50 protein-coding genes and 6 pseudogenes (2 of these 56 only partly in view) are annotated in these 57,671 nt (G+C 60.2%); 31 read left to right on the top strand and 25 right to left on the bottom strand.

The features are described from left to right. The 8 genes from N2600_RS30580 to N2600_RS30545 all read left to right on the top strand — a co-directional run. A protein-coding gene (locus N2600_RS30580) for an ArsR/SmtB family transcription factor (protein WP_170256523.1) crosses the window boundary here: on the top strand, nt 1–51 show its 3' portion. 876 nt of this gene lie to the left of the window's left edge; the window shows 51 of its 927 coding nt (coding positions 877–927); its start codon lies beyond the left edge, outside the window; the stop codon is at nt 49–51. Nucleotides 52–261: 210 nt separating this feature from the next. After that, the gene (gene arfA / locus N2600_RS30575) at nt 262–1,770 is read left to right on the top strand and encodes an arabinosylfuranosidase ArfA (RefSeq protein ID WP_260299681.1); all 1,509 of its coding nucleotides are present in this window, start codon (nt 262–264) and stop codon (nt 1,768–1,770) included. A 313-nt stretch (nt 1,771–2,083) separates the two neighbouring features. Then, the gene (locus N2600_RS30570) at nt 2,084–3,988 is read left to right on the top strand and encodes an ABC transporter substrate-binding protein (RefSeq protein WP_170260512.1); all 1,905 of its coding nucleotides are present in this window, start codon (nt 2,084–2,086) and stop codon (nt 3,986–3,988) included. Between the two features lie 113 nt (nt 3,989–4,101). Then, nucleotides 4,102–5,106 carry an ABC transporter permease gene (locus N2600_RS30565; RefSeq protein WP_003554064.1) on the top strand — a complete coding sequence of 335 codons (1,005 nt, stop codon included), beginning with the start codon at nt 4,102–4,104 and terminating at the stop codon, nt 5,104–5,106. A 3-nt stretch (nt 5,107–5,109) separates the two neighbouring features. Further along, the gene (locus N2600_RS30560) at nt 5,110–5,967 is read left to right on the top strand and encodes an ABC transporter permease (RefSeq protein ID WP_162115258.1); all 858 of its coding nucleotides are present in this window, start codon (nt 5,110–5,112) and stop codon (nt 5,965–5,967) included. Nucleotide 5,968: 1 nt separating this feature from the next. Further along, nucleotides 5,969–6,958: an ABC transporter ATP-binding protein gene (locus tag N2600_RS30555; protein ID WP_260299680.1), complete on the top strand. Its 990-nt coding sequence runs from the start codon at nt 5,969–5,971 to the stop codon at nt 6,956–6,958. Further along, a complete protein-coding gene (locus N2600_RS30550; protein WP_260299679.1) occupies nt 6,955–7,767 on the top strand; it encodes an ABC transporter ATP-binding protein in 813 nt (270 codons plus the stop codon). The genes N2600_RS30555 and N2600_RS30550 overlap by 4 nt, the downstream gene beginning before the upstream one ends. A gap of 150 nt (nt 7,768–7,917) precedes the next feature. Then, entirely contained in the window at nt 7,918–10,161 is a 2,244-nt protein-coding gene (locus N2600_RS30545; protein ID WP_260299678.1) for a bifunctional diguanylate cyclase/phosphodiesterase, read from the top strand. A 54-nt stretch (nt 10,162–10,215) separates the two neighbouring features. Here the strand turns inward: N2600_RS30545 and N2600_RS30540 are convergent. After that, nucleotides 10,216–10,474, bottom strand: a pseudogene (locus tag N2600_RS30540) (hypothetical protein); the annotation flags it as partial. 219 nt (nt 10,475–10,693) lie between these two features. Between N2600_RS30540 and N2600_RS30535 the strand changes: the two are divergent. Next, a pseudogene (locus N2600_RS30535) lies at nt 10,694–10,928 on the top strand (WGR domain-containing protein). 37 nt (nt 10,929–10,965) lie between these two features. Here N2600_RS30535 and N2600_RS30530 read toward each other — a convergent pair. Beyond that, nucleotides 10,966–11,886 (bottom strand): ArdC family protein, encoded by a 921-nt coding sequence (locus N2600_RS30530; protein WP_162116192.1) that lies wholly within the window; start codon nt 11,884–11,886, stop codon nt 10,966–10,968. A gap of 281 nt (nt 11,887–12,167) precedes the next feature. Between N2600_RS30530 and N2600_RS30525 the strand changes: the two are divergent. From N2600_RS30525 to N2600_RS30515, 3 genes and pseudogenes are all read left to right on the top strand, one after another. Further along, nucleotides 12,168–13,351, top strand: a pseudogene (locus N2600_RS30525) (IS3 family transposase). A gap of 57 nt (nt 13,352–13,408) precedes the next feature. Continuing rightward, a complete protein-coding gene (locus N2600_RS30520; RefSeq protein ID WP_260299677.1) occupies nt 13,409–13,630 on the top strand; it encodes an RT0821/Lpp0805 family surface protein in 222 nt (73 codons plus the stop codon). Between the two features lie 230 nt (nt 13,631–13,860). Further along, nucleotides 13,861–14,055: pseudogene (locus tag N2600_RS30515) on the top strand (nucleotidyltransferase); the annotation flags it as partial. Between the two features lie 53 nt (nt 14,056–14,108). Here the strand turns inward: N2600_RS30515 and istB are convergent. Continuing rightward, entirely contained in the window at nt 14,109–14,909 is an 801-nt protein-coding gene (gene istB, locus N2600_RS30510) for an IS21-like element ISSme2 family helper ATPase IstB (RefSeq protein WP_162119685.1), read from the bottom strand. Next, nucleotides 14,909–16,195 carry an IS21 family transposase gene (gene istA / locus N2600_RS30505; RefSeq protein ID WP_260297571.1) on the bottom strand — a complete coding sequence of 429 codons (1,287 nt, stop codon included), beginning with the start codon at nt 16,193–16,195 and terminating at the stop codon, nt 14,909–14,911. Before istA ends, istB begins: the two co-directional genes overlap by 1 nt. A 69-nt stretch (nt 16,196–16,264) precedes the next feature. Between istA and N2600_RS30500 the strand changes: the two are divergent. The 5 genes and pseudogenes from N2600_RS30500 to N2600_RS30480 all read left to right on the top strand — a co-directional run. Beyond that, nucleotides 16,265–16,990, top strand: a pseudogene (locus N2600_RS30500) (HEPN domain-containing protein); the annotation flags it as partial. Between the two features lie 364 nt (nt 16,991–17,354). Continuing rightward, entirely contained in the window at nt 17,355–17,660 is a 306-nt protein-coding gene (locus N2600_RS30495; RefSeq protein ID WP_260299676.1) for a hypothetical protein, read from the top strand. 243 nt (nt 17,661–17,903) lie between these two features. Next, complete coding sequence (locus tag N2600_RS30490) at nt 17,904–18,338, top strand: hypothetical protein (protein WP_162115252.1); 435 nt, start codon at nt 17,904–17,906, stop codon at nt 18,336–18,338. Nucleotides 18,339–18,975: 637 nt separating this feature from the next. Next, a pseudogene (locus N2600_RS34550) lies at nt 18,976–19,110 on the top strand (histidine/lysine/arginine/ornithine ABC transporter ATP-binding protein); the annotation flags it as partial. Between the two features lie 171 nt (nt 19,111–19,281). Further along, nucleotides 19,282–19,884, top strand: a complete 603-nt coding sequence (locus N2600_RS30480) for a hypothetical protein (protein ID WP_260299674.1) — start codon at nt 19,282–19,284, stop codon at nt 19,882–19,884. 226 nt (nt 19,885–20,110) lie between these two features. On the opposite strand, the gene N2600_RS30475 is transcribed toward N2600_RS30480, so the two are convergent. The 7 genes from N2600_RS30475 to N2600_RS30445 form a co-directional block, all read right to left on the bottom strand. Continuing rightward, complete coding sequence (locus N2600_RS30475) at nt 20,111–20,779, bottom strand: hypothetical protein (RefSeq protein WP_311319313.1); 669 nt, start codon at nt 20,777–20,779, stop codon at nt 20,111–20,113. A 289-nt stretch (nt 20,780–21,068) separates the two neighbouring features. Then, nucleotides 21,069–22,439, bottom strand: a complete 1,371-nt coding sequence (locus N2600_RS30470) for an alpha-glucosidase/alpha-galactosidase (RefSeq protein ID WP_260299672.1) — start codon at nt 22,437–22,439, stop codon at nt 21,069–21,071. 22 nt (nt 22,440–22,461) lie between these two features. Then, nucleotides 22,462–24,129, bottom strand: coding sequence for an ABC transporter ATP-binding protein (locus N2600_RS30465; protein ID WP_260299671.1), 1,668 nt, complete (start codon nt 24,127–24,129; stop codon nt 22,462–22,464). Nucleotides 24,130–24,139: 10 nt separating this feature from the next. Further along, the gene (locus N2600_RS30460; protein ID WP_260299670.1) at nt 24,140–25,276 is read right to left on the bottom strand and encodes an ABC transporter permease; all 1,137 of its coding nucleotides are present in this window, start codon (nt 25,274–25,276) and stop codon (nt 24,140–24,142) included. Nucleotide 25,277: 1 nt separating this feature from the next. Next, nucleotides 25,278–26,285 carry an ABC transporter permease gene (locus N2600_RS30455; RefSeq protein WP_170256541.1) on the bottom strand — a complete coding sequence of 336 codons (1,008 nt, stop codon included), beginning with the start codon at nt 26,283–26,285 and terminating at the stop codon, nt 25,278–25,280. 117 nt (nt 26,286–26,402) lie between these two features. Then, a complete protein-coding gene (locus N2600_RS30450) occupies nt 26,403–28,490 on the bottom strand; it encodes an ABC transporter substrate-binding protein (protein WP_170256512.1) in 2,088 nt (695 codons plus the stop codon). Nucleotides 28,491–28,612: 122 nt separating this feature from the next. Further along, nucleotides 28,613–30,079 (bottom strand): alpha-glucosidase/alpha-galactosidase, encoded by a 1,467-nt coding sequence (locus N2600_RS30445; protein ID WP_260299669.1) that lies wholly within the window; start codon nt 30,077–30,079, stop codon nt 28,613–28,615. A gap of 60 nt (nt 30,080–30,139) precedes the next feature. Between N2600_RS30445 and N2600_RS30440 the strand changes: the two genes are divergently transcribed. Continuing rightward, complete coding sequence (locus N2600_RS30440; protein ID WP_260299668.1) at nt 30,140–31,165, top strand: AraC family transcriptional regulator; 1,026 nt, start codon at nt 30,140–30,142, stop codon at nt 31,163–31,165. A gap of 25 nt (nt 31,166–31,190) precedes the next feature. On the opposite strand, the gene N2600_RS30435 is transcribed toward N2600_RS30440, so the two are convergent. Further along, nucleotides 31,191–32,252: a class I SAM-dependent methyltransferase gene (locus N2600_RS30435; RefSeq protein ID WP_260299667.1), complete on the bottom strand. Its 1,062-nt coding sequence runs from the start codon at nt 32,250–32,252 to the stop codon at nt 31,191–31,193. 249 nt (nt 32,253–32,501) lie between these two features. On the opposite strand from N2600_RS30435, the gene N2600_RS30430 reads away from it, so the two are divergent. The 6 genes from N2600_RS30430 (at nt 32,502) to N2600_RS30405 (ending at nt 37,905) form a co-directional block, all read left to right on the top strand. Continuing rightward, nucleotides 32,502–32,822, top strand: a complete 321-nt coding sequence (locus N2600_RS30430; protein WP_260299666.1) for a helix-turn-helix domain-containing protein — start codon at nt 32,502–32,504, stop codon at nt 32,820–32,822. 3 nt (nt 32,823–32,825) lie between these two features. Beyond that, nucleotides 32,826–33,086, top strand: coding sequence for a hypothetical protein (locus N2600_RS30425; RefSeq protein ID WP_025397793.1), 261 nt, complete (start codon nt 32,826–32,828; stop codon nt 33,084–33,086). A 10-nt stretch (nt 33,087–33,096) separates the two neighbouring features. Beyond that, nucleotides 33,097–33,336, top strand: a complete 240-nt coding sequence (locus N2600_RS30420; protein ID WP_003554151.1) for a hypothetical protein — start codon at nt 33,097–33,099, stop codon at nt 33,334–33,336. 135 nt (nt 33,337–33,471) lie between these two features. Continuing rightward, complete coding sequence (locus N2600_RS30415) at nt 33,472–33,603, top strand: hypothetical protein (RefSeq protein WP_441005729.1); 132 nt, start codon at nt 33,472–33,474, stop codon at nt 33,601–33,603. A 101-nt stretch (nt 33,604–33,704) separates the two neighbouring features. Continuing rightward, a complete protein-coding gene (locus tag N2600_RS30410) occupies nt 33,705–36,266 on the top strand; it encodes a GcvT family protein (protein ID WP_260299665.1) in 2,562 nt (853 codons plus the stop codon). 118 nt (nt 36,267–36,384) lie between these two features. Next, on the top strand, nt 36,385–37,905 hold the full coding sequence (locus N2600_RS30405) for a mechanosensitive ion channel family protein (protein ID WP_260299664.1): 1,521 nt from the start codon (nt 36,385–36,387) through the stop codon (nt 37,903–37,905). Nucleotides 37,906–37,931: 26 nt separating this feature from the next. Here N2600_RS30405 and N2600_RS30400 read toward each other — a convergent pair whose 3' ends face one another. The 6 genes from N2600_RS30400 to N2600_RS30375 form a co-directional block, all read right to left on the bottom strand. After that, a complete protein-coding gene (locus tag N2600_RS30400; protein WP_017968283.1) occupies nt 37,932–38,156 on the bottom strand; it encodes a hypothetical protein in 225 nt (74 codons plus the stop codon). Continuing rightward, nucleotides 38,153–38,905 carry a COG4280 domain-containing protein gene (locus N2600_RS30395; RefSeq protein ID WP_260299663.1) on the bottom strand — a complete coding sequence of 251 codons (753 nt, stop codon included), beginning with the start codon at nt 38,903–38,905 and terminating at the stop codon, nt 38,153–38,155. Before N2600_RS30395 ends, N2600_RS30400 begins: the two co-directional genes overlap by 4 nt. A gap of 47 nt (nt 38,906–38,952) precedes the next feature. Next, a complete protein-coding gene (locus N2600_RS30390; RefSeq protein WP_260299662.1) occupies nt 38,953–39,681 on the bottom strand; it encodes a phosphatase PAP2 family protein in 729 nt (242 codons plus the stop codon). Between the two features lie 254 nt (nt 39,682–39,935). Further along, nucleotides 39,936–40,307 carry a response regulator transcription factor gene (locus N2600_RS30385; RefSeq protein ID WP_260299661.1) on the bottom strand — a complete coding sequence of 124 codons (372 nt, stop codon included), beginning with the start codon at nt 40,305–40,307 and terminating at the stop codon, nt 39,936–39,938. 100 nt (nt 40,308–40,407) lie between these two features. Then, entirely contained in the window at nt 40,408–41,040 is a 633-nt protein-coding gene (locus tag N2600_RS30380) for a response regulator transcription factor (protein WP_260299660.1), read from the bottom strand. After that, nucleotides 41,037–42,929, bottom strand: a complete 1,893-nt coding sequence (locus N2600_RS30375) for a sensor histidine kinase (protein WP_260299659.1) — start codon at nt 42,927–42,929, stop codon at nt 41,037–41,039. Before N2600_RS30375 ends, N2600_RS30380 begins: the two co-directional genes overlap by 4 nt. 301 nt (nt 42,930–43,230) lie before the next feature. Between N2600_RS30375 and N2600_RS30370 the strand changes: the two genes are divergently transcribed. The 6 genes from N2600_RS30370 to N2600_RS30345 all read left to right on the top strand — a co-directional run bounded on the left by N2600_RS30370 (nt 43,231) and on the right by N2600_RS30345 (nt 50,886). Next, a complete protein-coding gene (locus N2600_RS30370; protein WP_170260532.1) occupies nt 43,231–44,901 on the top strand; it encodes an arylsulfatase in 1,671 nt (556 codons plus the stop codon). Between the two features lie 115 nt (nt 44,902–45,016). Then, complete coding sequence (locus tag N2600_RS30365) at nt 45,017–45,988, top strand: HAD family hydrolase (protein WP_445944956.1); 972 nt, start codon at nt 45,017–45,019, stop codon at nt 45,986–45,988. A gap of 72 nt (nt 45,989–46,060) precedes the next feature. Next, nucleotides 46,061–48,334 (top strand): multiheme c-type cytochrome, encoded by a 2,274-nt coding sequence (locus tag N2600_RS30360; RefSeq protein ID WP_260299657.1) that lies wholly within the window; start codon nt 46,061–46,063, stop codon nt 48,332–48,334. A gap of 88 nt (nt 48,335–48,422) precedes the next feature. Continuing rightward, entirely contained in the window at nt 48,423–49,211 is a 789-nt protein-coding gene (locus tag N2600_RS30355; protein ID WP_017968275.1) for a hypothetical protein, read from the top strand. 217 nt (nt 49,212–49,428) lie between these two features. Then, nucleotides 49,429–50,244, top strand: coding sequence for a transporter (locus N2600_RS30350; protein ID WP_260299655.1), 816 nt, complete (start codon nt 49,429–49,431; stop codon nt 50,242–50,244). A gap of 96 nt (nt 50,245–50,340) precedes the next feature. Continuing rightward, entirely contained in the window at nt 50,341–50,886 is a 546-nt protein-coding gene (locus N2600_RS30345; protein ID WP_260299705.1) for a hypothetical protein, read from the top strand. Between the two features lie 14 nt (nt 50,887–50,900). Here the strand turns inward: N2600_RS30345 and N2600_RS30340 are convergent, their stop codons facing one another. The 5 genes from N2600_RS30340 to N2600_RS30320 form a co-directional block, all read right to left on the bottom strand. Then, complete coding sequence (locus tag N2600_RS30340) at nt 50,901–52,394, bottom strand: HAL/PAL/TAL family ammonia-lyase (RefSeq protein WP_260299654.1); 1,494 nt, start codon at nt 52,392–52,394, stop codon at nt 50,901–50,903. Then, nucleotides 52,391–53,167 carry an ABC transporter ATP-binding protein gene (locus N2600_RS30335; RefSeq protein ID WP_170260535.1) on the bottom strand — a complete coding sequence of 259 codons (777 nt, stop codon included), beginning with the start codon at nt 53,165–53,167 and terminating at the stop codon, nt 52,391–52,393. Before N2600_RS30335 ends, N2600_RS30340 begins: the two co-directional genes overlap by 4 nt. A 26-nt stretch (nt 53,168–53,193) precedes the next feature. Then, nucleotides 53,194–53,898, bottom strand: a complete 705-nt coding sequence (locus N2600_RS30330; RefSeq protein ID WP_017968270.1) for an ABC transporter permease — start codon at nt 53,896–53,898, stop codon at nt 53,194–53,196. 10 nt (nt 53,899–53,908) lie between these two features. Next, the gene (locus N2600_RS30325) at nt 53,909–54,634 is read right to left on the bottom strand and encodes an ABC transporter permease (RefSeq protein ID WP_260299653.1); all 726 of its coding nucleotides are present in this window, start codon (nt 54,632–54,634) and stop codon (nt 53,909–53,911) included. Between the two features lie 217 nt (nt 54,635–54,851). Further along, nucleotides 54,852–55,691 (bottom strand): transporter substrate-binding domain-containing protein, encoded by an 840-nt coding sequence (locus tag N2600_RS30320; RefSeq protein ID WP_017968268.1) that lies wholly within the window; start codon nt 55,689–55,691, stop codon nt 54,852–54,854. A 196-nt stretch (nt 55,692–55,887) separates the two neighbouring features. On the opposite strand from N2600_RS30320, the gene hutC (N2600_RS30315) reads away from it, so the two are divergent. Further along, on the top strand, nt 55,888–56,643 hold the full coding sequence (gene hutC / locus N2600_RS30315) for a histidine utilization repressor (protein ID WP_260299652.1): 756 nt from the start codon (nt 55,888–55,890) through the stop codon (nt 56,641–56,643). Nucleotides 56,644–56,678: 35 nt separating this feature from the next. Here hutC (N2600_RS30315) and hutC (N2600_RS30310) read toward each other — a convergent pair whose 3' ends face one another. Continuing rightward, the gene (gene hutC / locus N2600_RS30310) at nt 56,679–57,401 is read right to left on the bottom strand and encodes a histidine utilization repressor (protein ID WP_260299651.1); all 723 of its coding nucleotides are present in this window, start codon (nt 57,399–57,401) and stop codon (nt 56,679–56,681) included. Between the two features lie 121 nt (nt 57,402–57,522). Next, nucleotides 57,523–57,671 carry the end of a formimidoylglutamate deiminase gene (locus tag N2600_RS30305; protein WP_260299650.1) on the bottom strand. 1,198 nt of this gene lie beyond the right edge of the window, so only the last 149 of its 1,347 coding nucleotides appear in the window; the start codon falls outside the window, past its right edge; it ends in the stop codon at nt 57,523–57,525.

Genomic DNA, 57,671 nt, shown 5'->3' with positions numbered 1-57,671 from the left:
CGCGGCTTCGGAAATCACGGACGCGATATCATCATGCGGCTGCATGTCTGAAAAATAAAAATCGGAAATCCTGATTTAAACATCACGCTTTTTTCCAATTCCGATGACCGATAAAATACGACAACATACTGTAATAAAACAATTTTCTCGGAAATCTGCATTAGTATGATTAAAAGCGCAACTCGGTTGACAGAACAACATTCCTGATATCAAGTTAGGGGCAAGAAAACAAAAAATCTGATATATAAACGGGAGGATCCGTTGAAGACGAATGTTATTGTCCACCGCGATTTTCGCATCGCGACCATTGACTCCAGGCTCTACAGCTCATTTCTCGAGCACCTCGGCAGGGCGATCTACGGGGGCATTTATGAGCCCGGGCATCCCACGGCCGATGAGGACGGATTCCGCCGGGATGTCCTCGATCTGGTCCGTGAGCTCGACACGCCATACTGCCGTTATCCCGGAGGCAACTTCGTCTCGGCCTATAATTGGGAAGACGGCGTCGGTCCGCGTTCGGAGCGCCCGGTGCGCCTCGACCTTGCCTGGCGCACCCGTGAAGCCAACCAGATCGGCGTGAATGAATTCGTCGACTGGTGCAAGAAGGCGAATACCAAGCCGATGCTTGCCGTCAATCTTGGATCACGCGGCCTTGATGCCGCCCGCAATTTCCTCGAATATTGCAATCATCCCGGCGGCACCTACTGGTCGGATCTGCGCCGCAAGCACGGCTGGTCCAATCCGCACGATGTGAAACTGTGGTGCCTCGGCAACGAGATGGACGGTCCCTGGCAGGTCGGCCACAAGTCGGCCTATGAATATGGCCGGCTGGCGGACGAGACGGCGAAGGCCATGCGCGGCTTCGACAAGTCGCTCGAACTCGTGGTCTGCGGCTCGTCGAATTCCGACATCAAGACCTATCCCGAGTGGGAAGCCCAGGTTCTCGAGCAGTGCTACGACAGCGCCGATCATATCTCGCTGCATATGTATTTTGCCAACCGCGAGAAAAATACCCTCAACTATCTCGCCCGCGCGACGAAGCTCGACCGCTACATCACCACGATCGGCGGCGTGATCGACTACATCAAGGCAAAAAAGCGCTCGAAGAAGACGATCGGGATTTCCTTCGATGAATGGAATGTCTGGTATCATTCCAACCAGCAGGACAAGGAGATCCTGGCGCGCGACGAATGGCCGGATGCGCCGCATCTCCTGGAAGATATCTACAATTTCGAAGACGTGCTGCAGGTCGGCGGCATCCTCAACACCTTCATCCGACGTTCGGACCGGGTGCGCATCGCCTGCATCGCACAGCTCGTCAACGTCATCGCCCCGATCATGACCGAAGACGGCGGTGCGGCGTGGCGCCAGACCATCTATTACCCCTTCTATTACGCCTCCCGGTATGGCCGTGGAACGGCGCTGCAGCTGGTCGTCGATGGCCCGACCTATGACAGCGACGAGGAGAACGACGTCCCCTATCTCGACGTATCGGCAGTCCATTCCGAGGACGGCAAGACGCTGACCTTCTTTGCCGTCAACCGCCATCCGAGCTCCGCGCTCGATCTCGATGTGCGGCTGGAAGGCTTCGGAAATGCCCGCGTGGTCGAGCAGGTGGAGATGACCCACGGGGACCTCGAGGCCGTCAACACGGCTGCGCGGCCGAAGACGGTCGCCCCCGTCAATGTCGAGAGTGGAAAGATCGAGGATGGACGGCTGCGCGCGGCGCTGAAACCGTTCTCCTACAACGTCATTCGGCTGTCGGTGTGACAGTCACCGCCGGGTAGCCCATTCAGGCGCCTCCGGCTAGAACAGGATGATTTTAGGCCGGATCGGCCAAAAATCTGAATCCTGTTCTAAATTAAATAGTTAGAGCATGATGTCGTCCGAAAGCCGCTCACACTTTTCGGCATCGTGCTCTGGGATATTCGGCTCGCTGCGAGGAGGCAGGGAGCCGGAAGGATGGTTCACCGAGGTCCAGGACCTGACTGTTCAAGTCCTGAGGCTTCTGCGAACCGACAACCGCGACGTGCCCATGCGTGCCTTTACGGCCGCCGTATCGTCGCTTTCTAGGGAGGAGTTCATGCAACAGTGGAAGAGGCTCGCATTTGGCGTCGCGCTGGCCGCACTCGGCCTGACAGCGACGGCCAAGGCCGATGACTATACCTCCTTGCCGCGCAAGGAGACGCTCATCGTCGAAAATCCGGAAGGGACCATCAAAAATCCCGGCTGGTTCAACATCTGGGTCAATGGCGGCGGCGGCGTATCGACCGGCCTGCAGCAGCTGACCATGGATACGCTCTGGTATATCGACCCCGAACAAGGACTTGGCGGCGCGACCTGGGATAATTCGCTGGCCGCCGACAAGCCGCAATACAATGCCGACTTCACCGAGATGACCGTGAAACTTCGCAAGGGGCTCTTCTGGAGCGACGGCGTCGAGTTCACGGCGGACGACGTGGTCTACACCGTCAAGACGCAGATGGATCATCCCGGCATGGTCTGGAGTGCTGCCTTCTCGGTGCAGGTGGCAAGCGTCGAGGCGACCGACCCCTCGACTGTGGTGTTCAAGCTGAAGAAGCCCAATTCGCGCTTCCACGCCATTTTCACCGTTCGCTGGAACGGCGCCTGGATCATGCCCAAGCACGTCTTCGAGAAAGTCGAAGATCCGCTTCGTTATGATTTCGCCAATCCCGTCTCGCTCGGCGCCTATAAGCTCAAGGCATTCGACCCCCAGGGCAAGTGGTATACCTGGGAGAAGCGCGACGACTGGCAGCGGACTTCGCTTGCCCGCTTCGGCGAGCCGGCCCCGAAATACGTGACCTATACCGATCCCGGCCCGCCGGATAAGCGCACGATCGCCCAGCTCGAGCATAATCTCGATATCATCCACGACAATACGCCGGAGGGCATGTTCACCCTCAAGGAGAAATCGAAGTCGATCGAAACCTGGTTCCCGGGCTTCCCCTTCGCCCATCCGGACCCGACGCTTCCGGCCGTGATCTTCAATACCCAGAATCCGCCCTTCGACAACGCCGATGTACGCTGGGCGCTTGCCCTGCTGATCGACATCAAGGCGGTTGATATGGCGAGCTATCGCGGCGCTGCGACGCTGTCGGCGCTCGGCGTGCCGCCGACGGCGGCCACGATGAAGGACTATCAGGCGCCGATGCAGGATTGGCTGAAGAATTTCGAGGTCGATACCGGCAAGAGCAAGATCAAGCCTTATGACCCGACGGTCGGGCAACAGATCGCCGATATCCTGCGCAAGCAGCCGAAGTTCAAGGACCAGATCCCGACCGATCCGGAAGCGATCAGTGGCGCCTTCGGCTATGGCTGGTGGAAACCGAACCCGAAAGCGGCCGGCGAACTTCTGGAGAAGGCCGGCTTCAAGAAATCCGGCGGCAAATGGCTGACCCCTGATGGACAGCCCTTCAAGATCCGGATGACGGTGGAAGGCGACACACGCTCGGTCTTCACTCGCGCCGGGACGCTGATCGCACAGCAATGGGCCGCCTTCGGCATCGACGCCAAAGCCGTGCCGGCCGCGAAACTTTGGCAGACGGCGCTACAGCCCGGCGATTTCCAGGTGGCGATCGCCTGGAGCGTCGAAACCTGGGGCGGCGATCCCGATCTGTCGTTCTTCCTGGATAGCTGGCATTCGCAGTTCGTGGCCAAGAAGGGTGACAATCAGCCGCCGCGCAACTGGCAGCGCTGGAGCAATCCGGAGCTCGACAAGATCATCGAAAGCATCCGCGGCATCAGCGCCGACGATCCCAAGGGCGTCGAGCTCGGCAAGGATTATCTGAAGCTGGTTGCCCGCGAAATGCCGACGATCCCGCTGATGTCGTATAACGTCTTCACCTCGATGGATACGACCTATTGGACCGGTTATCCGACGATATCGGATCCCTATACCGATCCGGTGCCGAATTGGGCCAACTCCAGGCTGATGATGGTCAAGCTGAAGCCGGCACAACCGAAATAATCCTCCCAACGCCGGCGCGAGTGTTGCGCGCCGGCCCCCTAATCGACGGGCATGTGGCATGTCCGTCGATCCTTTCCACTCGATGAAGGGAACCAGAGAGGAACCACTGCCCTATGACGTCCTATCTGATCTTTGTGCTGAAGCGGTTCGGTCAGTTTCTGCTTGTCGTATTTCTTGGCGTGACCATCACATTCTTCGTCACGCACCTGACCCCGATCGATCCGGTCGAAGAAAGCATAGGCGCCATCACCCAGATGGGTCAGTCCGATCCCAACGCGATCGAGCTCATGCGCCAGTCGCTTCGCGAGCTTTACGGCATGGAGGGTTCGATCTGGCAGCAATACCTGCATTTCTGGCTCCGGCTTGCCACAGGTGATCTCGGTCCCTCGCTGTCGGCTTTTCCCACGCCAGTTTCCACCATCATCCTGCGGTCCCTGCCCTGGACCATCGGTCTGATGACGGTGTCGACCCTCATCACCTTCGTGCTCGGCAATGCCATCGGCGCACTCGCCGGCTACTACCGCAAGGACATGGTGCTGAAGGCCGTCAGCCTCGTCTTCATCGCCCTGCTTCCCATTCCCTATTACATCCTGGCCTTCGTGCTTCTGATTGTGTTCGGCTATCTCTGGCCGGTGCTGCCGATCAACGGTGGCTACGAGATGAACGCCAATCTGGACCTCTCCTTTGCCCTGGTCTTCGATATCCTGAAACACTCGATCCTGCCGGCCTTGTCGCTGATTATGGTCGGCGCCGGCAGTTGGCTGATCGGGATGCGCGCGCTCGTTTCCAACATCATCACTGAGGATTACGTCGTCTTCGCCGAGCTTGGCGGCGTTCCGAAGCGAAAGATCCTGCGCTCCTATATCGCCCGCAATGCCATGGTGCCGCAGTTCACCGGGCTTGCCATGTCGCTCGGCGCGATCTTCAACGGCACGGTCATTACCGAAATCGTCTTCGGCTATCCGGGCATCGGCAACCTGCTGATCGAAGCGGTGCATGCCGGCGATTACAGCCTGGTGCTCGGCCTCAGCGCATTGTCGATTGTCGGCGTTGCCGCCGCCGTCTTCATCATCGACATCCTGAGCCCGCTGATCGACCCGCGCATCAAGGTGGAATAGAGCATGTTTACGATTGTCCGCGACCTCGCGCGCCAGAATATGGAATTCCTCTGCGGCCTGCTGCTCTTTGCCGTTATCGTCGGCTTCGTCATCTTGTCCTATTTCTCGCCCTACGGCGCGACCGACATCTATCTGCTGCCGCCGGACATGCCGCCCGACGGCGAATACTGGCTCGGCACGACGTCGCGCGGCCAGGACGTTTTCTGGCAGCTGACGACCGCCCTCAGGAACACCTTGTTTTTCGGCATCGGCGTCGCCTTCATTTCACGCATCATCTCGTTGGTCGTCGGCCTCGTCGCCGGTTATGCCGGCGGCGCGGTCGACCGGGTGCTGATGGCGATCAACGACAGCGTCATGGTCATCCCGCAATTTCCGCTGCTGATCCTTTTCTATTTCGTGCTGAAGGATAGCATGACCTGGACGGCGCTGATCCTCATCATGGCCTCGCTCGGCTGGTCCTACGATGCGCGCCTCATCCGTTCGGTCGCAATCAGCCTGAAGACGAGATCCTTCACCACCCAGAGCGTCTATTCCGGCATGAGCATGCGCAAGATCCTCGTCGAGGAGCACCTGCCCTATGTTCTGCCGATCGTCTTTGCCACCACGATGAACAACATGATCTGGTCGATCGGCATGGAGATCACCCTGTCGGTGCTCGGCTTCACCGATATCGAGACGCCGACCATGGGCATGATGATCTACTGGGCCAATGCGCATTCGGCGCTGATCTCAGGCATATGGTGGTGGGTGGCCGCCCCCGTCGCCGTCATCGTCGTCCTCTTCCTGGCGCTCTTCCTGCTGTCCATGTCGATGAACGAATACAATGATCCGCGCAGCCGGCTGAACCGGATGGGAAATTAGTATGGATCCTTTGGTCGAAATCCAGAATCTGAAAGCCTATTACCGCGCCTTCCTCTTCGGCGTCGATCGCGAAGTGCGCGCCGTCGATGATATCAGCCTGACGATCGCCCGCGGCGAGGTCTATGGCGTTGCCGGCGAATCGAGCAGCGGCAAGACCACCCTGATCAAGACCATCGCCGGCGCCATCCGGCCGCCGCTGCGGGTCGTCTCAGGCAGCGTCAAATTCCATTTCGCCGGCGGCACCCAGGACATCTACGCGATGAGCCCGGAAGAACGCATGGCGCTGCGCTGGCGGCATCTGTCCTATATCATGCAGGGCTCGATGAATGTGCTCAATCCGGTGCGCCGGATCCGGCATTCCTTCACCGATTTCGCCTTTCGCCACATGAAGGTCAGCAAGGCAATTTTTTTCGAGAAGGTCGCCATCCACCTGCAGCGGCTGAAGCTGGATCCGCAGCTGCTCGACGCCTATCCCCACGAACTCTCCGGCGGCATGCGTCAGCGCATGACCATTGCGCTTGCCACCATCCTGACGCCGGAATTCATCATCGCCGACGAACCGACGACCGCGCTCGACGTCATCGTTCAGCGCGACGTGCTGTCGATGATCCGCGAAATCCAGCGCGAGATGGGCTCGTCCTTCCTGTTCGTCACCCATGACATGGGGGTGCATGCGACGGTCTCCGACCGCATCGGCATCGTCTATGCCGGGCGTCTTGTCGAGGAAGCGCCGACCCCCAAGCTCTTCAGCAAACCGCTCCACCCCTATACGCAGCACCTCGTCGGCAGCCTGCCGCGCATCGGCGATGCGACGGCCCGCCCTTCGCTGGAGGGGCGCCCGCCGAACCTCGCCATGCCGCCGGAAGGCTGCCGCTTTCACCCGCGCTGTCCGAAGCGCATGGACATCTGCTCGCAGAAGGTTCCGCCGCTCGTCACCGTCGAGCCGGGGCGGCGGGTGGCGTGTTTTGCCGTTTCGGGAGATCAGGTTTGAGCGCTCTTCTTCGCCTCTCGCATGTCACCAAAGTCTACCGCCAGGGCGGCATGCTCGGCCGGCGGCTGATCACGGCGGTCAAGGACGTCAGCTTTGAACTCGGAGCGGAGCCGGAGATCCTCTCGATCGTCGGCGAATCCGGCTCGGGAAAATCGACGATCGCGGCGATGATCCTCGGCCAGACCGAACCAACGGAAGGCGAGCTTCAATTCAGCGGCAAGACCGTCGCCATCCATAGCCGATCCGAACGCAAGGCTTTCATGAAAGAGGTGCAGCCGGTTCTGCAGAACCCCTTCGAAGCCTTCAATCCGCTGAAACGTGTCGATCGTTATCTCTTCGAGACCGCCCGCAATTTTTCCTTCTCGGGAAACCGGCCGGACCGCCAGCAGGCGGAGAAGATGGCGGATGCAGCCCTCGTCCACGTCGGTCTGACCCTCGAAGAAGTGAAAGGCCGGTTTCCCCACGAATTGTCAGGCGGCCAGCTCCAGCGCGTCGCCATCGCCCGCGCGCTAATCCCGCAACCCCGCCTGCTGGTGGCCGATGAACCGGTCTCCATGGTCGACGCATCGCTGCGCATGGCGATCGTCAATCTCTTCGCTCGCTTGAAAAACGAGCTCGGGCTCTCGATCGTCTACATCACCCACGACCTCGCCACCGCCTATTATATCAGCGACAACATCATCATCATGCGCAAAGGCGAAATCGTCGAGCGTGGACAGGCGCGCAACGTCCTGGACAATCCGCAACATCCGTATTCGCGAGCGCTCAAGGATGCGGTGTTGGCGGCGGACCTCAGCCCGGCGACATAAGCGCTGCGGGCAAGATGCGGGAATGCTACGTCCGTTACACCGGATCCGGGAAGAATAGGCAGTTTTCCTTTATAGGACGCCGGCAGATTTAGCGTTGCCTTAAAGAAAACCGTGCAAGGATGAGGGCTTCTCATCCACGCCGGCAACCCGATGAAACTTCGAAGAAATCTCGCTCGCTCTGTCATAAGCCATACCAGCGCATTCGCTCCGGCATTATTTGCGGCCATTATTGCGGCAATCGTCGTCTGGATGGCAACGAACTGGCGGCTGGAGCGATCGCTGGCCGATGAACGCTCGATCGTTGCCGGCGAGCTTGCCACCATATCCTCACGGCTTCAGACAAACCTCAACAGCAATGTGAAGCTGTTGCAGGGACTGGCGGCTGGCATCGCCGTCAATCCGGCGATGGACCAAAATGGATTTTCCAAACTTGCCGCTGAGATCCTGAAGCCCGATTCACAATTGCGAAGCTTCGCCGCCGCGCCCGACATGGTGGTCAGGTGGGTTTATCCGGAGAAAGGAAACGAAAAGGCCATCGGGCTCGACTACCGAACCAATGAGAAGCAACGGGCTGCCGCGATGCTGGCGCGCAACACGCACAATATCGTTCTGACGGGCCCGGTGGAGCTTATCCAAGGTGGAACCGGCTTTGTGGTCAGGTACCCGATCTACATCAATGACGGAAAAAGCCAGATTTTTTGGGGCCTGCTTTCCGGGATAGTAGACATACCCAAGCTTTACCAGGAAAGTGGCCTTGCTTCGACCGAGCTCGAGATTGCTATCAGCACCGTACCGGAGCCGAATGCGCCCAAACAGGTTTTCTTCGGCAGCCTCGCAACGTTTTCCAGGAAACCGGTCCAGGCATCCGTCGATATCACCTATGGCCGATGGACCCTCGCCGCACTGCCAAAGCAGGGATGGGGCCAAAATAACGGGATCGGCATTTTTGAGTTCTACGCGAGCCTGTTGGCATTATGTGTCGTTGCGCCGATTGTCTGGATCGGCTTTCTGACCAAATCGCGCCAAAGAACGATCGAAAAGCTTCGCCTTCACAAGAAAAAGCTCGTTCGGGCACGACAGCGGCTGGAATACCTGTCATTGCATGACGCATTGACGGGGCTTCCCAATCGACGATTTGTCGACCGAATGATCTCGCAACCGCCGAGACCCAGTCCACAAGATTGCCTGATATTCATTCATATCGACCTGGATCGATTTAAAGAGATCAACGACACCAAAGGGCATGCCGGCGGCGACGCGGTCTTGCAAGCAACGGCTTCGCGCCTTGCCGATTTGGCTGGTCCCAACGACGTAGCGGCTCGGATCGGTGGAGATGAATTCATCTTCGCCAGCTGGAGTGTCGATCCGGAGCCGAAGGCAAACGCATTGGCAGAGCAGATTGTCGATGCGCTCGACCAGCCCCTCTTCATTGACGGTGCGGCCTGTGTTGTCGGGGCAAGTGTCGGCGTCGCCTGGGAGAGTGAACATGCTCTCGGGCGCGACCTCGGCCAATTGCTTCTCAATGCCGATTTGGCTCTCTACGAGGCGAAGAAGGCCGGCCGCGGCCGCGCGGCGGTTTTTACGGAAGAGCTTCGCAGCGCCGCGATCCATGCGAAAGAATTGGCGGACGAATTCAATCATGCGCTCGATCGCGATGAGCTCGTTGCATTCTTCCAACCGCAGTTCGATGCAGACACATTGGATATTGTCGGCGTCGAGACACTTGCCCGTTGGGATCACCCGCAAAAAGGTTTGCTCGCCCCGGACAAATTTCTGGAGGTCGCGGAAAAGCTGGGACGCACCGGCGACATGGATAGACTGGTCCTGCAAAAGGCCCTGTTCGAGCTGACAAGATGGGACAGCTTGGGAATGCAAATTCCACGTGTTTCGGTTAACATTTCAGCGCGTCGACTGGCGCAGGCAAATCTGCTTGCCGAACTGTCCGAGCTTCCCATAGCGAAGGGTCGCCTGTGTTTCGAGCTGCTCGAGACAATCTCCTTAAATGCTCTTCAACCTGTTCTCAACGAGATCATTCCCGCCGTCAAAAAGCTTGGCATCGAAATCGAGATCGATGACTTTGGCACCGAACATGCCAGTATCGTCAGTTTGCTTCGATTTGAACCGCGACGGCTGAAGATCGATCGCGAAATTATCAAGCCGATTATCGCGTCTCCATCTCAGCGCCGCCTGGTCTCCTCGATTATCGAAATCGGCCGATCGCAGAACATCGACATCGTTGCAGAGGGCGTGGAGACAATGGAGCATGCCAAGATCCTAAAAGATCTCGGTTGCCATATATTGCAAGGCTACGCTCTGGCACGACCAATGACCTCGGAGCAGTTCATTGAATTTTGCCGTATAAAGGACAAAGGAATCACAAAGGCAGGCCGATAACCCTGCATTTCCTGCATGACTATCTTCCGTCGATCCTAGACCCATCGCCACCAGTCACTTGTGGACCGAGCCAAGACTTCTACATCCCAAGCCCAAGGTCTTGCCGCACTTCAGTGAGCGCTGCAACCCCATCTGCGGGGTAGGTTCTGGATGACTGCGGTCGGCAAGGCGGACGACCTGCTGGACACGCTCTCGCCAGCCTGCGAAGCCGACCCGCTTCAGTTTCTCCGCGAGATCCAGGGCGCGACCGAAGCGCATTTCGATCGCACTGACGATATCCTTTGCCTCGGTGAGGTGAGCGACGGCCCTCGGGAACATGCATGGCGACAGCGAGCTGCCTGTTCATCGCCGGTCAGCGGCCGTTTTTCGCGATAAGGTTGCACTATTGTTCCAACCCCGATTTGCGGGGGTTATTTGCCAGACAAGAGAGATGAGCCAAGTGGTTCTCATCACCACGATGAATCAATCAGCGGCGATTGATTCACAAATGTCGTTGGACGCCGCCGCCCCGTTTTTTTGCGATCCTGCCGGCATGAAACTTCAGCCCTATCACCACTACATCGAACGCAGAGAGCCTGCCAAAAACATGGCACGCTTCTATGCGCTATCAATCGAGCCGAACCTCTTTGGTGGGACATCGCTCGTGACGGATCGGCAGCCGCGGGCACCAGAAGATCCATGTCTTCGATAGCGAGTTAAAAGCGATCGATCTCCTGCTCACCCTTTTGCGCCAGAAGCGTTCGCGAGGCTATCGGCCGCTGCGGTGATCCGCGTCTCGCATGGCCAAGTGAAGGAAGAGACGGCTCACGCCGCCTCCTCCTCGTCGAGTTCCGGCTGCAAGCAATGCAAGTAGTCGACGGCGCGCTGCGCATGTGCTGCTGCGGAAAAGATGGCGCGTTTGTCGTTGCCCAGAACCTTCAGCCAGCTATCGAGATAGCGTGCGTGGTCGGGGCGTGGTTCGAGCTCTGGGACGATGCCGAGATCGGCGCAGAGAAACGCGCTGCCGAGTTCGGCAATGAGCTCTTCGCGGGCGCGATCGCTCCGGTCTTTCGCGTAGCGGCTGAGATCGCGATCAAGCCGTCGCGGTGCGCCGGTCCAATGCGTCATCTCGTGGCTGAGGACGGCGACATAGGCGGCGTCGTCCCTGAAGGCGTCCAGGCACGGCATCTGGATGTAGTCACGCTGAGCGGCATAATAGGCCGCCGATCCTCCGTGCCGGATCAGCGCGCCGGTATTGGCAAAGAAGCGGCCGGCATTGCCGATGCGGCTCATCGGATCCTGGACAGTTGCGACATCGTCAAAGCGGCCATTAAGTCCGGCGATCTGATCGGTGTTGAACACCGTGTAGGCTTTGAGGAACGGAATGTCCTGTTCGACCTCGGTGCCCGTCTCGGTGGTCTCGGTGCGGATGAACGAACTGGCGAAGACGACGGTCGTGCCGGTTTCGCCCTTGCGAACGGCACCGCCGAGTTCGATTGCCTGGCGAAACGTCATCCACCTCGACGAGGCAAAGCCGCGGGCAATGGCTTCGGACCAGAGAAGCAGGACGTTGATCCCGGTATAGGGTTGGCCGTTGTGGCGCAGTGGCCGGCTGACTTCACTTGCCGCATGTCCCGTCGTCCAGGGCTTGGTCCATGGCCGCACGCCCTGTTCGAGATCGGCGATGATCCTGGCGGTGATGCGGCTGTAAATATCGGATCGTTGATTGGATTGCTGCGTGCTCATGTCTGAACCTCCGTTTCGAGGTCGCGGCCATCGCGACCTGCTACGGCAGTCCGAAAGCCGGGCTGCAAGCGCTGCCTGCACCCGCAGGGCCGCAACGCAGTGGAGGACGGCAAAACCGTTGCCGGCGGCGCGAGCCTGGCAGGACCAAAAGCCGGGCAGGACGCTATGGCCGCAATTCAAGTGGAAGGTTAGACGGAAGTGGACATAGCAAATCCGCGAGCCGGAATCGCGTCCCTCAGATGGCCCATGAGCTGACCTTGCCCCGTTGAGAGGACCAGAGGATGAAGCGCAATCGTTTCACAGACGAACAGATCATCGGCATATTGAAGGAGCACGAGGCAGGCACGCCGGTCTCGGAGCTTTGCCGCAAGCATGGCGTCAGCGATGCCAGCATCTATAAATGGAAGGCCAAGTTCGGCGGCATGGAGGTGTCCGAGGCCAAGCGGCTGAAGACGCTTGAGGACGAGAACACGAAGCTGAAGCGGCTTCTGGCGGATGCGATGCTCGACAATGCTGCCTTGAAAGACCTTTTGGGAAAGAAGTGGTGGCGCCCGCGGCCGAGCGGAAAGCTGTCGCGCATCTGATGAGCCATCATGGGATGAGCGAACGGCGGGCGTGTAGAGCCATTGGTTTTTGCCGAATGACGGTCCGTTACGAGACCAGGCGCGACGATGATCATGAGCTTCGCGAGCGAATGAAGGCGTTGGCGCATGAACGTCGCCGCTTCGGATATCGACGCATTCATGTGCTGCTCCGGCGGGAGGGTCACCTCGTGAACCACAAGAGGCTCTTCCGGCTCTATCGGGAGGAGAAACTGACGGTGCGCAAGCGCGGCGGTCGCAAGCGAGCGATAGGCACCCGAGCGCCGATGCTGGTGCCGATGGCGGCCAATGATCGTTGGTCGCTGGACTTCGTTCGGATCAGTTCACCGATGGGCGCAGGTTGCGGATTCTGACCGTCGTCGATGATTGCACGAGGGAGTGCCTGGCGCTCGTCGCCGATACATCGCTTCCGGTCTTCGCGTCGCACGGGAGCTTGACCGGATTATCGAGTAGCGCGGCAAGCCGAGGATGATCGTCAGCGACAACGGCAGCGAGTTCACCAGCAACGCGATCCTGCAATGGGCGGACCGGACCAAGGTTGACTGGCATTACATTGAGCCTGGCAAGCCGATCCAAAACGCTTTTATCGAAAGCTTCAACGGGGCGGCTGCGAGACGAGTTCTTGAATGAAACTCTGTTCTCGTCGCTTGCTCATGCCCGGTCTGCGCTTTCAAACTGGCGTAGCGATTACAACGATCAACGCCCGCATTCAGGCCTTGGCTGGCTGACACCGGCCGAATTCGCTCAGACACTCAACCCGCGACGTGATGCGGTGCTGCGCAGCCGAAATGGCTCCGCAACCCGCCGCTACCGAACCAACAACAGCAACCAAAAACCGCTGGAGCGAACTCAAAACTGGATAAAACTTGGGGGCAAGGTTAACGCCCCTCGCCCAGTCAGCAATCCGGCATCAGACGCCTTTGACCGATCAAGCGGTGATCGCAGATACTGTCGGTCGCGGTGCGGTCGGTGCATCTGCGCTTGCTTGGGCCAACCCGTCGACGGGCAGCGCCGGCGTTATCGAGCAGATCGATGTCGGTAACGATGGCCCGGACGGATGTCGCGGTTTTGTAACCAGTCGGCAATCGCTCGACGGCATGACGCGCTTCAACGGCGTGGCCTGCCCGTCTGGGGACAGTTGAAAAGTGGGCGGGCAATAGTGTACGCTCAACTTCCGGTATCGCGTCTCATTGTCACCTGTTCGCGGTCCGGCTTGAGCGGAGCCGTGAAAGGTCATGTCGCCGCCTCCTTTTTCTAGGACGGATCATCAGTCAATTTACGATTTGTGGTTTAGGGCAACCAGTGTAGAATCGGCCAAGAGCCTAAATTGTCAAAACTATTTCAAGCCGCCCCACGATCATTGCTCTCCAAGATGAAATCATCCCTCAACCATATGCCCCTTCGCAAACAGCGAGAACTCGGCCGGGTTCTCGAGATCCTCCATGAGGAATTCGAGGATGCGCTGAAGGAAGGCACGGCTGATTTCAAGAAGCGCGGCAGAATTCTAAAAATCATCCTATTCGGCTCCTACGCCAAGGGCGGATGGGTCGATGAACCTTTCACGATTGTCAAGCGAATCGAAGAATTGACCCCTTTGCCGAATTGAAGAACTGACCCCCTTCATTGGTTTGCGGTTTCGTTGGTTTCAAGCGCCGCTCCGGCCTTCTGCAGAAGGCCGGAGCGGCGCTTTTCGCGAAGCCGGTAGCTGTCGCCCCGGATGGTGATCACCGTCGAGTGGTGAAGCAGGCGGTCCAATATCGCCGTGGCGACCACGGGATCCCCAAAAACACTTCCCCATTCGCCCACGGAGCGATTTGAGGTGATCAGGATTGATCCCTTCTCGTAACGCCGCGAGACCAATTGGAAGAACAGATGGGCGGCGTTGGCCTCGAATGGCAGATAGCCCAACTCGTCAATAATCAGCAGTTTTGGTCGCGACAAGATCGTCAACTGCTTGTCGAGCGAGCCGTCGTTGTGAGCCTTCGCCAGCATCGCCACCAGGGTGGCCGCCGTGACGAACTGGACGTTGTAATTCTGCCGGATCGCTTCACGTCCCAGACTTACGGCCAGATGGGTTTTACCCGTTCCGGGCGGGCCGAGGAACAGGACCGTGTCGCCGTGAGCGATCCAGCGGCAAGTTGCCAATTCTCGTATCTGCCCCCGATCCAGCGACGGCTGCGCCTCGAAGTCGAAGCCGTCGAGCTCGCGCACGAACGGGAACTGCGCCAGCTTGCTTGACATGGAGATGCGCCGCTCGTCGCGCCGGGCGATCTCGCGCGACACCAGGAAGGCGAGAGCCTCACGTAATGTCATCTTCGAACGCGCTGCCTCGTCCAGCAAGGTGTCGAGCTGGTCGCGAATTGCCGTCAACTTCAGCCGGTCAAGCGTTGCGATCAGTAAATCATGATCCACGTTCGTCATCACCAGCCTCCTCCGACCACCGCCTCATATTCGGCAAGCGGCCGCAGCAAGACAGCGGGAGCGATCTCGATGGATTCTTTACGGACCGGCCCCTCGAAGCCGGCCACGCCAACAAAATGCGCCCGATCCTCGATCCGTTGTCGCCGCCCGCGGCAAAGGGGATGGTCGGCGACGACCTGGCCGGCGTGACGGATAATCACGCGGCCGGCCAGCACCACGACCTGAACGCTTTCGCCGATCAGGCGCCAAGGGACGGAGTAGCTGTTGGTGTCGAGGTCAATCGCGCAATCGGCTTGAACCTTGCGAACAAGATCCCGCAATTGTCCGAAGGGTGCCCGTCCGGCCAGCGGGCGGAGCGCCTTGGCTTCGTCGGCAAAACGTTCCGCCGGTTTGACACCGGTGGTGCCGTGTTCACGCTGATCGGCAACTTCGCGTGTCCATCGATCCAGGTGCGCTTCGAACTCGGCCCAGCTCTCGAAGCGCCGGCCGGCGATCGCGTTCTTCTTGACGTAGCCGACCCCGCGCTCGTCCTTTCCTTTCGTGCGGGCCCGATACGGTGCGCAGGCCCGCGGCGTGAAGCTCCAATATCGGGCAAAGGCATGCAGTCGCGCGTTGAACCTCACTTCCCGCGTTACCGCATCATGATGCTCAACGAGTGCCTTTGCGTTGTCGATCAAGACTTCCGCCGGAACCCCGCCAAACCGAAGGAAAGCACCTTCCATGCCTTCAAACCAATCTGCCTGCCTCTCTCTGAGCGACGCGCGAGTATGCATCCGCCGCGAATAACCAAGCGTTCCTACGAACAGGTGGATCCGAACCCGCTCGCCGCCGATCCACACCTTCGTGTCGCCGAAGTCGATCTGCATCTGATGGCCGGGTGCTGTCTCGAAGCGGACCGTCGCCCGCTTTTGTGCCTTTAGCTCTCGCCGCCACTGCCGTACTCGAAGCTCCACAGAACGCAGACCGATGATAATGCCGTGCTCGCTCGCCAACTCTTGGCGGATCACATCCGCATTGCCGTCATGCCGGAAAAAACGCTCGCGAAGCCAATCATCGAGCCCGTCGAACGCACTGCGCCGATCAGGCTTTTTAAACGGTGCAGCTCCGCCCTCTCGAAGGTATCGGCGAACCGTGTTGCGCGCGCATCCAAATTCCTTCGATAAACGTTTGGCACCCCAACCGAGCTCATGTAGCCGCAACATTGCCACCACCTCATCAGCCTGAAGCATATCCCCGCCCTGCATCGTTCGCGACAATGCAGGATGCAACGAAATCTCGATCGTCATCCATCACTCCTCGTGTTGATACGAGGGGTCAGTTCTTCGCTTCGTTAGGGGGTCAGTTTTTCATTTCGCCCGACAACGATGAAGGGATACCGCTCCGATTTCGATCTCTTGATCATCGTCAACAACCGCAAGCTCTGCGAATTCGCTGAATACTGGCATAAGGCGGCTGACCGACTGATCCACGACAAGTCGATCGAGACGCCGGTGAGTTTCATCGTGCATTCCAGACGCGAGGTGAATACCTACATCAAGGAAGGGCAGTATTTCTTCTCCGACATCCGGAAGCAAGGCATCGTTCTTTATGAACTCGACGATGAAGCGCTTCCCGAGCCGGCACCACTCTCGCCGGCAGATCGACTACGGGTGGCGAAAGAGCACAACTCGGATCGGTATTCGCTCGCGCAGGCATTTTTAAAGGGATTTCGGTTCTACGTCAGCGAGAAAGAGCTCCGCGTGGCGGCTTTTGAGCTTCATCAATCGATCGAGCAGGCGTTTTCCTGTGTCCTGCTTACACTCACCAATTACGGCCCGCCTTCCCACAACATCAAGTTCCTCCGCTCGCTTGCCGAGGAGCAGGACCGACGCCTAATCGAGGCCTTTCCTCGCGATCAGCACAAAGAACGTGCCTGGTTCAACACGCTAAACGAAGCCTACGTGAAGGCACGGTATTCTGCGCATTTCGAGATCACCGAAGAAGCCCTTATTTGGCTTGGGGAGCGAACGGCCAAGCTCCTTGAGTTGGTCAAAACCGTATGCTCCGAGCATCTAGAAAAGCTTGAGCGAAATAATGTTTAGCTGTGGCAAGGGAACCTGCCCAAGCCGCTGGATGCGGTTCCACGACTGAGCAAGTCCAGAAAGAGTACTTCGCTGGTCGTCTTGGAAGAAATGGAATCTGCCGGCCGTAATCTGCCTTCTAAAATCATTCTTTAATTTCCAAGGGAACGCACGATCCGCTTGTCCTGGACTTTGAGGATGCACCGCCCCTTCAAATACGGCCGTTTGCAGGTGAGCGGCGACGGGCATCATGGCCTCTAACAATTACCATGGAGCGAGTCAGAGTTCTTCCGGGTCCGACATTGAAGGGCTGGTGCAAACTTTCAATTGACCGTTTCCGATGGCGAGGCGACACTCGCAACCTGTAGCGAGGCAGGAGGAAACGATGGACGACACAGACCGCTGGCGCGACATGGCAAGCGCACCGAGAGACGGTAGCCGGATCCTCGTCACAATTCGCCCGTCCGAACAGGGGCCGGCAGAAGTTGACCTCGCCTATTGGTCGAATGGCGATCAGTTCGGCGCAGAAGGCTGGCGCGCCTCTGACTCCTCGCCCGGGCATATTATCGAATATGGCGAGCCGGAACTGAAGTGTTGGATGCCCATGCCCTCGGCCAACCTCAATCGCACCTCGATGCCCTCCCCCTGGGAAGGCGACGATGACCAGGAGCTCTATGGGTCAGGGATCTGAGAATGCGCGCGATGGTGCATTGTTGCGATACGCGGCGGGTGACAAATCCAGTTGAAAATGACCCGAGACCGCCAACTCAGCGGAGCCTCAAGGCAGCCGCGCGAACGGCGTGTCGTCGATTCCGGCTTCCGTTCCACTTCAACGCAGGTGCCGTTTTCAATCGTGATTGGACATCGGCTGCGACCTGAGCGACGCTATTTTCGGGAGGCGGACCATCTATTTTTCCGGAGATAGGAGGCCGAAATGGAACAGTACGCATTAGACCAGTTGAAAAGCATCGCAACTGTCAGCCCGACCTGCAAGCGCCTTGAAATGACTTGGCGCGAACGGCTTGAACGCTGGGCCGAAAGTCTCGAAGGCAGCCCCAGACCGTTTCTCAAGACACTTCACGAAACCGAGTATCAGCCGATGGCCGATCGGCTTGCTCTCAGGGCTGACGGCACCCCGATCTCTGTTGCATTCGCTGATCCCATGCTGCGGGCGGCAGGAATGGAAAACGACAGTTATGGAGAGGCCAAACGGTTCTTCGAACTCAGCGATGAGCAATTGCATGATCTTGTGTGCTTCTGCCATTTCGGTGAACGCGTCAGCGCGGCAGTCGTCGCTCGCCGTTTGCGAAAGATGGCAGGCTGCAAACCAAGCGGGTTTTTCGCGCAGCTTCGTGCGTTCTTTGGCTGATTGAAGCGAAAGGCCACCATCTGACGTGCTGGTCGGGGATGCATCGATCCCCGTCGCGGATGGCACGCGCGACGCCCCACGCCGGACTGTCGGGCCGCTGCTCCCGCGGCATCGACTATGGCTGACATTTTGAGGGGGCAGATTTCTGGAGCAGTTGGTTCCTGCTGGTCAACTGGCGGGTTGTGGTTTTCTGCGCTGGCCGACCACGCCCCCCAAGGGACTTGGGTCAGGGCGTTCACCAGCAGCACCGATATCCATGTCAGCGTGCTGGGCAAAGATGCCTCGCCGAGCGACTATCCAGTCAGGCAGACGGTTGAAGAGGCCGTATCGCTACTTGCCGCCAGCCAACCACGCGCTTGCCATTGCAGGTGATTTAACGGAAAGTCCTCGGCGTGGCCCTTGAGGCCTGGGCAGCCTGCCATGATCGGAGAACGCCGTGCCTCTGAAAAACATTTTTGCCGTAGCAGCAATCGTCTTCATGACACTCTCAGGATGCGCAACCAGTGGATCGGACAACACGACCTATGCACAGCCGCTGGGGATTGGCCCTGTTCGCGGCAATATGGGCGGTTACTAGCCGATAGAGGGTGTTTCGACCGCTTTAGAAACACGGCCTGGCTGTTTACGACGAACCAACCTCGGCGCTCTATCCGATGTCATGGTCGCTGTCGCGGAGGAAGCCATGACGATGATGATGGTGACCCACGAAATGGGCTTTGCCCGCGAGCGCGCGCAACGCGTGGCGTTCATCGATGCCGGCGGCAAGATCCTGCGCCACGAGTTCCGCCCGTTACGTGACTCGGTCACGGCTCCGACGAGACCTCACCGCGTTTACCACCCACGGATCGCAGGTGCTGCATAGCGTGGCAGGTCGGGTGTTCATGCTGTCGTGTGACATCGGGTCAGGCCAAAAGCGTCACAGTCTCGATGAGGGATATCTGGAATGTCGATCTTGCTCAGAGGTTTGTCCCTATTGGTCGGACTAACATTGGCGGCGCCCGCCTCTGGCAATTGCTTGAGCGCTAAAGAAACCCAACAGGGCGTGCTGCTTACCAGAGAAGTGCCTTTCTTTTCCGCGTTCTACAAGCCGGACGGTCCGGGTCTCACCGAACAACGGCTGATGGAGCGTAACCGTTCACTGCAGCCGGTGTCGGCTGTATATTTGCACCCCTTGCTCGTCGAAAAGAGAGTTAGTGCCAGCGGGACGCATGAGCTGAAATACGCCAATGCGATTGCGTTAGACGATCTACCACAGAAGAAGAACTGGCAATCCGAGACTACGCTTTTCATCAATGGCAAAAAATCCGTTTCGGGCGCCACTATGATTAGGTTCGACGGCTGGGGAGAAGAAACGATCGCGTCTTGTTCCTACAAAGTTTGGGCCATCAACAGCCGCCTCCAACTGACGGGATTGCCTCCGATTATTTTTGAACAATACTATTCCCCCGAGCTTCGTCTCGTTCTTCGTTCGGTAAGGCTGGGCCCCTCCAACCAGCCGTTGAGCGAGGTTCGGTTTGATCGGTTCCAAATTGGCTGGGGCAACTGATTGATCGTGAGGTCAGACTGCCAGTACGAAAGCAGCTTCGCGTCAATTTCCTGAACGCTGAGCGACCGCCTCCGAACTAAACTGATCTTCGGGAGACGGCCATTCGAGTAGATCTGATCGACAAAGCCAACCACGTGCGGGACCAACTCCGATCTCGCACTGCCGATCTTCTTAGCACCACACGTCATTGTTAGCTCAATTTGTTCGGCAGCGCGGTTCCTTTAAATCACTCGGCTTCATCGCCTGCCTTTGGAAATAGGTACAGGACATTCGATCCGTTCGATCGCGTGACAGTCCCAGTCGTTCGACGGCCGGAGCCTCGTTCTCCCACGCTTTGGATCGCCGATACGAGCCCTTCACGCTGGCGATAGTAGTCAGGCTTGGCAGGCAGCGTCAGACCGAACTCTTCGAGCATGCGCTCAATCAGGTCCATGGCCTCGGCTGCAAGACCCGCATAACCTTCCTGGCGCTTTTCAAAGAAGCCATCGTAGCCGGGCCTAGAGAGATCGAGGCTATCCAACGCATAGTTGAGGTTCTTGACCCGGTTCGAGAGCCACAAGATTTCGTCTGACAACTCGGTAGTGAAAAGCTTCCAATCGGCGTCCTTCGGAAGCGAAAGGACAGGATCCGGAACGTGAAACACGAATTCGCCTTCATCCATCGGATTGAATTCTGGGATGTCCCGGACTGCCGCATAGCTCGCTCCGGCGAAGTCGTCGAGCGCCAACACCGTCATCATTGCCAGATTTCTCGCCTCGCTTCTTGGGCGTCGATTGATCTGCTTTCTTGCGAACTGAATTACTGTGGGGATGCAGGCGCCAGCTGTTAAGCCACCGGCAGCAATCAGCGCTCCCATTACCATTATTCCTTGAGTAGTTTCGAAGAATTGCGTCATAAAGTCACCTCATTCGATTGGAGATGCGGGTCGCGTCAAGAGCACGCGCAGACGGAATCAGAGCTGGTTTCCCCGACATCACTAGGCGTCTTAGCTGAGCACCGGCGGCAGCTTCTTTGGCAAGGAGCTGTCAGTTCAAAATTGAAGTCAGCATATCAAGTGAGATCGAACGGTATCGCTTTCAAGGACCATTTTGTTGATTGAGTAGATCGGCCCCATCCTCACGCAAAAAGCCCCGCGGTTGTTGCGACCGCGGGGCTTCTTGACGCCTCACCCGGGAGAGGGGGTGTCAGGCGGCCTGTACTTTGCGGGTCGTGCGGGCCCATTCGGGCAGCCAGTCGCCGTGGGTGGCGAGCAGATCGTCGACCAGCGACCAGATCTGGTCGAGGTCGAGTTCGGCTGCCGTATGCGGGTCCATCATCGCGGCGTGGTAGATATGCTCGCGATTTTCTGTCATCAGCGCCTGCACCGTCAGTTCCTGGACGTTGATATTGGTGCGGATCAGCGCCGTCAGTTGCGGCGGCAGGTCGCCGATGAAGGTCGGCTGGATGCCGGAGGCATCGACGAGGCAGGGAACTTCGGCGGCGCAATTCGTGGGCAGCGAGGTGATGCAGCCATTGTTGCGGACATTGCCGTAGATAACCGAGGGCTCGCCGGTCCAGACCGAGTTGATGATCGAGGAGGCATATTCCTTCGACGGCGCGACCTCGATCTTGTCGGCCGAACGATAGGCCTCCGCCTGCCCTTTCCAGCGCTCGATCTGCTCGATGCAACGCTTCGGATATTCGTCGAGCGGAATGCCGAATTTTTCGATCAGGTCGTCGCGGCCCTCCTTGATGAAATAGGGCGTGTATTCGGCGAAATGCTCCGAGCTTTCGGTGACGAAATAGCCGAGCCGTGTCAGCATCTCGTAGCGCACCTTGTTTGGGCAGCGTGGGTTCCAACCGGGCTTCGGCGCCCTGCCCTCGCGATAGGCGCGCAGGAGATCCGGATAGAGATTGCGGTAAGAACCGTCGGCCTGGCGATGCTCGAATTTGAGATAGAAGGCCATGTGGTTGATGCCCGCCGCACGGTAGCGGATTTCCTCGTAGGGAATGTCGAGGTCATGGGCGAGCTCCATCGCCGTGCCCTGCACCGAATGGCAGAGGCCGACCTGCCGGATCGTCGGATATTTCTCCGCAATCGCCCAGGTGTTGATCGCCATCGGGTTGACATATTGCAACATGATCGCCTCGGGGCAGACGGCGAGCATGTCCTCGCAGACCTTCCAGAGATGCGGCACGGTGCGAAGCCCGCGCATGATGCCTCCGACGCCGAGCGTATCGGCGATCGTCTGGCGCAGCCCGTATTTCTTCGGCACTTCGAAATCGGTGACCGTGCAGGGCTCGTAGCCGCCGATCTGGAAGGCGACGACGACGAAATCGGCGCCCGAAAGCGCCTTGCGCTGGTCGGAATAGGTTTCCGCCTTCGCCTTCACGCCAAGCGTCGAGATCAGCTTGTTGACGACGACGGCGCTTTCCTCCAGCCGCTGCGGGTTGAGGTCCATCAAGGCGATCGTCGCGCCTGACAGCGCGGGCCGCTGCAGCACGTCGCCGACGATGTTCTTCATGAAGACGGTGGAGCCTGCTCCGATAAAGGTGATTTTGGGATTTCTTGCCATTATAGCCTCCGGCATTCGGTAATCATGCTACCTCGAAAGCGGCCTTGACGAGCCGTTCGGTGTAGGCGGTCTTGGGATGGGATAGAACTTCATTGACAGGGCCCTCTTCGACGATCTTGCCATGCTGCATGACGATGACGCGATGGCAAAGTGCCCTGACGACCTTGAGATCGTGGGAGATGAAGAGATAGCTCAGGCCGCGCTCGTCCTGCAGCTTGCGCAGGAGTTCGATGATCTGCGCCTGGACGGAAAGGTCGAGCGCCGATGTCGGCTCGTCGAGCAGGATGAATTCCGGCTCGAGCGCGATGGCGCGGGCAATGGCGATGCGCTGGCGCTGGCCGCCGGAAAATTCGTGCGGGAAACGCGACAGGATATTGCCCGGCATGCCGGCGGCAATCAGCGCCTCGCGCACCCGGTCCTGGCGTTCGCCCTTGGTCGCGCCCAGCCGGTTGACGACGAGCCCCTCCTCGATGATCTGGCCGATCGTCATGCGCGGGTTGAGCGATGAGAACGGATCCTGGAACACCACCTGCATACGGGCGCGCAAGGGCCGCATCTCGGCTCTGGACAGGCCATGGATCGGCTGGTTGTCGAAACGGATCTCGCCGCTGTCGGGTGTGTTCAGCCGCAGGATCGCCTGGCCGAATGTCGTCTTGCCGGAGCCGGATTCGCCGACGAGACCGAGCGTCTCATGGCGGCGCAGCGTCAGGTCGAGGCTGTCGACGGCGACAAGCTCACGCATCGCCGGCTTGAGAAAAGTACCGTGACGCATCATGAAGGAGACCCGCACGCCCTTGGCATCGAGGATGACATCCGACCCTTCCGGCAGCGGATTGGCCTGGCCGCGCGGCTCGGAGGCAAGCAGATGCTTGGTATAGGCGTCCTGCGGATTGGCAAACAGCGCTTCGGTGGTGTTGTGCTCGCGCACTTCGCCGTACTGCATCACATAGACATAATCGGAGAACTGCCGCACCACCGTCAGGTCGTGGGTGATGAGGATGACGGCCATCCCCAGTTCCTTCTGCAGGTTGCGGATGAGATTCAGGATCTGCGCCTGCACGGTGACGTCGAGCGCCGTCGTCGGCTCGTCGGCAATCAGAACGTCGGGATCGTTGGCAAGCGCCATGGCAATCATCACGCGCTGTCGCTGGCCGCCGGAAAGCTGATGCGGATATTGCATGAGCCGCGCAGCAGGATCGGGGATCTGCACATGTTCGAGCAGTTCGAGCGCCCGCTTTTGCGCATCCCTCCTGCTGATCCGGCGATGCACGCGGATCGCTTCGACGATCTGGCTGCCGATCGTATAGATCGGATTCAGCGAACTCATCGGCTCCTGGAAGATCATCGAGATGCGGTCGCCGCGCAGCTTGCGGCGCGCCCGCTCGGAAAATTTCAAAATGTTGCTGCCGTCATAGGCAACCGTCGATTTCTCGGAGACGACGGCGCGCTTCGACAACAGTCCCATCACCGTTCGCGCCGTCACCGATTTACCCGAACCGGATTCGCCGACGATCGCGATCGTCTCGCCGCGATAGAGCTGAAAGGAGACGTCCTTGACGGCTTCGACCATGCCGTCTTCGACCTTGAAATTCACCGCCACGTTGCGGGCGTCGATAATCGGTGTGTCCGAACGGCCATCATGGTCGTGGCGAACGGGCGGGGCGAAGGAATTGACCAGTGCGAGAGCCATATCAATCACCTCAATAAGGATCGACCGCGTCGCGCAATCCGTCGCCGAGCGCATTGAATGCGAAGACGGTGACGAGCACGAAGCCGACGGGGGAGAGAATCCAGGGATAGGAGCCGATGACCGAATAGGTCGCCGTATCCTGCAGCATCAGCCCCCAGGAGATCAGCGGCGGCTTGACCGCAAAGCCGAGGAAACCGAGGAAGGATTCCAAGAGCACGACGCTCGGTATATGCAGCGTCACCGCGACGATGACGTGGCTCATCACATTCGGGAAGATGTGCTGCATGATGATGCGCGTGTCGGTGGCGCCGACGGCCATGGCCGCCCTGACATAATCGATGCGGGCGAGCGCTAAGGTCTTGCCGCGCACCTCGCGCGACATCTGCGCCCAGCCGAGCGCCGACATGACGGCGATGACGAAGGCCAGGAAGACATTGGTCGGCGCCGTCACCGGGATCAGCGAGGTCAGCGCCAGATAGAGCGGCAGCTGCGGGAAGGCGAGTACCAGTTCGACGAAACGCTGCAACCAGATATCGAAGGTGCCGCCGAAATAGCCCGATACCATGCCGACGGTCGTGCCGATGATGGTGACGATGAAGACCACCGTCAGGGCAATGGTCAGCGAAATGCGCGAGCCGATGATGGCGCGCGACAGCACGTCGCGGCCGAACTTGTCGGTGCCGAGGAAATGCACCGGCTGGCCATCGGTCGAGCCGAAGAAGTGCCGGCTGGCGGGGATCAGGCCGAAGAGTTGGTATTCAGCGCCCTTGACGAAGAAGCCGAGCAGCCGCGGGTTATCGTAGTCGATGCCGACGATCGGCTGGAAGGTGACGGGATCGAGCTCTTCGGAATCGGAGAGCGCATAGACGCGCGGCTGGAAGACGAAATTGCCGTCCTTGTCGTGGAAGCTCATCACCTGCGGCGGCGCGAATCCGACATCTGTCGCCTTCGGGTCCATCGGCGCAAAGAAACCGGCAAAGATCGCCATGACGATCAACAGCACGACGAGCACCAGCCCTGCCATGCCGGTCCAGGAGCGCCTCAGCCGGCGCCAGACAAGGGCGATATAGCTTTCATGCCCACGCGATGGCTTGTTGATGGAAAGTTCTGTCGTCGGTGGAGGCGGCGCGGAGTCGAAAGCCAGCATCTCAGGCTCCTCCATATTGGCGGACACGGGGATCGAGCAGGGCGAGCAGCATGTCGGCGATGATGTTGCCGACGATCAGCGTCGCCGACAGCACCATCATGAAGGTGGCGGTGACATAGACGTCGCCGACCGCCATCGAGCCGACGATCGCCGGGCCGACGGTCGGCAAGGCGAAAATGATCGCGGTTTCGATCTCGCCGGTCAGCATGTAGGGCAGCACGACGCCCTGGTACATCACCAGCGGGTGCAGCGCGTTCGGCACCGCATGGCGCATCACCACGGCTGCGCCGGAAAGCCCCTTGGCCTTGGCCGTCTCGACATATTGGGCATTCAGCGTATCGAGCAGATTGCCGCGCATGACGCGCATATTGTAGGCGAGCCCGCCGAAGGTGGCGATCGCCACGACCGGCCAGACATGGTGAACCAGATCGGCGAACTTCGCCCAGGACCAGGGCGCGCCGCCATATTGCGGCGAGAAGAAGCTGCCGATTTCGGAGACGTTAAGCTGGAAGACCAGGAGATAAACGATGATCAGCGCCATCAGAAAGCGGGGCACGGTCATGCCGAGGAAGGAAATTCCCGAAAGCAGGCTGTCGATCCAGCTATATTGTCGCGTCGCCGCCCAGATGCCGAAGCCGATGCCGAGCACCGAGGCAAGGAGATGGCAGACGAGCGCCAGAAGCAATGTCCGCGGCAGGCGTTCGCCGACGACATCGGCGACCGGCTTGTTGTAAAACATGCTGTAGCCGAAATCACCGCGGGTCACTATCCCGCCGATCCAGTTGACGTATTGGACGACCATCGGCTTGTCGAGGCCGTGTTCGACCCGGTAGAGCTGCGCCTGCGCTTCGGCTTGGGCATAGGACGCGCCGCCCTGGTTGATCAGCTGGGATCTTATATAATCGGCGTAGTCGCCGGGTGGTGCCTGGATGATCGCGAAGGTCACCACGCTCAGGATGAAGAGAATGGGAATCGCAGAGGCTATGCGCACGAGCAGGAATCGTAACATCGAACGGTTCGCTTCTCCTTGCCGCCAGTCGCTCCTTGTCAGCGCGGCCGGCTTGTTGGTCATGTCAGGCCGCGCGCGGCACGCGCGGCCTGGAGCTCACTTCAGCTGGGAGGGAGCTTAGTTGATCGGGCCCTTTTCGCCGGGCTTGCCGGGCAGTTGTTCGGGGAACAGCTCGTATTTGCCCTGCTTGTCCGCAGCCACCCACAGGCGTTCGCGGATCACCGAATCTTCAGCCCAGTTGAACATCATGATCGGCGTGCCCTGGGGCACGTTGGAGAACCGCTTGTTGACGATCAGGGCGCCCGGATATTCCGTCAGGCCGACGGTGTTGACGTGCTCCGTCGAGATCTTCTGATACTGCTTCATCAGATCGACGCGCTCGTCGTTGTTCTGGCTCGTCCTGAACTTGTTGACGACATCGACAAGCTCCTTTTCGAAGGGCATCAGATCAAGCTGGTCATCCTTGCCGGCGCGATGGTGCCAACTGGTGCGCGGACCGACAGGGGCGAGCTGTTCGGTATTCTGCACCACCGACGACAGTTCCGTCGTGTTGCGCTGGATCAGCCAGTCGAAGCGGCCGGCATAATGGGCGTCGTCACGCTTGGCACCGTCGAGCGCATTGATGACGATCTTCAGTCCGAGCTTCTCCATCTGGCCGACGACACCTTCGGCAAGGCTCTTGTCGGTCGTGTACTGATTGTTGATCAGCATGACGATTTCGACATCCTTGCCGCCCGCCGTGCCGGCCGGGAAGTTCACGATGCCATTGCCATCCGTATCCTTGAGGCCGGCTTTGGCGAGTTCCGCCTTGGCGCCCTTAAGATCAAAGGGATAGTAGACGGTCGAGTTGCGGTCGTAGAAGCTGGTGCCGGAGGAGAGCCCGCCCGGATAGATCGCGGTGAACGGTCCCTTGACCAGCGAGTCGCCGATGGCCTTGCGGTCGAGCGCCATGGTGACCGCCTTGCGGAAGTCTTCGTTGCGGTTCAATTCGCGGATCGCCTCACCGCGCTCGTCCGGGTTGCCCCAGCCGTTGGCGGAGAAATTCATGCGCAAGTTATAGCCGATCAGGCGCGGGCCGAAGGCAAGCCGAGCGGGCGCCGTTTTTTCGGCGGCGCGCTTCAGCGACGCGACGAAGTTTTCCGGCTGCTCGAGGTTGGAGAAATCGGCGGAGCCGGCCACGGCCTGAACGTCACGGTCGGCCCAGGTCGAGAGCTTGTAGTGCAGCTCATTGAGATAAGGCAGCTGATCGCCCTTCTCGTCGACCTTCCAGTAATAGGGGTTGCGGCGCATGACGATGATGTCGTCCGGGCGATATTCGACCGGTACCCAGGCGCCCATGACCGGCATGTTCATGAACTCGGGCGGGAAGGCGTTCTTGAACTGGTCGTAGGTGTTCTTCGAATATTTCGGATGCTGCGCCTTCAGGATATGCGACGGACCCGGGCAGAAATTCGGGTAGGACATCGTGTAGAGATATTGCTTCGGGAAGGCCTCCTTAAAGGTCCATTCGACGGTGTAATCGTCAACCTTCTTCAGCGTCGTTCCGGCGCCGAAGGCTTCCGGCGAGGCGCCGCCGCCGAGCGGCGAGACGTTCGGGTCGATGACTTCATCGTCCCAGTAGAACATGATGTCGTCGGCGTTGAACGGCGCGCCGTCGGACCATTTGGCGCCTTCGATCAGGTGCATGGTCAGCTTGTGGCCGTCTTGCGACCAATCCCAGCTCTTGGCAAGGTTCGGCAGCGGCTCGGTGTCGGAGGCCTGCACCTGGAACAGCGGCGCGGTGCGCGTCAGGCATTCGGAAAGGCCGATATCGATGCCGCCCCAGCCCTGCGTCTGGCCGGCGCCGTAGTTCCAGCCTTCCGGCCGGCCGCCGATGACGTGGCGCATGGTATCGCCGTAGACCCCGATGCCGTCGGGCATATTGCCGGTCTTGAAGACCAGCGGCTCCTTCGGCAGGCGGTCCTTGACCGGCGGCAGCTTGCCGGTGGCGACGAAATTCTTCGTGACCCAGTCGGGTTCGTGATATTCGGGCAGCGCCTTGAACTCCAGGATGGAGTCGCGCGCGACATAATTGATCTTGCCTTCGGCCGGAAAGTCCGCCGGTTTCGGTGGAATGGTTGGCTCGGAGGCATATGCATTCAGCGCCGCGGCTGAGACACTGAGCGCCAGTCCGGCCAGAATGCCTGCGTTGCGAAAATTCATCATCGTTTCTCCCTCTTGTTCCGGAGCGCGATCCCGCAGCTCCTTTCTCCTCGAACACATGAAACCGGGCCGGACGCCGCGGATTTCCCTCCCGGAAACCCCCGGCAACCCATGCTTCACGAAAATCAGACGGCCTGTTTCAGCGCCGCCTTTTCCGCCCGCAGCTCCTCGATCGAGCGAACGTTGCGGCGTGCGGCCCCCGCCCAGTCGCGGGTCTGCAGCTTCGATTTCGACAGCCGCTCCTTGGCGGCCGGCACGGCGTCGGCATATTGCGGCAGCCAGGGCGCCTGGGCAACGACCATCTCGTCGACCATCTGCCAGACTTCCTCAGGCGTCGAGACGGCGCCGACCAGCGGATCGTGCAGCACGGCAAGCTTCAAGAGATCGATGTCGCCTGATATCGCCGCATGCACCGACATGCGCTGGACGTTGATCGAGGAAATGCAGGTGGCCGCACAAGCTTCCGGCAGGGTGACGCCGGAGACCATGTTGATGCCGAAGCGATCGACGAAGCCCGGCGATTCGACGATCGCATCTGACGGCAGATTGGTGATGACGCCATTGTTCTTGACGTTGAAATGGCCGCGATAGACCCGGTTCGTCTCCAGCGCCTCGAGAATGTGGCTCGCATGTTCGTTCGAGCGCTTGGCAGGATCGATCGGCTTTGCGGCGGATTCCAGGAATTGCGGATATTCCGTCTCGAACCAGTTGCGCGTTTCCGTCGAATGACGAAGGTAGCCGCCGGTCTCGCCGTGGATCCAGTCGGACATGTCGATCCAGCGGGTGATCTCGTCCGGCCGCTTGCGATACCACGGCAGGTATTCCGAGAGATGGCCGTTGCTTTCGGTGGAATAGACGCCGAAACGCTTCAGCACGTCAATGCGCAGTTTCTCCTGCTGCGAATAGACCGGATGCGCCTCGAAGGCGGCGATCAACTCGTCCTTGCCGGTCCTGCGGCCGTTGAGGCGAAGGTCGATGAACCAGGTCTGGTGGTTGATGCCGGAGCAGATATAGTCGAGCTCGCTCACCGACTTCGCACCGAGCACCTCGGCGATCTGTTCGGCGCCGTGCTGGACGCCATGGCAGAGACCGACGGTATCGACCTTGCCGTATTCGATCGCCGCCCAGGTGTTCATCGCCATCGGGTTGGCATAGTTCAGGAATTTCGCGCCGGGCTCCGCCACTTCGCGGATATCCTTGCAGAAGTCGAGGATGACGGGGATGTTGCGCTGGCCATAGAGGATGCCGCCGGCGCAGATCGTATCGCCGACGCACTGGTCGATGCCATATTTCAGCGGGATTCTGATATCATCCGCATAGGCCTCAAGCCCGCCGACCCGAACGCAGCTGATGATGTAGCGTGCGCCTTCCAACGCCTGGCGCCGGTTGGTCGTCGCCGTCACTTTCGTCGGCAGTCCGTTCGCCTCGACGACGCGATCGAGGATCGCCTTGATCATCTCGAGATTGTGTTCACTCAGATCGGTCAGCGCGAATTCGACGTCGCGAAACTCCGGAACGCACAATATGTCGGTGAACAGCTTCTTGGTGAACCCGACGCTGCCCGCACCGATGATAGCGATTTTGAAACTCATGATCTTCACCTCGACCCAATCGAATGCTAAGGAAAAGAAGGCCATGGAGGATCAGGCCGCATGCCGACGCATGTGGCTGAAAACGCCGAAAAATCTGTCTTTTTCCTCCCGGCCGCTCTGTCGGCCGTGGTCTCTTCCTCTTGTCGAGCGGGATTATGCCCGAAATCGACAGGGCGACCAGAGAAGGATTATGCTTTCGGGGGTAATTTTGTGCTGCAGGATTTGATCGCCAACGGACAGTCGATGAGGACGGTTTCGCTGCCTCGGGGCCGCCAGCGATTGCATGCCATGCCGACCAGCGCCGGCTATGAAGTGCGCGAGAACGAGAGCTATGACTGGGACGGCCGCCGGCGCGGCCAGACCCCCTTCACCGTGCTGCAGCACACGATCAGCGGCAGCGGCCAGCTGCGCTACCAGCACCGCAACTATCGCCTTCAGGGCGGTGACACGCTGCTCGTTCTGGTGCCGCACAATCATCGCTACTGGCTGGAAAAAGGCGACCGCTGGGAATATTTCTGGATTTCGATGAACGGCGAGGAAACGCTGCGCATCCATCAGATGGTGCTGTCGACCGCCGGCCCGGTGCTGAAGCTGCAGCCCTCGACCATCGATCATCTGGCCGATTGCAGCCTACGCCTGGTCAAGGGCGCGACATCGCCGGGTGCCGCCTCGGCGATCGCCTATGAAGCGGCGATGGCGCTCTACGACGACGTCTTCGGCTCGCCGGCCTTTGCCGCCGAGCTCAGCCTCATGCAGCCGGTGATCGACCATATCAATGCCAATCTCGAAAAGCCGCTGCCGGTCAGCGAGCTTGCCGGCATCGTCGGCCTCAGCCGCGCGCATTTCTCGCGCAGCTTTGCCGAGAGCGAGGGCATGCCGCCAGCCGAATTCGTGCTGCAGCAGCGCCTGCAGCGTGCCGTCAAGCTTCTGACCAAGGCGGATTTCCTGCCGGTCAAGGAAGTCGCCATCATGTGCGGCTTCGAAGACCCCAACTATTTCTCCAAGGTCTTCCGCCGCGTCTACGGCACCAACCCCACCGAATTCCGCACGACCGGCATGTATGCCAGCATCGGAAAACTGAGATAGCCGGCCACCTGCTAAACCAGTTGCGTCAGGCCCGCACCTCGAACACCATGTTGAACGGCGTTTCCGTTGCGCGACGGAAATGGGTGAACCCGGCGTCGAGCGCCACCTTTCGGAGTTTCATTTCTCCCGCCTGCGCGCCAAGCCCAAGCCCCACCTCCTGGGAGAGTGACGCCGGCGTGCAGATCATCGTCGATGCCCCGTAATAGACGCGTCCCACAGGATTGAGATTGTCCTTGAGATGGTCATGGGCAAAGGGCTCGACGATCAGCCATGTCCCGTTCGGCCCAAGCGTTTCCTTGACATGCCGGCCGGCGCCGACCGGATCGCCCATGTCGTGAAGGCAGTCGAACATGGCGACCATGTCATAGCCGCGCCCCGGAAATTCCGTCGCCGAACTCTGCTGGAAAGTCACACGGTCCGAAACACCCGCATCCCGGGCGGCGGCCTTTGCTCTTTCGATCGACGGGCCGTGATAGTCGAAGCCGGCAAAGCGGGAAGCGGGATAGGCCTGCGCCATCAGGATGGTCGAGGCACCGTGACCGCAGCCGACGTCGGCGGCGCTGGCGCCGGCCTTGAGTTTTTCTTCGACCCCGGCAAGAGCCGGTATCCATTCGTTGATGAGATGGCTGTTATAACCCGGACGAAAGAACCGCTCGGTTCCCCGAAAGAGGCAGGTGCTGTGCTCATGCCAGCCGAGACCCTTGCCGGTACGGAAGGCATCGGCGACCTTCGGCTCGTCCATCCACATCGATTGAACGACCTCGAAGGCTCCGACGAAAAAGGCGGGGCTGTTTTCCTCGGCAAATACCATCGCCTGTTCCGGCGTCAGGCTGAAACGATCGGTTTTTTCATCGTAAGAGACATAGTCCGCGGCCGCCTGGGCGCTCAGCCATTCCCTGAGGTAGCGCTCCTTCACCCCCGTCTTCGCCGAAAGATCCTGGACGCTCATCGGCGTTCCGTCGGCCATCGCCTTGAAGATTCCGACCTTGTCGCCAAGCACGACCAATACACCGGAAACGGCGGCGCCGACGTCGCGAACCAGACGACCGACAAGTGCATCGAGTTTTTGCATATCTGGCTCACGCATTATGACCTCCCGAGTGCGTGATAAAGGCAATCTAAATTAGACTCTAATAATATTCAGTCAATCAATCTTCCCTTTCGCCAGATGTGCTGGAGAATTAAAGGTCGAAAGGATGGAATAGGCAGGTCCATTCAAGGGCTCACAACGTCCTATGCCGTCATGCACCTGCTCTCGTCATAGCTTGTATAGAGATTGCGTTTTTAATATAATCTGCCCGAGGCAGAATCACACTTTTGATGCAAGGTTATTGTTTTGTGTCTATCCTCCGCTCAGTGCCGCGCTGCTCGCGCCCTTTTGGCGTGGTCCCAGGACGATCTCTCATCGGCCTCAAAAGTCGCCAAAGCGACGATTGCTAATTTCGAGGCCGGGAAGCGCTCTCCCTATGAACGGACCCTTCAGGATGTGAAGCACGCGCTGGAAGTCGCAGGCGTTGTCTTCATCCCTGAAAATGGTGGGGGCGCCGGCGTTCGCCTTGCAAAGCGCGCGAATGCCTCGATCGACACGAATGAGACCGAGACGGTTCAATATGAAGAATATCTCAAAAACGACGCACCGCCCGGTGCAGGTGGCTGAATGATGGCGAAAAAAGAAAAGCTCGAACACTCCGAACTGGCGGGAGAATTCACCGATGACGGGATCACCGTGCTCGTCGATATCTTCCGCACATCGGGCAGCAATGAAGACTGGACGATGGAAGTGGTAACGCAAGCGGAGGACCTGATCCGCTGGGACGAGCCATTTGCGACTGACCGGGATGCCTTCGACGAATTCCTGGCCGTCGTCGCGCGGGACGGCATTCGATCGTTTCTCGAAGACGAAGAGCCATCCGTGCATTGAGGGATATCCTGTGAAAAGCATCAATGATCTCGTCGCATCAGCGAAAACCGTCTGCGATCGATACCGGGCCGGGCGGATGGAGCGCGAGACCGTGCGGGAATGGGTCCTCGGACTCGGCGCCTATCCATCGCCCCATGGCGACCGTGTACGCGAAGCGGCGGAATGGTTCCGCTTGCACAATCGTGAGCCCGTTTCTGAAGACATCGTGTTGGTGGACATCGACCGGCTTGCGGCGATTTCAGCGCCGTGATCCCGGGGCGCGCGAGCGGAAAGGCCGGTTGCAAGGGCTCGCCATATCCGATCGCCGCGAGTCATTGCGAGTCCGTTCGATGCGGAATGGATCGCAGCAGTGCCGGCGCTGTTTGGCGGTTTCCTCGCCGCCTCGATGCGGGCTGGCGCAATTACGCCGGTACTAGGCGGCGTAGGACCAATGACGATCATGAGCCTTATGCATAATACCCTCATCGCAGCTGCCATACGGAGCGGTCTGGGGGTTCCGCGGCTTCGGCAAATGTGACACTCCTTACGAGGCTGGCATGGCTGCTGCATCTCGCGCGAAGCGTACGTCAAGCGCGGCTAGGGTATTTTAATTCGTGCGATAAATAGAAGGAACAGCACGTGGCAGCATTTCCGGAAAAGGCAAAGGTCGTCATCATCGGGCTCGGCGGTATCGTCGGCGCCTCCATCGCGCATCATCTCGTCGAGCGGGGATGGGACGATATCGTCGGCATCGATAAGTCGGGCATACCGACGGATATCGGCTCGACAGCCCATGCCTCGGACTTCTGTTACACCACCAGCCACGACTACCTGTCCGTCTGGACCACGCAATATTCGATCGATTTCTACGAGAAGATGGGCCATTACGCCCGCATCGGCGGCCTCGAAGTGGCGCGCACCGGCGACCATGCCTGGATGGAGGAAATCAAGCGCAAGCTTTCCTCGGCGCGGGCTTTCGGCACGCGCGCCCAGTATGTCAGCCCCTCCGAGATCAAGGAGAAGTTCCCGCTGATCGAGGAAGATCAGGTGATGGGCGGCCTTTTCGATCCGGATGCCGGCCTCGTCATTCCGCGCTCGCAGACCGTTGCCGGCAAGCTGGTCGATGCTGCCGAAAAGGCCGGCAAGCTCAAGGTATTCGGCAACACGCCGGCGAAGTCGCTGATCGTCGAAGGCGGCCGCATCAAGGGCGTCGTCACCCATCGCGGCACCATCATGGCCGACCACGTCATCGTCTGTGCCGGCCTTTGGGGGCGCCTGATCGCGGAGATGGTCGGCGAAGACCTGCCGGTCATGCCGGTCGACCATCCGCTCACATTCTTCGGTCCCTATAACGAATTTGAAGGCACCGGCAAGGAAATCGGCTTCCCGCTGCTGCGCGACCAGGGCAACTCGGCCTATATGCGCGATACCGGCGACCCGGCGACGACGGAGGGCGGTCAGATCGAGTGGGGCTACTACGAAGCCACCAATCCGCGCATGTGCCATCCGCGCGATCTTCTCGAAAAACACGAAGCGCGCCTTTCGCCCTCGCAGCGTGATCTCGAAATGGAACAGATCATCGAGCCGCTCGAACGCGCCATGGAACTGACGCCGATTCTCGGCGAACTCGGCTATAACGAAGGTCACTCCTTCAACGGCCTGCTGCAAGTTTCCGCCGGCGGCGGCGCATCCTGCGGCGAGAGCCAGAAGGTGCGCGGCCTCTGGTATTGCGTTGCCATCTGGGTCAAAGACGGCCCGGGCTACGGCAAGCTGATCGCCGACTGGATGACCGATGGCCGTACTGAAATCGATCACAACAGCATCGACTACGCCCGCTTCTATCCGCATCAGTTGACGGAAGAGTTCATCGAGGGCCGGTGCTTTGAAGCCGCCCAGAAGATCTATTTCCCGGCCGTTCACACCCGCGAACCCTATGCATCCGGCCGCAACGCCAAACGCTCGCCCTTCTACGAGCGCGAAAAGGAGCTTGGCGGCTACTTCATGGAACTTGGCGGCTGGGAGCGTGCGCATGGCTACGCCGCCAACGAGCACCTTCTGGAGAAATACGCCGACCGCGTCCCGGTTCGCGAGAATGAATGGGACAGCCGCCATTTCTGGCGCGTATCGAATGCCGAGCATCTGGCGATGAGCGAGGATTGCGGCATCGTCAATCTCAGCCACTTCCACATGGTCGATATCGAGGGCCCTGACCACGTCGAACTGATGGAATGGCTTTGCGCCGCCAAGATCGGCGGCGACGCAAACATCGGCAAGGGCATTTACACCCACTTCCTCGACGACGAAGGCATGGTCCGCGCTGACTTCACTGTCTTTCGCATGGCCGACCGCTGCCGTCTCGTCAACGGTGCCGATGCCGGCCCGCGCGACTTGCACTACATGAAGCGCGTCGCCGAAGACCGCGGCCTTGACGTGATCATCACCGACGTCTCGGAAAAATTCGTGACGATCGGCATCTGGGGTCAGAACGCCCGCGACACGCTGAAGAAGGCTGTGGCCGATCCGGCCGGGCTCGATCAGGAAAACTTCGCCTTTGCGGCGATCAAACCGATCGAAATCGCAGGTAGACCCGTCACCGCCTTCCGCATCTCTTATGTCGGCGAGCAGGGTTGGGAACTGCACATGAAGTACGAAGACGGCCTCGCCGTCTGGGATGCGCTGCGCGCGACCGGCGTGATGGCTTTCGGCGTCGAGACCTATGCGAACTCGCGCCGCATGGAAAAGAGCCTGCGCCTGCAGAACGCCGATCTCCTGACCCAGTACAACCTGATCGAAGCCGATCTCGCCCGTCCGAAGGTCAAGGAAGCCGATTTCCGCGGCAAGGCAAAACATCTGGAATACAAGGCGCGTGAGCACCAGCCGGCCATGCTCTGCACGCTTGTGATGACCGAGAATACCGACAAGTCGGGCGTGAAGCGTTATCCCGTCGGAAACCTGCCGGTTGTCGATCCCGCCACGGGAGAGGTTCTGGTCGACGAGCTCGGCCGCCGGTCCTACACGACCTCGATCGCCTATGGCCCGACGGTCGGCAAGAACATTGCCTTGGCCTATCTGCCCTGGTCGCATTGCCAGGTCGGACGCAACTTGAATGTCGAGTATTTTGCCGAGAGCTATCCGGTGGAGGTCGTCGGCGTCGGCTACAAGCCGATCTATGACCCAGAAAATCTGAAGCCGCGCAGCTAACGCGTCGGCGCGAAGATCGGACTCGATTTTCGGGAAAGCCGATGCGAGGATTGAATGTGTTACAGCGCCGCCCGTCTGAAGAGACGCGCGGCGCTGTAAGCGCTCAAGTGGGTAGACGATGCTCGATAATCTCACATGGTCCGGAGTGCTTGCCGATCCTGTCGTCCAGGCCGGGACGCTGGCCGTGGTCGGCGCGGTGATCACCCGAATAGCCCTTCGGCCCTTCCCAAGCTGGAAGCTCGCCGGCCAGGTGTTCTTCTTCGCGGCGCTGACAGTCCTGCTGCTCTATCACGACATCGTACCCTACGAAGTCGGGCCGGCGCCGGCTTCGACCTTCGAACGCGTCTTCATCGCCCTTGCCAAGGTGGTCTGGTGGATCAATGCCGCCTGGGCGTTGATCGCCTTCGTCCGCGTCTTCCTGATCTTCGAGCGTCAACCACGCGAAGGACGCCTCGTTCAGGATCTGGTCATCGGCCTGATCTACCTCGGCGCGATCCTCTCGGTGGTCGCCTATGTCTTCAGCTTTCCCGTCGGCACGCTGATCGCCACATCAGGCGTCCTTGCCGTCATCCTCGGCCTGGCGATGCAAAGCACCCTGAGCGACGTCTTTTCCGGCATCGCGCTCAATCTCGGCCGGCCCTATATGATCGGCGACTGGATCGTCCTGAATGACGGCATTGAAGGCCGTGTCGTCGAAACCAACTGGCGCTCCACCCATCTGCTGAACGGCTCCAACGACCTCGTCATCTTGCCCAACAGTTTTCTGGCCAAGGTCGGGCTGACCAATCTCAGCAGTCCCGACCGAAGTCACGGCGCGACGCTGACGGTCCGCGTCGTGCCGACGATCGGGCCGTCGGCGATCATCGACGTCATGCGCGCCGTGCTATTGAGCAGCGACTCGATCCTGGCCGAGCCGAAACCCGGCGTTCAGATAAAATCGCTGACATCGGATGCAGTGGAGCTGGAGCTCTCCTTCCGCGTCAGGGATATCGGCCAGACGGGACCGGCGAAGAACGAGATATTCGATCTCATTTACCGCCATATCAAGGCCGCGGGCCTCATCTTGGCACGACCGCTCGACGCCGCAGGCCCTCCGCCCGACCAGTTGCAGTCGGAAGAGGTGATGAGGCCGCACCGGCCGACGCCGCTCAAGCTTCTCGACGCCATTCCGTTGTTTTCCTCACTGACCGAGGACGAGAAGGAAACGCTCGCGGCCTCGATGACGCGGCGGACCTTCAAGAAGGATGCCATCCTCATCGAACAGGGCGATACGGTTGCATCGCTGATGATCGTGCGCAGCGGTGCGCTCATCGCGACACGGCAGGAAGGCCACAAGGAAATCGAACTCGGCCGGCTGGCGCCGGGCGATTATTTCGGCGAAAGCGGACTGCTGATCGGCGTCGGCGAGGCCGCCAGCCTGCGGGCGCTGACTTTCGTCGTTGTCTACGAGATTGCCCAGGCAAGCCTGACGCCGCTGCTGCACGACCGACCCGCCATCGCCGAAGAGCTTGCCGCCACCCTCGCACACCGGATCGAGACCGGTCAGCATTCCTTCGCGGCCGAGGGCGCGACGTTGCATGGCCGCTCGGTGAGTTCGCTGGTGACGCGTATCCGCCACCTGTTCAAAGTGCCGCAATAGCTGTCCCAGACGCGCGGCGCTGTAGACTATTTCCGCTGAAACTTCTTCCGTGCCGCGCGCGCCAGGCTCTCGGCAAGGATCAGCAGGCAGGCGAGCAGAAAAAGAACGGCAACAAGCAGCGCATCGACGTGGACGAATTTCACCAGAACGGCGACGGCGGCGATTAACAGCAGCGCCAACAGCGCCAGGGCGCCGTCGTCGATGAACATGCCGAAGAGTTCCTTGAGCGCGATGGTAAGAATATTCATCACGCGGTGACCTCGGCGCGGGTATTGAAATACTGGCGCAGCATCCGGACTGCAGCGAAGGAAAAGACGGCGAGGACGGCAAGAATCGCCAGGAGCGATAGGTCGGCGCCCGGCCAGTCGGCGCCCACCCCCTCGCCAACCCAGAATATGCCGAAGGCGCTGAGCAGCAGGCCGACGACGAATTTCAGGCTGTTTTCCGGAACCGCAGAGAGCGGTTTGTGCACGAAGATGCCGATGACGAGTACCAGCAGGCAGGCTGCGGCCGCACCGAGGCTGGCATAGCCGATCATGCCGTGCCCGGCGCCGGTGGCGATGACGATGAACACCACTTCGATCCCCTCCAGCAGCACGGCCTTGAAAGCCGCGGCCCCCGCCAGGAAATTGGCCCGGCGCTCGGCGGATTGGCGCCGCAGGCTATCGGTCTCGGCCGCGAAGGCCTTCTCCTCGTCGTGCAGCGCGATGAAGCCTGAAGCCCGCAGGATCGCCTTGCGTAACCAGCGCAGGCCGAAAAGAACGAGCAGCGTCCCGATCACGAACTGCATCAGCTCGATCGGAATAAGGCCGAGCAGCGGACCGAGCGCCAGCACGAGAAGGGCGAGAAGGGCAAGCGCAAGACCGGTGCCGATGAAGGCCGGACGCCAGCTCTGCGTGACGCCGACGGCGAGGATGATGGTGAAGGCTTCAACGACCTCGACGAAGGAGCCGAGAAACGCGGCCGTGACCGTCGAGGTGATCGTTGTCAAAGTCGTCATGGTGCTTGTCCGCTATGCCGGGGAATCACGTATCGGCCTTACTTTTCTTACTGTTTTCCCGCTTCCGCAACATCATCTGGCACGCGGCTCGGAACGAACCGCTTCGAAATCAGCCAGCAGCCGAGCGCCCAGAGCGCGCCGGCGCACCATCCAGCCAAGACGTCAGTGGGGTAATGGACACCGAGATAGATCCGACTCAAACCGATGATGACGGCGAGAAAGACGCCGGCGCCCATAACGAAAATTCGCGTCGACTGGTAGCGCTGCGTTCGCGCCAGCAGCGCGCCCAGCGTCAGATAGGTCACCGCCGAGACCATCGCATGTCCGGAGGGAAAGCTGAGATCGCTCACCTCGACCAGATGCGGCACGATATCGGGGCGCGGCCGAGCGACGAGGATCTTCAAGAGCGTGCTCGCGAGCCAGCCGGTCAGCACCGAGGAAAAGACAAAGATCGCGATCGGCCAGCGCCGGTCGAGCAGAAGATAGACGGTGACGAGAACGGTCATCAGCGAGAGAACGGTGATGCCGCCGAGGCTGGTGATATCGTCGACGGCATGCGTCAGCCAGCCAGGACCAATCGGCACGGCAAGTTCGCCCGGTCGTCGCAAAGCCAACAGGATCGCCTCGTCGAATCGGAATGTCTCGCCCTCCAGGACTTCGCTCGTCAGCCGCTGGAGCGCGAACAGTCCACCGGCGATCGATGCCACCATGATCAGTGTCAGCGGCTCATATGCATTGAGCCTCGCCAAGAATCCCGGTCGTTGAATCTCACTCATGCCTGCCGTAGAACTCCCCTTACATCAGGTCGGTACTCGCCAGATTGGCAATGCAGAACGAGGATTCAAGGCCTTGCTGCCATCAAGGCGCTCCCGAGACGAGTTTTTCGGTTGGCGAGGCCAGCGATTATGCTTCATCAACGCCATTAGCGAGATGGTGATCACCCTGAATCGGTCGCGGTGCGGCAAAGGACTGCTGCCGATGCGACGCCGACCGCCGTGCTCGAGAGCGCACGGTCTCGCGCCCCATCAACTCACAATCCCAACGCCCTGTTGATGGCCGCAATCAGCGCGGCTCCGGAAAACTGCTTCTGCAGATAAGCAACGCATCCCACCTTTTCCGCCTCTGCCTTCACGGAGGCGGTTTCCAGTGCCGTGATGAAAATCACCGGAAGGGTTGTCCCCTCGGCCTTCAGCCTGCGTTGCAGATCGATGCCGGACATGCCACCGAGGTCGATATCAAGGACAAGGCAGTCTATCGCCGTTTTGGGATCGCGAGCGAGAAAGGCCTCGGCGGATGCAAACTCCATGGCCAGAAAACCGTAGGCGTTGAGCAGCCGCCCCAGGCTGCGCCGCAGGCTTGCGTCATCGTCGACGACAGCGACCGTGCGGCGAAGGTTCTCCACCTCATGCCCCCTCTTTCGAACATATGAGAGACTAACGGTTGCCGGTCAAATTAGGCCGCTTGGAAGCCGATTGATATTGTCCTAAGGGGAAGGAGCCCGATCACCCCAGCGGCGATGCCGTTTCCTGGTCGGTGAGACCGATATTTGCGGCGATCGACACCGCCTCAGCCAGCGAGCGCACGCCGAGCTTTTCCATGACCTGATGGCGATGCACCTTCACCGTCCGCTCGGAGATGCCGAGTGCATAAGCGATCTGCTTGTTGAGACGGCCGCGAATGACGAGCTGGAACACTTCGGCTTCGCGCGGGCTGAGGCCCGCCACCAGGGCCTGCTGAGCTTGAAGACGGTCGTGACCGGCCCGCTGCCTTTCGTATTGGACAAGCGCGCGATCGATCGCCTCCATCAATGTCGCCGCGGTCGATCCCTTCTCCAGAAAATCCTTGGCACCCGTCTTCATCGCCTCGACGCTTGCCTTTATGTCTCCTTCCCCTGTGAGGAACACGACCGGCAATTGCGGTGCCAGCTCGCACAGGCGGCGTTGTATCTGCAGGCCGGACTGGCCGGGCATCTGGAGGTCGAGGAGTACGCAGCCCGGCTCGCAAGCCGAAAGGCCGGCGAGAAACTGATCTCCGGATTCATAGACTTCGACCCTCAGACCATGTGCGGAAAGCAGCCTTGCGGTCGCCGTCCGGTAGGATTTGTCGTCATCGACGATATGGATAACCGGTTTCATCTCGATCGCTCCTGTCGGCGGGCAAGCGGCAGGGCCACACGAAAGACCGCGCCGCCTTCCGGGCGGTTGTCGGCACGGATGGTGCCGCCATAGGTCTCGACAATGGCGCGGGCTATGGAGAGCCCGAGGCCCGTGCCTGCTTTCTTGGTGGTGTAGAATGGCTCGAAGATGTTATTCAGTCTCTCTCTGGGAATACCGTCGCCGGTATCGGAGACCCGCAGCTCCGCCTTCTCGTTCGCCAGTCCCGTTGCAAAGGTGAGCGTTCTCCCGGCCGGGACGGCGTCCAGCATGGAATCCATCGCGTTGATCGCCAGGTTGAGGATGACCTGCTGCACATGAACTTTGTCGGCACGCACCGGCAGCCCGCCGGGCAGCTGGTTCGATGTCAGCTTGATTCCGCGTCGTTCCGCCTCGCCATGAATGATGTGGATCGCGCTCGACGTGACATCGTTCAGGTCGAACTCCTGCCAATCGATCTCGTCTCTCTTCTTGAGCAATCCTCTCATCCGGCTGATAATATCGCCTGCGCGCTGATCGTCCTCCTGGATGTCGAGAAGAATCTGCTGGATCAGTTCGTGATCCGGGTTCTCGCTTCGAAGCAGCACCGACGCTGCCTCGGCATTGTTGCGAATGGCCGACAGGGGCTGGTTCAGTTCGTGAGCGATCGACGAGGACAATGCGCCGGCTGTCGCGGACTGGTTGAGATGAACGGCTTCGAGTAAATGCAGACGCGAGCTGCGCTCGGCGTCGCGGCGGCGCCTCCGCTCGAGCAGAAGCACCGAGATGATGCTGGCCTGCGCCAGCACGAGGCCACCCCCCGCTACCAACACGACCCAATGTTCCGCCCAGAGGCTCCTCTCCTTGTGCATCTGGATCGTGCCCGGTGGCAGATCCTTTTCGGCAAGCCCCCAGCGCTGGAGCTGCCGGGCATCGGCAATGTAGGTCTGCGGCGCTTCGAGATCCGACACCGGCTTGCCGGCAATCGCATCGATGACGAGGTCGCCGACGGTCCGGCCCAGCGCTTCGAATGTGACGGTGTTGCCCCCGACGACGCCATGATCGATGTAAGTCTCGTAGGGGCCGTAGACAGGCGCGCTGGCGGTCGCAGCGATCTGACCGATCGCGTCGCGCGGAACGAAATTGCGCCCTGCCCGATCCTTAAACACCGTCAATGCCAGGATGATGCTGTCGGGCGGCACTCGGGATGCCCGCTCGGCGAATTCGTCGATCGTCAAATCTTGCAGATAGGTCGTCTCGTAGGATTTCGAGAACTGCTCGAGAGCCGCGCGGGCCGTCGTCAGCCAGCCGCGGTCGAAGTCGGACGAACCGCCGACAATGTAGAGGTGGCGCGCATTGGGCTGCAGGCTGCGGGCCATCTCGGCGGTCTTCAGAATGTCGAATGTCGTGAAGGCTCCGATCACGTCGTCCGGCAAGCTGATCTTCTCGGCGGTGGCTGTGCCGAAACCGGCAGCGACGATCCTGGCGCCGGGCGCGATCGTGCCGCGATTCGCGGTTACGAAGCTCGCCGATTCCTTGCCGAGGGCCACAACCACGTCCGGACGGCGCGACGCGTATTTCTCGCCGAGATACCGTGCCATGCGCGCGACATGGTCGCCTTCCGGAAACCGCGAAAGATCCAGGAACTCTGAAAACAGGTCGATCTTGCCGTTTGTCGCCTCCAGCAAACGGCTCCGCAGCGCCTCTCCAGCAGCGGTCGTCGCCGCGATCCTCTCATCATAGGGATAGAGGACGAGCACGCGGGGAACCCGGTCGACGATGGCAATCGAGGTGTCGGAGGCTGCGACATGGCGACTGGGCACACTCAGGGCGACCACCGCCAACAAAAAGGCAGTGCAGCACAATCGACCTGACCATTCGCCCAAGCCCATCCGCTTTCCCCCCAAAGTCGTGCGACAATAACAGCTTCTCGCTGCGCCGTCATCTGCGCATCACTACTTTCGATTGCTTACTGTGAGAGGGATTCCCCAAAGTACAATATCGGGCGAAGACCGTATTGGCTAAGGTCCAGCGCGCCGGGGCAGAGATGCCGTCGGCTTCGCAAACCCCACCGGAGGCAGCTCCGGCAGGATCGTCATTTTCAAAGCAGCCCGTTTGAGCTGACGCAGGCGATCGCAGGCCTTTGCCGCGAGCGACACCGTCATCAACCGGACTCCAATGGAGGGATTTGACATGAACGGCAGAATCCTTGTCCGCTGCATCGGAGCCTTGGCTTCATCCACCATTCTCTGGTGTGCGGCCTCGCCCCTGCAAGCGCAGGACTCCCAACGAAAGCCCAACATCCTGTTCATCGTGTCCGACGATACCGGCTACGGCGATCTCGGCCCCTATGGCGGCGGTGAAGGTCGCGGGATGCCGACCCCAAACATCGACAAGCTCGCCGACGAAGGCATGACCTTCTTTTCCTTTTACGCGCAGCCAAGCTGCACACCTGGGCGTGCGGCCATGCAGACCGGGCGCATTCCGAACCGCAGCGGCATGACCACGGTGGCGTTTCAGGGTCAGGGCGGCGGCCTTCCGGCGGCCGAATGGACACTGGGATCAGTGCTGAAGCGCGGCGGATATCACACCTACTTCACGGGCAAGTGGCATCTTGGCGAGGCGGACTACGCGCTGCCGACCGCACAGGGCTACGACGAGATGAAATATGCCGGTCTCTACCATCTCAACGCCTACACCTACGCTGATCCGACCTGGTTTCCGGATATGGATCCGAAGCTGCGGGAGATGTTCCAAAGGGTGACGAAGGGCGCGCTTTCCGGCAAGGCCGGGGGACCTGTCACTGAAGATTTCAAGGTCAACGGTCAATATGTCGACACCCCGATTATCGACGGCAAGGAAGGCGTCGTCGGCATCCCCTACTTCGACAGCTATGTCGAAAAGGCAGCCGTCGAATTTCTCGACGAAGCCGCAAAGAAGCCGGATGAGCCCTTCTATATCAACGTGAACTTCATGAAGGTGCACCAGCCAAATATGCCGGCGCCGGAATTCGAGCACAAGTCACTGTCGAAGAGCAAGTATGCCGACTCGATCGTGGAACTGGACACCCGTATCGGCCGGATCATGGACAAATTGCGGGAAACCGGAATGGACCGGAACACACTGGTCTTCTACACCACGGACAATGGCGCCTGGCAGGACGTCTATCCGGACGCTGGGTACACGCCGTTTCGTGGCACGAAGGGTACGTTGCGCGAGGGCGGCAATCGCGTCCCTGCGATCGCCGTCTGGCCGGGTAAGATCAAACCCCGCACCAAGAACCACGACATTGTCGGCGGTCTCGATCTGATGGCAACATTCGCTGCCGTCGGCGCGGTCCCCCTTCCGACCGAGGACCGCGAAAACAAGCCGATCATTTTCGACAGCTACGACATGTCGCCGATCCTCCTCGGCACGGGGAAATCGGAACGGAAATCCTGGTTCTATTTCACCGAAAATGAGCTGTCGCCAGGTGCCATCAGGGTCAATAACTACAAGTTTGCGTTCAATCTTCGCGGCGACGACGGAGCGCAGACCGGCGGACTGGCAGTCGATTCCAATCTCGGCTGGAAAGGCCCGGACAAATACGTGGCAACGGTTCCCCAGGTGTTCGACCTCTGGCAGGATCCGCAGGAACGCTACGACATTTTCATGAACAACTTCACCGAACGTACATGGATGGGCGTTGTCATGGGCGAAGAACTCCAGAAAATCATGGCGACCTACGTCAAGTATCCTCCGAGAAAGATGCAAAGCGTCGGCTACACGGGTCCGATCACGCTCTCGAACTACGAGCGCTTTCAGTGGGTGCGTGATCAGCTCGCCAAGGAAGGCGTGACGCTCACCCTCCCGACCGGGAACTGATCGAAGAGCCGCGGCTCTGCGAGGGGCCGCCGCCCGTTTTCTGTTTCTCCCTGTTGCCACCCCCGGAGGATGACCGATGTCTTTTGTCCGCTCGGCGCCGCGATTGATCTGCCTGATGATCATTGCGCTCAGTGTCGCACTGGTTCATGCCACTTCTGCATTCTCTCAAAGCGATCCTTTGCCCTCCTGGAATGATACAGCTTCGAAGGTTGCCATCGTCTCTTTCGTCGAAAAGGTCACTGGCCAGGGATCGCCCGACTTCGTCCCGGAAACCGAACGGATTGCCGTATTCGACAATGACGGTACCCTGTGGGTGGAGCATCCCACGTACGTCCAATTGGCCTTCGCTTTGGACCGCGTGAAGACGCTTGCTCCGCAGCATCCGGAATGGAAGGAGACGCAGCCATTCAAGGCTGTGCTTGACGGCGACATGAAGACGCTTGCGGCGTCGGGCGAAAAGGGCCTCGTCGAGCTCATCATGACCACGCATGCCGGAATGACCAGCAGCGATTTCCAGAAGATCGTCACCGATTGGCTGGCGTCGGCCCGTGACCCAAAATTCAAGCGGCCTTACACAGAACTCGTCTATCAGCCGATGGTCGAGCTTCTCGCCTATCTCCGCGCCAACGGTTTCAAGACCTTCATCGTTTCAGGCGGAGGCATAGAGTTCATGCGGCCATGGGCGGAAAAAGTCTACGGCGTCCCGCCCGAGCAGGTAATCGGCTCGTCGATCAAGACCGAGTTCAGGATGCAGGACGACATGCCAACCCTCTACCGCCTCCCCGAAGTCAACTTCATCGACGACAAGGCCGGCAAACCCGTCGGGATCAACCAGCAGATCGGCCGGCGGCCGATTGCCGCCTTCGGCAATTCCGACGGAGATCTCCAAATGCTGCAATGGACGACCATGGCAGGCGCACCGGCCAGACTCGGCGTGCTGATCCATCACACCGATGCGGAGCGTGAATATGCCTACGACCGCGATACCGAATTCGGCCGCCTCGACAAGGCGCTCGATGCGGCCGCAATCACCGGCTGGACCGTCGTCGATATGAAGGCTGACTGGAAACAAGTTTTCAAAGATTAGGAATGCGCCTCACGCCAGAAGTTTGAACAATGGCGACCCCGACCTTCTAAAACGTCAACAGGGAGCGATTGAGTGGCAGCATCTGTTCGGCCAGCAGCAGTGGGACGAATAGCTGTCCTGCTTTTCCTGTTGCTCGCGCCTGCCGGGCGCAGCCTTGCGACTGACGACATCTCGACATCCAGGGCCGACCCGCAGATATCGATCCATGAGGGCTTCGTGGATGAAAGGACGTGCACATCCTGCCACGCCGATCAGGCCGCGGCCTTTTCGAAGTCCCACCATGCAAAGGCCATGGCATTGGCCGACGACGAAACGGTGCGCGGCAAATTCGACAATACCAGGTTCGATCATGACGGCGTCGTCACGACCTTCACCCGCCGCGATGGCCACTTCTTCGTCAACACCGAAGGAGCGGACGGCGGCCAGGCCGAGTTCAAAGTCAAATATACCTTTGCCTACGAGCCCCTGCAGCAATACCTCGTCGACATCGGAGGCGGACGGCTGCAGGCGCTCGATATTGCCTGGGATACGGCCAAAGGGCAGTGGTTCTGGCTCGGCGACGGCACCCCGACCAAGCCCGGATCGACCTATCATTGGACAGGTCCTTTCTATCGCTGGAACCGCACCTGCATCGATTGTCATTCGACCGATCCCCAGGCGAAGTTTCAACCGCAGACGAACGAATACAAGTCGAGCTACGTCGCCACCAGCATCGGCTGTCAGTCCTGTCACGGCCCCGGAGCCAAGCACGTCGCTTCGGCGCAATCGGGCAATCTCTCATCCTCGATACCGGATATCGGTCTGCCGAAAGTCGATGCGGGCATCTGCTTTGCCTGCCATGCCAGGCGCACCAAGCTGCTGAACGGCTACCAGCCGGGAAAGCCCTTTCTCGACTATTTCTCCCCTGCCCTGCTCCGGCAGGATCTCTATTTCCCCGACGGGCAGATCCTTGACGAGGTCTTCGAGTATGGCTCGTTTCAGCAAAGCAAGATGGCAAGGGCGGGCGTGACCTGTCTCGACTGTCATCGGCCGCACGAGGCCGGGCTTAAGGCCGAGGGCAATGCGCTGTGCACGCAATGCCACACCGAAACGAAGCCGGAGCGCTTCGTCCGGCAGGATCCAAGTGGGCTGTTCGACACTCCCGCCCATACCCGCCATCAGGCCGGTTCGACCGGAGCGCAATGCGCCAACTGCCATATGCCGGAACGCACCTACATGAAGGTCGACCCGCGCCGCGACCACTCCTTCGTCATCCCCCGGCCGGACCTGTCGGCAACGCTTGGAACGCCGAATGCGTGCACGACCTGCCATGTCGGCAGAACGAATGATTGGGCAGCCGAGACAATGGACAAATGGTACGGGACGCAGTGGCGCAAACGCCCGTCGATCGCCCATGCCTTCGCCGGAGCTGCGAACGGCGATGAGGCCGCGATAGAGGCTTTGCGCACGCTTGTCAGCGATCAGGACCAGGCGGGAATTGTCAGGGGCAGCGCCATCGCCGCAATGAGTGGCATCGACGGCATGGATGTCACCACCGACATCCGCACGGCCGCAGTCGATGCAGATCCGCTCGTCAGGCTCGGCGCTGCGGAAGCGGCGGGCAACATACCGCCTGAACGCAGGCTGGAGGTAGTCGGCAATCTGCTCGGCGATCAAACGCGTGCGGTCCGCGTTGCTGCCGCCAACGCACTCGCCGGCACTCCTCCCCACCTCTTCGGCGATCAGCAAGGCGATTTCGAAGCCGCTGTCGCGGACCTGCGCGCCTACGTCGAGGCGAACGCCGACGTCGCGGAAACACAAAGCAATTACGGCTTCTTCCTGTTCGCCCGGCAGCGTACGGCCGAGGCCGAAGCCGCGTTCCGGCGGGCGATTTCGCTCGACCCGACACTGGAGGGAATGCGCGTCAATCTCGCAGAGTTCTACCGCGCTTCCGGCCAGAAGGATAGGTCGGAGCAGACTTATGCCGAAGCGATCGCCATGGCGCCCGAACGCGCGGATCTGCGCTACGGCCATGCGTTGTCTCTGGTGCGGAAACAGGCATTGACCGATGCTATTACGGAACTCGAAGAGGCCGTGCGGCTCGATCCGCAGAACTCCCAGTACAAAACGACCTTTGCCGTCGCTCTCGATTCGGCTGGCCGGACGGGGGAGGCATTGGACAGGCTCGATGGTTGGGCAGCGGGTGAAGACGCCGACATCATAGGCCTGGCATTGCAATACAGTCTCAAGCTTCGACGCTTGCCCGAGGCGCTGAAACACGCGGAGGTCCTAGCGCGACTGAGACCTGAGGACCAGCAGATTTCAGGCCTCATCGGGCAGTTGACGCAGGCGATCAACGAAAAATAGGTATTTTAGCTTGTCGAAATCTACTTCTCGCTGCACAGTGCCGACTCGGGACAGCAGTGCCGAGGCGAAACGAGATCGGGGGATTCTCATGAAGGCCATATACTTGCGTGCCATTCTATTGGTGACGGGCATTTGCGCGGCGTCGGCCGGCAACGCCGCCGATATTACGCCGCTCACGCCGGAAGCAAAAACAGTCGAGAGCCAGAGCGGCTGGGAATTCACCTTCGCGCCATATTTCTGGGCTGCCGGCATATCCGGCGATATTGGGCAATTTGGGCTGCCGGAAGTTCATGTCGACGCGGATTTCGGCGATATCCTCAATAACCTCGACTTCGCTTTCATGGCGGCAGGTGAAGCAAGATACGACCGTTTCAGTATCGTTGGTGACGTGATCTACACCAAGCTCGGTGCCGACGCCGACACACCTGCCGGCATCCTTGCCGATAGCGTCGATGTGACATCGAAGACCTTCGCGGGATTACTTGGCGTCGGTTACGCCGTGCTCGAAGATCAAAATGGCCACCTCGACGTTGTCGGTGGCATGAGGGTCTGGTCGGCCAAGACCGAGATCTCCTTCAATGGCGGCATTCTGGACGGAGTGGACGTCGAAGACAGCGCCACATGGGTCGATGCCGTCGCTGGCGTCCGAGGAAACTACTTCTTCACGCCGGAAATCTATGTCACCGGGTGGGGCCTGCTGGGCGCCGGCGGCGCCGATATCGACTGGGATGTGGCGTTGGGCCTCGGCTACAAGTTCAACGACACCATCTCAGCGGTCGCCGGATATCGTGCACTCGGCGTCAATTACGATAATGACGGGTTCGTCTTCGACGTCGTCCAGCAGGGGCCGATTATCGGAGTCGCCATCCGGTTCTAACGGGCGGACTGGCGAACTTCGTACTGTTGGCGATTATCCTTCCAGTATGCTCGCCTTTTGAAGACCTGGTGTCCATCGAGGAGCCGGAAAACGACCTCCCCAGGAAGCAGAGAGCCGCCGTGACAGCGGCTCACAGTTCGGTATCCAACAGGATCGACCGGGGGATATCGTTTCGTTTCGGAGGAAGCCTGCCTTGCGGGCTGGATTCAATCGGATCATGGAGGCATTGGTGAAGAAAGTCGCTTCTTGGGTAGTACTGGTTGTCGCGCCGCTCGGTGTCTGGACAGGGACGGCAGCCGCCCAGTCGAGTGAAGACCTGGCGAAGAAGCTGTCGAACCCGATCGCCTCGCTGATCAGCGTGCCGTTCCAGTTCAACTACGATCACGGCTATGGTCCAGACGACGGCGACAAGGCGACGCTGAACATTCAGCCGGTCATTCCCTTCAAGATAAACGAGGACTGGAACGTCATCTCGCGCACCATCCTGCCAGTGACATGGCAGAACGACATTGCCGGACCGTCGGGAACGCAGTTCGGTCTGGGCGACACCACGCAAAGCTTCTTCTTCTCGCCGTCCAAGCCGACCGAGAGCGGCATCGTCTGGGGCGTCGGCCCGGTGTTCCTGCTGCCAACGGCGACGGACGAGCTCCTCGGAAGCGGCAAGTGGGGCGCGGGTCCGACAGCGGTCGTCCTCAAGCAGGACGGCCCATGGACGATCGGCTTTCTCGGCAACCACATCTGGTCCTTCGCTGGTCAAAGCGACCGGGAGGATGTGAGTTCGACATTCCTCCAGCCGTTCCTCTCCTACACGACCAAGGACGCCTGGACGTTCTCGCTGAATACGGAATCCACCTATAACTGGGAAACGAACGACTGGTCGGTGCCGATCAACTTCGCCGTCGCCAAGCTGATCACCATCGACAAGCAGCCAATCAGCCTGACGGCGGGCATACGATATTGGGCGGCGGCTCCAGACAATGGGCCGGAAGGACTGGGCTTTCGCGTCGCGGTCACGTTCCTCTTCCCGAAGTGAATCCGCAGTCGACGACGCGCGCGGCGGCTGTAGTAGCAAAAGCTCAACCTTCTTTTGCTATCGCTAGAGCCGATTGCGTTGGAGATGATGTTGGCGATGAAAATTCTCGCGGCTATGGTTTTGATGGCGCCCATCGTGCAGCCGGTCTGCGCCTTCGGCGAGACCGAATGGATGGGCGGGGCGAGACAATGGTCGGTCGGCTTTGCGAATGAGGGCCCACATCCCTATTGCCGCCTGCTGTGGGACAGCGAGATCGGCAAGACCATGGAATTCCGCCAGAACGCGACCGAGACGTTCTGGCTGGTTTCAAAGAACACGTGGGACATTCCGGCCAATACCAAGACCGAGGTGACGCTGACCAACCGGACAGTGACGAAAGTGGTCGCCGCCGAATACTTCGACAAGTACACGCTTCGCCTCTGGGGTCCGGCCAGCAAGGGGAGCGGCGGACTGAAGAAGATCATCAAGAATTCCTTTGCCGGAACACCTGACGTGCAGCTTACCTTTGCCGGCGACGAAGGCGACTGGACGCTTCCGCTCTCGCGGGTCGATCAACTCTACCCGACTTATCTCCAGTGCCTCAAACGTCTCGAGGCCGGCGAAAGGCCCAAGCGGAATTCCGGAACCAGCAAGCCGTTCTGACAGCGGTCTTCGGTTCAACCAATCGGCGGCGGCGCGGTATCACGGATCAGGCTGCGCACGGCTTCGATATCGCTGTTGAGCGGGCGCTCGTCGCCATAATGGGAAACATGTTCCCGCACTGCCTTATAGACCAGCTCCGTGCCTGCCGCCCGCGGCGCCGTCGCTGCCAGGAAATCATGCGCCTGGGCAGCAGCCATCAGCTCGATCGCCAGGATATATTCGGCGTTGTCGATGACGGCGAGCAACTTGCCGGCGGCAGCCGTCGGATGCGCGAGGAAATCCTCCTGCAGGCCGGAGGTCAGCCCGCCGTCCATGGCCGCGGGTGCGGCAAGGCGGCGGTTCTCGTTGCTCAGTGCGGCTGCGGTATATTGGGCAATCATGAAGCCGGAATGGCTGCCGGCATCGCTCGCCAAAAAGGGCGGCAGACCGCTCACCAGCGGATTGACGAGCCGGTCCATGCGCCGTTCGCTGATCGCACCGATCTGGGCCAGCGCAATCGCCAGGCTATCGGCCGCCTGCCCGAGTGCCGGGGCAACCGCGTGTGCCTCGGAAGAGACGATCGGATGTTCCGGCGTGCCTGAGACCGCCGGATTGTCCGTCACCGAAGCAAGTTCCTGATCGGCGATGCGGGCGGAAATGTCGAAGACGTCGCGGGCGGCCCCATGCGCATGCGGCACCGAACGAAGGCTGAGCGCATCCTGCGTGCGCCGCCCGAAGGCGGCGGCGACAAGACCGCTGCCTTGAAGCCGCGCGCGCAGGCTCGCTCCGACTTTCTCTATTCCCGCCGATGGGCGCAGTGCCAGCACCGCCGCGTCGAAGGCGGCAATCTGGCAGCCTGCCGCTTCCAGCGTCAGTGCTGCGATCGCATCGGCCCAGTCGAGCAGCCGCTCGGCGCGGGAAAGCGCCACAGCGGTCAGGCCGGTGGCGCAGGCCGTGCCGTTGACAAGGCTCAAGCCTTCCTTGGCGCCAAGCACCAGTGGTTCGAGGCCGATCGCGGCAAGCGCCTCGCGACCGCTCATGCGCCGGCCGTCCAGGTGAGCGCTGCCTTCGCCGATCAAAACAAGCGCGATATGGGCGTTGTGGACGAGGTAACCGGCAGAGCCCTTGGAGGGCACGTCGGGAATGCAATCATGTTCCAGCATGGCCGCAAGATGCTGGACGATCTCGCCCCGCACGCCGGAATGACCATGGGCGAAATTGGCAATCTGTGCGGCGATGATCGCGCGCACCTCGCGGGCGGCCAGCGATGGCCCGACGCCGCAGGCATGGCTGAGCACGATGCTGCGCGACAACAGGCTCTGCGAGGCACGATCGACCACCGTATCCGCCAGTGCCCCGACGCCGGTGTTGACGCCATAGGCGCGCACGCCTGTCTCGACGATGCGCGCAACGATGCGGCTTGCCTGCTCGACGCGCGCCGAGGCGGCCGGCGACAGAACAAGCGCTTCCCCTGCCGCGACACGCGCGACATCGCGCCAGGTCAGCACGGACTCGATGGCGATTGTCATTGACCGCTTCCGAAATGGCCGATGAACTGGCGAAAGGCGGGTGTGGCGCCGCCGGTGAACATTTCGTCCGGCTTGCCGCTGCTTTCGATCAGCCCTTCGCGCATGAAGACGACGCGGTTCGAGACGTTGCGGGCAAAGCTCATCTCATGGGTGACGACGAGCATGGTCATCCCCTCCTCGGCCAGCGCGCGCATGACGCGCAGCACTTCGCCGACAAGCTCCGGATCGAGCGCCGAGGTCGGTTCGTCGAAGAGCATCACCTTCGGCTTCATCGCCAGCGCACGGGCGATGGCGGCACGCTGCTGCTGGCCGCCGGAGAGATGGGCCGGATAGGCATGGCGCTTATCTGATATGCCGACCTTTTCGAGCAGGGCTTCGGCCTCGGCGATGCAGTCGGCGCGCGGGCGCTTCAGCACATGGATCGGCCCTTCGATGACGTTCTGCAGGATCGTCATGTGGGACCAGAGATTGAAGGACTGGAACACCATGCCGAGTTCGGAGCGGATATGGTCCACCTGCTTCTGGCTGGCCGGCTTGCTCGTGCCGCCCTTGTGCACCATGCGGATCTGTTCGCCGTCGACGAAGATCTCGCCGTCGCTTGCAGTTTCGAGCAGGTTGATACAGCGCAGAAACGTCGACTTGCCGGAGCCGGAGGCACCGAGCAGCGAGATCACATCGCCGTCTTCCGCATCGAGGGAAATGCCGCGCAAGACCTCGTGCGTACCGAAGCTCTTGCGGATATTGCGGACCGATAGTCGGGTTACGCCTGGCATGGGTGCTCCAATCGGGTCAAAAGCTACTACGCTTTCAGCGGCTGCGGGGCCGCGCGGCGGTGTCGGGAGAGCGAATATTCGAGCAAGGCCATGCCCTGCAGGATGATGAAGTTGAGGACGAGATAGATGATCGCCGCACAGAGAAAGACTTCCATTGTGCGGTAGGTCTGCGAGATCAGCCGCTGCGCCACGCCGGTGACCTCCCAGACGGTGACGAGGCTTGCGAGCGCCGTCGACTTCATCATCAGCACGATCTCGGTGGAATAGGCCGGCAGCGCGTGGCGGAAGGCGATCGGCGCCAGGATACGGCGCACCAGCAGGAAGCCGGACATGCCGATCGAGCGCGCCGCTTCGATCTCCTTCGGCGAGACGGCACGAATGCCGCCACGGAAGATCTCCGCCGTGTAGCCGGCGGTGCAGAGCGCCAGCGACAATACGGCGCAGACCATCGGCTCACGCAGGAACGGCCACAGGAAGGAATAGCGGATGAAGCCGAACTGGCCGAGGCCGTAGAATACCAGGAACATCTGGATCAAAAGCGGCGAGCCGCGGAAGACGAAGATATAGCCTTTGGCAAAGCCCGAAAGCACTTTGTTGCCACTGGTCCGCATCCAGACGATGACAAGCGCCAGCAGGCCGCCGGAGACGATCGACAGGGAAAACAGGATGAGCGTCGTCGGCACGGCCTTGAGCAGAGTGACCATGGTCGAGGCGATGAAGGTGAAATCCATTGTCGCCTCCTTACGCCTGGCCCATGGCGGATGCCGGCATGCTGCGATTGGCGCGGCGCTCCGCCCCGTTGAAGATGCGGTCCGAAAGGCTGGTCAGGATGAGATAGAGGCAGCCGCCGGCGATGAAGAACAGGAAATATTGCCGGGTCGAGCCCGCCGCCACCTGGCTGGTGCGCATCAGCTCGGCAAGACCGGTGACGGAGATCAGCGCCGAATCCTTGAGACTGAGCTGCCAGACGTTACCGAGGCCGGGGATGGCGAGGCGAAACACCTGCGGCATGATGATGCGGCGAAGGCGCATACCGCGATGCATGCCGATCGCCGAGGCGGCCTCAAGCTCGCCCTTGGAGATGGCAAGAAAAGAGCCGCGAAACACCTCCGCCTGGTAGGCGCCGGAGATGATGCCGACGGCTAGCGCGCCGGCGACAAAGGAAGGCAAGCCGAGGAACCCTTCGTAACCCAACGACTGGCCGATCGAGGTGACGGCCGACGAACCGCCGAAATAGATGAGATAGATGATCAGCAGTTCCGGCACGCCGCGAAACACGGTCGTGTAGACATTGCCGAGCGTGACAAGGACAAGATTGCCGGAGAGTTTCGCGGCCGCGACGATCGCGCCCAGCACCGCGCCGACCGCCAGTGCCGTCGCCGTGACAGCCAGCGTCATCAAGGCGGCGGCAACGAGCAGCGCGCCCCATCCGGTCGAGCCGAAGCCGAGAAGTTCCAAGCTTGCCATATCGTCCGTTCCCCGTCCGTGGCAGTGTTTTGCGGATTGACACCAGAGCATGATGCCGAAAAGTACCAGCGGTTTTCGGACGACATCATGCTCTAACTCTTTTATTTAGAACAGGATTCAGTTTTAGGCCGACCGGGCCAAAAATCATCCTGTTCGAGCATGCGGTCTCCGGCGATAAAGCCGGAGACCGGCGTTTGCGGCCGAAAGGCCGAAATGCCTATTGCGGGCTGACGTCGACCTTGAACCACTTCATCGAGAGGTTCTTGACGGTGCCGTCGGCAAGTGCGGACTTGATTGCTTCGCTGAACTTGTCGCGCAGGTCCGTATCCGCCTTGCGGACACCCAGGCCTTCGCCCTCGCCCCAGATCGAACCGGCGATCTCGGGGCCGGTGAAGTCGAGTGCGCCGTTGGCGGACGCAAAGGCATTGGCGAAATAGACGGCGTCATCGAAGCCGAGGTCGATGCGGCCATTCTGCAGGTCGAGGTCGCGGTCGGCACCGGTCTTGTATTCGCGGATCTCGGCAATATCGCCGAAATTGTCATAGACGAACTTGGCGTAAACGGTCGCCGCCTGAATGCCGATCGTCTTTCCCTTGAAGGCCGCCTTCAGCGCGTCGATCTCCTTCACGCCGGTCTGGCCGGGCGTCATCTTGATCGTGGTGCCGGTGCCGGCGGCCTTTGCCAGCGGGCTGTCCTTGGCGGTGGCAAAGGCGGCAGGCGTGGCGGCATAGGGAATGGTGAAGTCGATGACCTGCTTGCGCTCCTCGGTGATCGACAGCGCATCCATGATGACGTCAAACTTGCCGGCGTTGAGCGCCGGGATCATGCCGTCCCAATCGGAGGCGACCAGCGTGCATTCGATCTTGGCGCGTTCGCACAGCACCTTGGCGAGTTCCGGTTCGAAGCCGCCGAGCGTGCCGTCGGCATTGGTGAGGTTCCAGGGCGCATAGGCGCCTTCGAGTGTGATGGTCGCCTTCGTCCAGTCTTTGGAAAAGGCAGGCGCGGCGAAGGCGGAAAAAGCCGCCACGCCACAAAGCAGGATTGCGCTGAATTTCATTTGTGAATTCTCCTCTGGAGTTGAAACAGACCTTGCGGCACCACGGCCGATCTTCGCCGGCTTGCCCTTTCCTGTCCTATTTCTGTTTCAAGGACCGATTGGGAGGTTGTATATGGTACCATATGAGATATTTTGTGATATGCAAGGGGAAAGTCGAATTATGTGGCGAATTCCATTTGTGCAAAAGGAATAGGCAATGAAGCCTCCCGGCGAGATGAAGCGCGAACTGGCGCAGAATGATAGCACCCCGCTCTATGCCGGCGTCAAGCAGGTGATCCTCGACCGCATCCACAGCGGCGAGTGGCCGCCGAAATATCGCGTGCCCTCGGAAAACGAACTGGTGGTCGAGCTCGGCGTCAGCAAGATGACTGCCAACCGGGCGCTGCGCGAACTTGCCAACGAGGGCGAACTCATCCGCATCCAGGGCGTCGGCTCCTTCGTTGCCGAGCGCAAGGGCTATTCGGCGCTGTTCGAGGTCCGCAACATCGCCGAGGAAATTGCCGAACGCGGTCATACCCATGAGGCCTCCGTCATTGTTCTCGCCCAGGAAACCGCCTCTCCGGAGATTGCCGACGCGCTCGAACTGCCGATCGGTGCTGCGGTTTTCCACTCGCTGATCGTCCACAGCGAAAACGGTGTTCCCGTGCAGATCGAGGACCGTTTCGTCCATCCGGAGGCCGCCCCTGAATATCTCGACCAGGATTTTTCGACGCTGACGCCGAACGCTTATCTGACGGCCGCAGCCCCGCTCAGCGGCTCCGAGCACGTTGTCGAAGCGGCGATGCCACAGGCCTGGGAATGCAAGCTGCTGACCATCATGAAGACCGAACCGTGCCTGACGATCCGCCGGCGTACATGGTCGGCAAAGCAGGTGGTCTCGACCGCTCGCCTCGTCTATCCTGGCCACCGCTACCGGCTGGAAGCGCGCAGCGGCAAGATGTTCGAGGAATGAAAACACTGCTCACGTTGTATATGGAACATGGGCGCTTATTGTGATGCTGGCGTGAAACGCGCCACCAATGCATGACGATCGCCCGGATAGGTGAAACGCACATGCGTCACCGGGCCGGCGCCGCTCCAGGTGCGGCGTTCGACGACGAGGCAGGCGGTATTGCGCGCTATGTCGAGGACGGCTGCCACTTCTGCATTGGCGGAGACGGCGTGGATCCGGTGTTCGGCCGTGCTCCACGGCACCTGGTTGAGCAGCCATGGCCCCGGCGCCATCGTCAGGAAATCGGCATTGGCGGCCTCCGGCACCGTCGCAAGGCTGATCAGCCGCTCCTCCAGGCAAAAGGGCCGCATGCCGGCATTGTGGATGCAGACGACCTCGACGACAGAGGACGCCACCGGCAGTTCCAGCCTTCGGCTGTCTTCCGCCTTGGCCTTACGGCTCGTCTTCTTCGATACCGCATAGGAATAGGGCAGGTTCAGCGACTGCACCTCGGCCTTGATGTCGTGGATTTCGAGAACAGCCGATTGCGCCTTCGGCTGGGTGACGAAGCTGCCGGACTTCTTGCGGCGCTCGATCAGGCCGGCCTTGGCGAGCTGGGTCAGCACCTTGTTCACCGTCATGCGCGAGCAGTCATACTGCGTGGCGAGATCGACCTCGAAGGGAATGCGGTGCCCCGGCGGCCAATCGCCCGAGACGATACGGCCCTCGATGTCGCTGAGGATGCGCTGATGCAAGGTGGGATCCCTGCTTTGGTTCATCGCCACGTTCCGACTGGTCTCCCGTTATCTCTTTGTTTTTACTAAAATCCAGACGAAAAACCACTACACATTTTTGCTGGATTTGCTCTAATTCGAATGGCCGGACAGGAAAAGCTCTTTCTCAGGCGCTCAGCAATTCGCTCATGACCGCCAGGAAACGCCGGTCGATGGCATCGCGCCTGAGATGGCGTCCACCCTCCACTTGCTTGCGGCCATGCGCCCAGACGCAATCGACGGCGACGCCGCCGGCAAACACCCAATGGTCGAGGA

The organism is Rhizobium sp. WSM1274, from assembly GCF_025200775.1.
Lineage (GTDB): Bacteria > Pseudomonadota > Alphaproteobacteria > Rhizobiales > Rhizobiaceae > Rhizobium > Rhizobium leguminosarum_I.
The sequence above is the reverse complement of the archived record's forward strand: the minus strand, read 5'-3'. Positions and strand labels throughout refer to the sequence as shown.

What these genes read in the sequence shown, in the direction of transcription:
- N2600_RS30570 (WP_170260512.1), top strand. Translation starts at nt 2,084, where the DNA reads ATGCAACAGTGGAAGAGGCTCGCATTTGGCGTCGCGCTGGCCGCACTC.
- N2600_RS30565 (WP_003554064.1), top strand. Translation starts at nt 4,102, where the DNA reads ATGACGTCCTATCTGATCTTTGTGCTGAAGCGGTTCGGTCAGTTTCTG.
- N2600_RS30560 (WP_162115258.1), top strand. Translation starts at nt 5,110, where the DNA reads ATGTTTACGATTGTCCGCGACCTCGCGCGCCAGAATATGGAATTCCTC.
- N2600_RS30555 (WP_260299680.1), top strand. Translation starts at nt 5,969, where the DNA reads ATGGATCCTTTGGTCGAAATCCAGAATCTGAAAGCCTATTACCGCGCC.
- N2600_RS30545 (WP_260299678.1), top strand. Translation starts at nt 7,918, where the DNA reads ATGAAACTTCGAAGAAATCTCGCTCGCTCTGTCATAAGCCATACCAGC.
- N2600_RS30530 (WP_162116192.1), bottom strand. Translation starts at nt 11,886, where the DNA reads ATGAGCACGCAGCAATCCAATCAACGATCCGATATTTACAGCCGCATC.
- istB (WP_162119685.1), bottom strand. Translation starts at nt 14,909, where the DNA reads ATGACGAACGTGGATCATGATTTACTGATCGCAACGCTTGACCGGCTG.
- istA (WP_260297571.1), bottom strand. Translation starts at nt 16,195, where the DNA reads ATGACGATCGAGATTTCGTTGCATCCTGCATTGTCGCGAACGATGCAG.
- N2600_RS30495 (WP_260299676.1), top strand. Translation starts at nt 17,355, where the DNA reads ATGGACGACACAGACCGCTGGCGCGACATGGCAAGCGCACCGAGAGAC.
- N2600_RS30490 (WP_162115252.1), top strand. Translation starts at nt 17,904, where the DNA reads ATGGAACAGTACGCATTAGACCAGTTGAAAAGCATCGCAACTGTCAGC.
- N2600_RS30480 (WP_260299674.1), top strand. Translation starts at nt 19,282, where the DNA reads ATGTCGATCTTGCTCAGAGGTTTGTCCCTATTGGTCGGACTAACATTG.
- N2600_RS30475 (WP_311319313.1), bottom strand. Translation starts at nt 20,779, where the DNA reads ATGACGCAATTCTTCGAAACTACTCAAGGAATAATGGTAATGGGAGCG.
- N2600_RS30470 (WP_260299672.1), bottom strand. Translation starts at nt 22,439, where the DNA reads ATGGCAAGAAATCCCAAAATCACCTTTATCGGAGCAGGCTCCACCGTC.
- N2600_RS30465 (WP_260299671.1), bottom strand. Translation starts at nt 24,129, where the DNA reads ATGGCTCTCGCACTGGTCAATTCCTTCGCCCCGCCCGTTCGCCACGAC.
- N2600_RS30460 (WP_260299670.1), bottom strand. Translation starts at nt 25,276, where the DNA reads ATGCTGGCTTTCGACTCCGCGCCGCCTCCACCGACGACAGAACTTTCC.
- N2600_RS30455 (WP_170256541.1), bottom strand. Translation starts at nt 26,285, where the DNA reads ATGTTACGATTCCTGCTCGTGCGCATAGCCTCTGCGATTCCCATTCTC.
- N2600_RS30450 (WP_170256512.1), bottom strand. Translation starts at nt 28,490, where the DNA reads ATGATGAATTTTCGCAACGCAGGCATTCTGGCCGGACTGGCGCTCAGT.
- N2600_RS30445 (WP_260299669.1), bottom strand. Translation starts at nt 30,079, where the DNA reads ATGAGTTTCAAAATCGCTATCATCGGTGCGGGCAGCGTCGGGTTCACC.
- N2600_RS30440 (WP_260299668.1), top strand. Translation starts at nt 30,140, where the DNA reads ATGCCGACGCATGTGGCTGAAAACGCCGAAAAATCTGTCTTTTTCCTC.
- N2600_RS30435 (WP_260299667.1), bottom strand. Translation starts at nt 32,252, where the DNA reads ATGCGTGAGCCAGATATGCAAAAACTCGATGCACTTGTCGGTCGTCTG.
- N2600_RS30425 (WP_025397793.1), top strand. Translation starts at nt 32,826, where the DNA reads ATGGCGAAAAAAGAAAAGCTCGAACACTCCGAACTGGCGGGAGAATTC.
- N2600_RS30415 (WP_441005729.1), top strand. Translation starts at nt 33,472, where the DNA reads ATGCGGGCTGGCGCAATTACGCCGGTACTAGGCGGCGTAGGACCAATG.
- N2600_RS30405 (WP_260299664.1), top strand. Translation starts at nt 36,385, where the DNA reads ATGCTCGATAATCTCACATGGTCCGGAGTGCTTGCCGATCCTGTCGTC.
- N2600_RS30395 (WP_260299663.1), bottom strand. Translation starts at nt 38,905, where the DNA reads ATGACGACTTTGACAACGATCACCTCGACGGTCACGGCCGCGTTTCTC.
- N2600_RS30390 (WP_260299662.1), bottom strand. Translation starts at nt 39,681, where the DNA reads ATGAGTGAGATTCAACGACCGGGATTCTTGGCGAGGCTCAATGCATAT.
- N2600_RS30380 (WP_260299660.1), bottom strand. Translation starts at nt 41,040, where the DNA reads ATGAAACCGGTTATCCATATCGTCGATGACGACAAATCCTACCGGACG.
- N2600_RS30375 (WP_260299659.1), bottom strand. Translation starts at nt 42,929, where the DNA reads ATGGGCTTGGGCGAATGGTCAGGTCGATTGTGCTGCACTGCCTTTTTG.
- N2600_RS30370 (WP_170260532.1), top strand. Translation starts at nt 43,231, where the DNA reads ATGAACGGCAGAATCCTTGTCCGCTGCATCGGAGCCTTGGCTTCATCC.
- N2600_RS30365 (WP_445944956.1), top strand. Translation starts at nt 45,017, where the DNA reads ATGATCATTGCGCTCAGTGTCGCACTGGTTCATGCCACTTCTGCATTC.
- N2600_RS30355 (WP_017968275.1), top strand. Translation starts at nt 48,423, where the DNA reads ATGAAGGCCATATACTTGCGTGCCATTCTATTGGTGACGGGCATTTGC.
- N2600_RS30350 (WP_260299655.1), top strand. Translation starts at nt 49,429, where the DNA reads ATGGAGGCATTGGTGAAGAAAGTCGCTTCTTGGGTAGTACTGGTTGTC.
- N2600_RS30345 (WP_260299705.1), top strand. Translation starts at nt 50,341, where the DNA reads ATGAAAATTCTCGCGGCTATGGTTTTGATGGCGCCCATCGTGCAGCCG.
- N2600_RS30340 (WP_260299654.1), bottom strand. Translation starts at nt 52,394, where the DNA reads ATGACAATCGCCATCGAGTCCGTGCTGACCTGGCGCGATGTCGCGCGT.
- N2600_RS30335 (WP_170260535.1), bottom strand. Translation starts at nt 53,167, where the DNA reads ATGCCAGGCGTAACCCGACTATCGGTCCGCAATATCCGCAAGAGCTTC.
- N2600_RS30330 (WP_017968270.1), bottom strand. Translation starts at nt 53,898, where the DNA reads ATGGATTTCACCTTCATCGCCTCGACCATGGTCACTCTGCTCAAGGCC.
- N2600_RS30325 (WP_260299653.1), bottom strand. Translation starts at nt 54,634, where the DNA reads ATGGCAAGCTTGGAACTTCTCGGCTTCGGCTCGACCGGATGGGGCGCG.
- N2600_RS30320 (WP_017968268.1), bottom strand. Translation starts at nt 55,691, where the DNA reads ATGAAATTCAGCGCAATCCTGCTTTGTGGCGTGGCGGCTTTTTCCGCC.
- hutC (WP_260299652.1), top strand. Translation starts at nt 55,888, where the DNA reads ATGAAGCCTCCCGGCGAGATGAAGCGCGAACTGGCGCAGAATGATAGC.
- hutC (WP_260299651.1), bottom strand. Translation starts at nt 57,401, where the DNA reads ATGAACCAAAGCAGGGATCCCACCTTGCATCAGCGCATCCTCAGCGAC.